Below are 57,671 nucleotides of genomic sequence, written 5' to 3'. Positions count from 1 at the left end.
ACCTAATATAATGAAAACCGCCGGCCAGAGAAAACGGGCAAAATCGAACGGGAACCAGAAGAATTCTTTGGCAAGGAAAAGACCGCCTACCAGCATCATGATCACGCCTCCTATGCTCTTAAACTCACTTTTAGTCCAAACCACCAGTCCTATAACGATCAGCAGCATCTGCCAGGATATTATCCAGGAGGGAATGTCCAGGTGAAGGTTTTTCACTAACAGGAATGCACCTATCAGCAGGAAAATGAGCCCTTTTCCGAAACCTCCTCTTTGTCCGCCGTCTGTATTCGTATATTCTTGTTCTTGCTTGTCCATATGTATGTTTAACGTTTACGATACAAAACTAACAAGCAGACCTTTCCCCTGAAAGGGCATTTAGGTTAAAAAGTGCCCGTTTCCGGTAAACGGCATGAAAAGGGCGGTAAAAAAGATCAGGGGGATCTCAGTTTGTCTCTTCGGGACAACTGGGATAATATCGGAAGATCAGTGAAGTATGTTCCGGAATATAGCGGCCAGTTTACCGGCCCATATAGCCATTTCTTTACCGGAGTAGTGGAGCCCGTCGCCAGCTACGAGGGTGATGTCATGGTCGGCTTTGCGGCTGTCTGCCGTAATATCGAGGTAATGCACTTTATATTTACGGGCTATGGCTTTATTGGCGGTGTTGAAGGCGTCTATATCTTCTGCTATTTCCTGGCGGTTGCGGCCTTCTGCAAAGGGCACACGGCTCCAGTCGGGGATGGAGAGCACCACTACCCTGTCTGAGTGGCCGCCGGCAAACTGGATGGCCTGTTTGAGCAGGCGGGTAAATTCGACCTTATATTCCTGGACGCTGCGGCCCCGGTATTGGTTATTGACGCCTATGAGCAGGGTTACCACGCTGAAGGTGTCTCTGACCTCTTCTGCCCGGATGGCCGCCTCCAGTTCGTCTGTAGTCCAGCCGGTACGGGCTATGATGCGGGGCCCGTCTATAGTAATGCCGCTATCTGCCAGCAGGGTTACTGTCTGGACCGGGTAACGTTGTTCTTCCGGTACGTCTTCTCCGATAGTATAGCTGTCTCCCAGTGCCAGGTAAGTGAAACGGGGCGTTGTAGTATCCGGTGCCATAGGGGTTGCCTGTGTTTTAGCGACAAAAAATAAACAGTAAATTAATATTAATCTGGACATGGGAAAAGTTTGCTAAAGAAATGCTAAACGTTCAAATGCTATCAGTTTTGGAGATTGCCTGTGGATTAATAATACGTACCTTTGCGCTCGTAAATTTAATTACGAAACTCGTAAAGAAACTGTTTTATGCCGGCAGAAAAAATATCAATGACCAATGGCCAGTTACAGGTGCCCGATCATCCTATTATCCCTTTTATTGAAGGTGACGGAATAGGGCCTGATATCTGGCGGGCCAGTGTGCGTGTATTTGACGCCGCTGTGGAAAAAGCCTATGGTGGCAAAAGAAAGATAGAATGGAAAGAAGTGCTGGCCGGGGAAAAAGCCTTCCAGCAAACGGGAGAATGGCTGCCTAAAGCCACCCTGGACGCTTTTAAGGAGTACCTCGTATCTATTAAAGGACCACTTTCTACGCCTGTAGGCGGCGGTATCCGTTCCCTGAACGTAGCAATGCGCCAGGAACTGGACCTCTACGCCTGTGTGCGCCCCGTACGCTGGTTTGACAAGGTGCCTTCCCCTGTTAAACATCCTGAAAAGGTTGATATGGTGATCTTCCGTGAAAACACAGAAGATATTTATGCCGGCATAGAATATATGTATGGTACGCCTGAAGCAGAAAAACTGCTCAACTTCCTCCAGAATGAAATGGGTGTGAAGAAGATCCGCTTCCCTGAAACTTCCTCCCTGGGTATCAAACCGGTATCCAAAGAAGGTACGGAAAGGCTGGTACGCGCTGCCCTGAAATATGCGCTGGAAAAGAAACTGCCTTCACTGACCCTGGTGCATAAAGGCAACATCATGAAGTTTACCGAAGGGGGCTTCAAGAACTGGGGCTATGAGCTGGCCGTACGTGAATTTGGCGACCAGGTATACACATGGGAACAGTGGGAAGCTACCAAGAAATCCCAGGGTGAAGATGAAGCCAATAAAGAACTGAATGTGGCTATTGCCCACAAGAAGCTTATTGTGAAGGACGTGATCGCTGACAACTTCCTGCAGCAGATCCTGCTGGCGCCACAGGACTACTCTGTAGTGGCCACCCTCAATCTGAACGGTGACTATATTTCCGATGCGCTTGCTGCTGCCGTTGGTGGCATCGGTATTGCTCCCGGAGCCAATATCAATTACTCTACCGGTCATGCCGTATTTGAAGCTACGCATGGTACCGCTCCCCGCTTTGCCAATACCAACACCATGAACCCCAGCTCCGTTATACTCAGCGGTGTAATGATGCTGGAATATATGGGCTGGAAAGAAGCAGCAAATATTATAGTACATGGCCTCAGTACTGCCATTGCCCGCAAACGCGTGACCATCGACTTCTACAAGCTGATGGACGACGCAACCCTTGTGAAAACCAGCGAGTTCGCAGATGAGGTGATCAAACACCTCTGATCAGTCTCACTGATAGCATATTTTATACTATAGTTCCGCTTTCATAGCCTCCCGTCAACAGATAAGAGATAATTCATTGAATTGTCAAAGAATTGTTGCAAAAAGGAGGCATTGAAAGCGGAACTTGTAAATTGTGCCCCATTGTCGTATATTTCGCGATTACTCGTATGAATACTCGTAACTAATTAAAAATCAAAGTCGAAATGGCAGAAAAAATCAAAGTCGCTAACCCGGTTGTAGAACTGGATGGAGATGAGATGACACGGATCATCTGGAAATTTATCAAGGATAAACTGATACTTCCTTACCTGGAAGTTGATATCAAATACTATGACCTGGGAATGGAACACCGCGATGCTACCAATGACCAGGTAACCATAGACGCAGCTAACGCTATCAGAGAGGTAGGCGTTGGTATCAAATGCGCTACCATTACTCCGGATGAAGCCCGTGTAAAGGAATTCAACCTGAAACAGATGTGGAAATCACCAAACGGCACTATCCGTAACATCCTGGACGGTACCGTATTCCGTGAGCCTATCGTAACCAGCAACGTTCCCCGCCTGGTACCTAACTGGACTGCTCCTATCTGTATTGGCCGTCACGCATTCGGCGACCAGTACCGTGCTACTGACTTTGTAACAAAAGGTAAAGGTAAACTGACCATCAAATTTGAAGGTGAGAACGGCGAAGTGATAGAGCATGAAGTATACAACTTCAAAGGAGACGGCGTTGCCCTGGCTATGTACAATACCGACGAGTCTATCAAAGGATTTGCACGTGCCTGCTTCAACCAGGCCCTGATCAAAAAATGGCCTCTCTACCTGAGCACCAAGAACACCATCCTGAAAAAATATGATGGCCGTTTCAAAGATATCTTCGAAGAGATCTACCAGAACGAATTCAAAGCTGAATTTGACAAGAACGGACTGGTGTACGAACACCGCCTGATCGATGACATGGTTGCCAGCGCCCTGAAATGGAACGGTAACTTTGTATGGGCATGTAAGAACTATGATGGCGACGTACAGTCTGATACTGTAGCTCAGGGCTTCGGTTCACTGGGTCTGATGACGTCTACCCTGGTTACCCCTGATGGTAAAGTAATGGAAGCAGAGGCCGCTCACGGTACTGTAACCCGTCACTATCGTGACCACCAGGCTGGTAAACCAACTTCTACCAACCCTATTGCTTCTATCTTTGCATGGACCCGTGGTCTGGAATTCCGTGGCCGCCTGGATAACAACCAGGAGCTGATCAACTTCTGCCATGCTCTGGAACAGGTATGCGTTGAGGTTGTTGAAAGCGGTAAGATGACAAAAGATCTGGCTGTTTGCATCCATGGTAACAAAGTAGAGCATGGAAAACACTATCTTTACACAGAAGAGTTCCTGCAGGAACTGGACAACGCTTTAAAAGTAAAGCTGAAAAAATAAGTCACACGTTCGCAATACTGATATAATAACAAGGTCCCGGCACATGCCGGGACCTTGTTATTTATGGATACTTATATTACAGCTGCCTGTCGATACCTGTACGCTCCAACATCCATACGGGATATTCTGACGGCAGTTTACTGATCTCATCCAGCTGCTTCAGCTCATCTGCAGAGAATGTTACTTCAACCGCTTTCAGGTTATCATCCAGTTGTTCCAGCCTTTTAGCGCCTATGATCACTGTGCTCACCACCGGCTGATGCAGCAGCCATGCCAGCGCGAGCCGGGCTACTGTTGCATTCTTCTCTTTTGCCATTACTGCCAGCGCTTCTACTACATCGTACGCCCTTTCTTTATTTACCGGAGGGAAATCAAAATTTGCCCTGCGAGCGCCATCTTCAGCGCTTCCCTGGCGGGTGTATTTACCACTCAGGAAGCCGCCTGCCAGTGGGCTCCATACCATTAAGCCGGTTTGCTGATCTTTGAGCAGGGGAACTATCTCTCTTTCCAGGTCACGTCCTGCCAGTGTATAATATGCCTGCAGAGATGCAAATTTTGCCTTCCTGTAATAAGTGGAATAAGCCTGTGCCTTCATCAGTTGCCAGGCTGCCAGGTTACTGGCGCCGGTGTAACGTATCTTTCCGGCCTTTACCAGGTCGTCCAGCGCATCTATGGTCTCTTCCAGCGGAGTGAGCGGGTCATAGCTATGGATCTGGTACAGATCAATATAATCTATCTGCAAACGTTTCAGGCTGGCATCTACCTGGGAGAAGATATGTTTCCTGGTAAGGCCGCTGTCGTTAGGGCCATCTCCCATTCTGCCACGCACCTTGGTGGCAATTACCAGGCTGTCACGGTCCAGTCCGAGGTTACGGATAGCTTTTCCTGTCATTTCCTCTGAGAGTCCTTCTGAATACACGTTGGCTGTATCAATGAAATTGATGCCGCCTTCCACAGCCCGTTTTATGATAGCATCCACTTCGTCCTGGGGTAATGTACCTATCTGTGTCCAGAAGCCTTTCCCTCCAAATGTCATTGTGCCTAAACAAAGCTCAGACACTCTGAGCCCTGTATTCCCTAATAATTTATACTTCATAATGATCCGTTTTGTGAAGACAAAATTACCGGTGAAGGGATAGAGAAAATAGTATGTATCAAAGTAAAAAGTACAAAAATCAAATATTACTCTATAGTTGCGGAGGGAAAGTGGGGTAACATTGACTGGGTTATGCTGTGTAGTAGTAGGGGCAGACTTGCGGTCTGCCCAAAGCGTTTTTTTGTGGGGGCCTGCGGCCAGCTTTTTAAGGAGGCGCAGCGCCCTTTTTTGGGAAAGATTGGCGGCCTCGGTCCGATAATATTATTTCCAGCCCATTAGTTTCTTTAATACCTTATCCTCACCATAAATATCTTCATGAAATACCAGCTTATCATTCCTTCCTTCTGCCGTAAAGTAACGCAGATAAATAGGGATGCTTCGCTGTATATCTATCTGCTTCTTTTCTCCCCTGGCCAGCCAGGCGCGGACACTATCTCTTGAATGACGGGAATCATCTTTGATCAGGTACATAGCCAGGCTATCCCACTGTTGCACTCGTACACAACCATGACTGAGTGCACGGTAAGCATTTTTGAACAGTCCGCGGCTATTGGTATCGTGCAGGTATACACTGTATTTATTCATGAAATTGAACTTCATAATACCCAGCGAGTTCTCTACGCCATCCATCTGTCTTAATACGTATGGGAAATAGTTCTTACTGAGCTTGTCCCAGTTAATGCTGTCAGGATGAACCGCTTCCCCGCTTTTGCCTATCACTTCCAGGTTCTTTTTCACGAGGTATTCCCTGTCTTTCCTGATAGCCGGCAACATTTCTTTTACGGCAATGCTGAAGGGTACTCTCCAGTAAGGGTACATTACGAAGTTGGTCATACGGCTGTTGAGCAGAGGAGTGCGGGTGCGGGGCGCACCTACTATTACCCTGGATTCCAGTACTACCTGTCCGCTATCCCACAGTTCCATACGGTAAGCGGGTATGTTGACAAAAATGTATCTGTCAGGCAGGGAGTCCGGCAGTTTACGCCAGCGGTCCAGGTTTACTGCCACCTGCGCCAGCCAGTCGGTATAAGATCTGTTCAGCGCCTGTATGGTTTTCTTCCCGGCAAGTCCGTCGTCATACATATTAAACTCCCGCTGGAACAGGCGTATGCCTGGTTTCAGCAGGGCTGTATCTGTACTGTGCCCGCCGGCAGTATCCAGGTGTCCTGTCTGTACCAGCCTGTTGATGAGTTGCTGACGGAAAGCCGGGGTATCTGTATAAGAAAGCGGCAGGGAATCCCAGTGCATAGCTGCATATTTAGCTTTGAAGGGGCGTAGCTGGGCTTTGAGCTGCCGGTAACCTTCATATGTGGGTTCCAGTTCTCCCAGGGCCTCGCCGATGGCGGCGCCGGGATTGTCCTGCATCAATGCGGTACGCAGCATGTCGGACAGCAGTGTGTCTGTGAAAATAGAGTCTTTCCGAAGGGTGATACTGTCTTTGGGGGCAACGCCAAAACGCAGGTGGGATGCCATTTTCATAAAAGCGTCTGTCATCATCACATCCACGCGGGCCCAGAGAGAGGCATCTTTGCGGGCTGCTTCACCATCTTCACTATCTCCTTTAATAAGTCCCAGGGCTGTTTTTAGTGCTGCAGCATGGTAATCTGCCGGGCGGAGGCCGGATTCATCTGCATGATCAATAAAAAAGAACATGGAATCTGCGGCGGGGTTCAATACGCCATTGGAAGACCATACTGCACCGTTACCGGTTTGCTGGTAAAAGTAGGTCAGCGCTGCCGGGTCCTGGGCCCGTACGCTATCTTCCATAATATTTTCATTGTCCGCTATAAATTCAAGGTATTCCGTAATATGCTCAGGCACTACTTCACTCAGTTGTCTTACGTCCTTTACAATTTCCCTTTCCCGGGGCGCCCGCTTTCTGTGGCAGGAAAACAATGATAACAATGCAAAAAAGGCCACGGCTGTACGTAGCTGATTGTCCCTAAAAAACCGATACTTCATTGGCGATACAAAACAATTATTTAAAGGTAGGGAATAGCTGATACATTATATAAAAAGATATTGTAATGCTACCCTTTTAAGAAGATGACAGGGGTTTAAATTGCGGGCCTGTAAAGGGCCGGAAGATATTTATCTGCAGCAATTTTTTTTCACGAAAAGCGACTGCACGAATTTCAATACGGCCACAACTGCTTTCTTCATTATTCTCTATTTGAAACGCAAAGGTATGAAATACATTTATTTTGGGGAACACAATAAGAGGGAGGACCTAACACTAACAGTGTCAGATCATTATACACAGGAGAATGGTCAATATAGTTGTAAGTTCCTTCATTTCAGCAGTGCGATGTGCTTACCAGCCTGCACTTTCTTCGATCTTATCTGCCAGCCCCAATAACAGTGACATACTTGCCACTTTGGTAGCTTCCGGACGGATATGGCCGTCCATATCATGTTCAAATACTATATCCTGCCCTTCTACATTTACTTTGAAACGGAGTGAGTGACCGTTCAGGGGCTTAACGATATACCTGTTGTCATTGTAGTTTACGGTAAACGCCTTCATTTGTTTATGCTTTATACAAACTTAAACAAAAGCTACGCCAGATAGTTGCAGTATTACTGAAATCTGCAACTATCCGGGTATACTAAAACGGTTTATGTTGATAAATAATTAGTTGATGAACCACCAGCGTATTCCAAGCCTGAAAGAGAAGTTGTTATACAGGTAATATGGCGCGGCGAAGTTGTTGGTAGCGAAGAAGGTATTGAGGTTCTCTCCCCTGATGAAGGCGGAGAAGGATTTGATCCTGAAATGGACAAAAGCGGCCAGATCAGGCGCATTGTACTTAACCTTCTGTGTAGTTTGATACACAAATTGACCTGTTACAGGAGAGTAATCATCTGCATAGTAAGAGGTATTATACCTGGCTTCGATACCTGTCATCAGGTTCAGGTTGTTAAACAGTTTGTTCTCATAGGTGAAGCGGTGACGTGTCCAGATGGTAGGTACATTAATACGGCCGTCTCCATGTACCTGCTGGAAGGAAACATCAGCATACCAGTTGAACTTCCTGAGTCTGAAATGTTTGCTGAACGAGATTTGCAGGAGGTTGAACAGTGCGGGTGACTGTACACTCTTATAATAGTTCTCGAAGTAAGTATAGTTGTTGATGATATAGTAGTTCACTACCAGGTCATACTTCAGCTTAGCGTTATTGGCGGCAAACTGGAGCTGGGTGATATTCTCTTTTCCCAGGGTACTGTTATACCAGCTGTCATAGCTGCTGCTGAAGTATTTATAGACATAAGATGGCTCTCTGTTCACGTTGTTGAAATACAGGTGTACGTTTCCCCATGTTTCATTGAGGTAACGGCTCAGCATACCGCTTACGTTATAATCGCCCGAGTTCTCTCCTGCCAGGTACATTTCGCCTTTGGCAGAAAAATCCCATTTTTTGTTGCGGGTCTTATTACGGTATTCGCCGTGGATGGCCAGGTTGCTGAATTTGATATCGGTGTCCAGGAATACGCCGGTGATGTTGTCAAAGCGGGCGCCTACATTAAAGAAATGCGCCTGGTTGCCCCTGATGGGGAACTGAATAAGTGACAGATCGTTAGAGAGTGTTTTCCAGTTATGTTTGGCAGTAACGGTATCGCCGGAGAAAGCCCAGTTGTACTTGTTGGCATAAAAGAAGGTATCCGGTTGCCCGTCTTTGTAACTGTAGTTGTCGTTATTGAATTTAAGCGTATACTGTACACGGAATACGGGGTCGAACTTATAGTATTCCGTTGTATCATTGACGTGAATGGTATCTCCCTTACCCCAGTCGTACTGTTGCATGAACAGTATTCCTGACTGATCGTGCGATGTTTTTACGGGGATGGTGGTACTGAAAAGGCTGGAGCTGGTGGTAGCATAGTTGCCCAGGTTCACGTCTATGGTCTTACGCTGGCTGTAGCGGTCATTATTCAGGAAGGTGTCACTTCTGATCCCTCCGTTCTCACCATTGGCATATTGGTTAAAGTAGTAGCTCAGGTAAGCATTGTACCGTTTGTTTTTGCTGTTGAAACGGCTGGTAATGCGGTACAGGTTATGGTTTGTGGCCTGTGATCGGAAGTATCCCGGTGCATAGATCTTCTGGTATTCAAATCCTATGTTAAAACGGTCAGTACGGTTCTGTGTATGTAAGAGACCTATCTGTTGTTCCTGCTGGCTGCCTATCATGTATTGCAGTTCAGTATAGGGGCGGGTGGTGGTATAGATCCGGGCGTTTTCGTGATTGAAGCCGTATGGATCGAAAGTATGGAACCCGGCGTCAAATCCTGCTTTCATGAAGGGGGTGAACAGGATGTTACGGGCCGGGGAGCCGTTGTTGCCCAGGAAAACGTAATTGGCTGGTACCCTGACAAAAGTACCGTTAAAATCTGCTATGGACGAGTCTATCCTGAAATCAGTAGGTTCTCCCAGCCTGCGGTAGGTAATGGTGATGGTATCCACATCATGTTTGTGGGTCCCTGTATCCCGCTGCATAGTGGAACTGCCTCCGCTGCCTCTGCCAAGGCTGTTGATGCGGTTACCGATCTGCGCCTGCAACTGCTGCACACTTACCAGCAAACAACATATTAAAATAAATGACCTCATCCTATGATAATTTCCTGCTTCGTTCTTCTTTGATTTACCAGGTTATGCCTATATATTATATCCCTGACCGGAGAAGCCGGCAGGGATAAAAACGGAGGGATAGCCTTTTATTATGTAGTGATACACTACCTTTTATAATACTTTGATCAATTCCCTGAAAATAAGGGTTAATTTCGGTTCTGCCGCATTTGCCGCTTCCAGCACTTCTTCGTGCGTGATGATATTCTCTTCTTCCCGTATGCCGATATCGGTGATCACACTCATGGCAAAAACCTTCATTCCGCTGTGTATGGCTACGATCACTTCAGGGACGGTACTCATGCCTACGGCATCTCCGCCAATGAAATGCATGTACTGGTACTCAGCCCTGGTTTCGAAGGTAGGGCCCTGTACGCCTACATAAACGCCTGTATGTACATTGATGTTATTGGCGGCAGCAATATCCTTTGCTTTGGAAATCAGCGCTTTGGAATATGGTTCGCTCATATCCGGGAAGCGTGGCCCCAGTTCTGCGATATTGGGGCCTCTGAGCGGGTGTTCCGGCTGCAGGTTGATATGGTCCCGGATAATCATCAGGTCTCCTACTGCAAAAGCCCTGTTCATTCCACCGGCAGCATTGGAAACCAGCAATGTATGTACTCCCAGTGCTTTCATCACTCTTACGGGAAAGGTGACCTGCTGCATGCTCAGTCCTTCGTAAAAATGGAACCGTCCTGCCATGGCCACAACGTTACGGCCGTTCATTTTACCGAGGATCAGCTTTCCTTTATGTCCTTCCACGGTGGAAACGGGGAAATGAGGGATATCCCCATAGGCAATTTCTTTACTGTCGGTAATATCGCCGGCCAGGTTACCCAGACCGCTACCTAAGATAATGCCCACTTCGGGGGTGGCAGGCCATATTTTCCTGATATAGTTGGCCGCAGCAGCTATTTGTTGTACGAGATCACTCATTTATTATGTCCTTTAAACAGGTTGCGCAAAGTTATTTTTAATTTCCATAAGACTACTGTTTTACATTTAAATCATAATGACCTAATTTAGCGGCAAATTTTTATCAGATGAACTTACATGAATACCAGGCGAAAGAACTGTTGAAGAAATACAACGTACCGGTACAGGAAGGGATTCCCGTAGATACCCCGGAAGCGGCGGCGGAAGCTTACAAGCAGCTGAAAGTACAATATGGTAACGAGTTTGCAGTGGTAAAAGCGCAGATACATGCTGGTGGTCGTGGTAAGGGTACCATTCGTGGTAAAGAGCAGAGAGGCGTGGCTGTAGGTAAGAATGCGGAAGATGTAAAAACAATTGCCGGTAACATCCTGGGTGGCGTGCTCGTGACCATTCAGACCGGAGAAGCCGGAAAGCTGGTAAACAAGGTGCTGGTAGCCCAGGACGTTTACTATCCCGGTCCAAACCCCATAAAAGAATTATACCTGTCGATCCTGCTGGACCGTGCTAAAGGACAGAATGTGATCATGTACTCCACAGAAGGCGGTATGGATATTGAAGAAGTAGCACATAATACTCCTGAAAAGATCTTTAAAGAGTGGGTACAACCAAATGCTACCCTGCAACCTTTCCAGGCAAGGAAAATAGCTTTCAACTTTGGTCTGAGCGGTGAAGCGTTCAAGAACATGGTGAAATTTGTAACTAATTTGTACAATGCTTACGTAGGTCTGGATGCCAGCATGCTGGAAATCAACCCGCTGTTCAAAACCAGCGATGAGAAGATCATTGCGGTTGACTGTAAGCTGAACCTGGATGATAACGCGCTGATGCGTCACGCTGACCTGGAAGCGCTGCGTGATATCTCTGAGGAAGATCCTACTGAAGTAGAAGCTGGTAAATACAACCTGAACTTTGTGAAACTGGATGGTAACGTGGGTTGTATGGTGAACGGCGCCGGTCTGGCGATGGCTACTATGGATATGATCAAACTGAGCGGTGGTGAGCCTGCCAACTTCCTGGACGTAGGGGGTACTGCCAATGCACAGACTGTAGAAGCGGGTTTCCGTATCATCCTGAAAGATCCTAAGGTGAAAGCGATCCTGATCAATATCTTTGGTGGTATTGTTCGTTGTGACCGTGTTGCCCAGGGTGTGATCGATGCTTATAAATCTATCGGTAATATCACTGTTCCTATCATTGTGCGCCTGCAGGGTACCAATGCGGAAGAAGCGAAAAAGCTGATAGAAGAGAGTGGTTTGACAGTACAATCTGCTATCCTGCTCAGCGAAGCTGCTGCGCTGGTTAATAAAGCCGTGAGCGCTTAATATGAATTAGTAGTGATTGACTAAAAATAAAATGAAGCCCTGGGTTTATGCCCGGGGCTTTGTTTTTGCTGTTTTTGCGCTGCGCGCGGCAGGAGAATTTTAGTTGTGTTTGACGATATATTTTGTCACTTTCTTTTGCTGATTGATCACATATTTCAGTTACCCCGGGAAAAAAGCCTACCTTTATAATCCATCCTTCTTATATACCTGCGTCCTGCGGGCTTTTTTTATTTTATATATACCAATTTAACGGAGTCAACTATGAAGCGCTTTCGCGATTTCTTTCTTTTCTGTTCGGGGGTCCATGTGCCTATGCTGAAACGCGCACCATCTGAAGTGAATAAGTATGGCGGCATTGGCGCCACTATCTTCTTCACAGGTCTGCTGGCCGCTTTCTCAGGCGGTTATGCTATGTGGACTGTCTTTAACCAGTGGTGGGCAGCCCTTTTGTTTGGCCTTGTCTGGGGGTTGATGATCTTTAACCTGGACAGGTACATTGTTTCGGGCATGAAAAAGCGCAACAGCTTCAAAAACGAGTTTGGCATGGCCATACCCCGGTTAGTGCTGGCAGTGCTCATAGCTGTGGTAATCTCCAAGCCGCTGGAGCTGCAGGTTTTTAACAAGGAGATACAGCAGGAGCTGATCACTATGGAACAACAGGTCTTCAAAACACAGGAAGACAAAGTGAAGGAGCGTTTCCAGAAACGCACGGATGAGCTGAATGCGGAGATAACGGGGCTTAACAACGCCATCCAGGCCCAGGCGGCCAAGCGAGATACCCTGCAGCTCATTGCCCAACAGGAAGCTGATGGTACCGGCGGTTCCCGGATACGTAACTTAGGCCCTATTTACAAGGCTAAAAAGGCGGATGCTGATAGCGCCGCTGCCCTGCTGCAAACCATTTCCGGCCAGAATGGAGCGCTGATCAACCAGAAACGCCGGGAGCTGGCCTCACTGGATTCTTCTTACAAGGCTACTGTAGCACAGCTGGACCGCAGCCATATTGACGGGCTGGCTTCGCGGCTGGAGGCGCTGGGGCGGCTGACTGACAGGAGCGTACCGGTACGCTGGGCTAACTGGTTCATTATCCTGCTGTTCATCACTATTGAAACAGCACCGGTATTTGTAAAGCTTATTTCTCCCCGCGGGCCGTATGACGACCTGTTAGAGGTACACGAACATGCTTATATTATTTACAGGAAAGAACAGATTGAAAAGAGGGAAAGGGCTTATGCAAAGAAAATGATGATCGGGCAAACGGCGCCGGCGTCCTGAAAATAATAACCGCTGCCTGGCCGTACCGGCCGGGCAGCGGTATTTTAAGCTGCAACAACTTCCACTTCATACACGGGGCTAAAAAGATACATTCTTTTTGTAGCCACTTCTTCACACCTGTACCGTTTCCGTATCCTCTCTCCTTTTCTGAACACTCTTCCGTCTTTGGTACGGAACAACTGGTTTTCGGGCAGCTGTTCCACCAGGAAATGATTTTCCTTTTTATGGTCGTACCGTTTGAGTACGCGCATCAGGTCATCATCTGCGCAGGAGCTGGCAGCCGGGTTCTGAATACTCTGGCGTAAAGCCATTTCTACGTCCGGCGGCAGATATCCTTTGCCTACAAATTGTTTCAGGACAGCTGAGAAATGAAACTTCCACTCCTTTCCATGCGATGCTACGGTATTACCGTATTGCATGTAGGTTGTGAGGTGTGAAATTTCGTGCAATAGTGTGATCAGGAATGCATAGCGGTTCAGATTTCCGTTAATGCTGATCCTGTGGCCACCCCTGCGGTCAGGATGACGATAGTCCCCCAGTATACTCTGCCGCTCTCTTGTTACGGTCAGATGTACTTTATATTCAGTGAGGTAGGCCATTACCTGCTCGAATGTCCCATCGGGCAGATAAGCTGCTAACGCATGTAAAGGGGCCTCCTGCTTCACAGAAAATAATTAGTTTTTGTTCCTGGTAACCTGTTGCAGACTTACGTTCTCTGTAAATGCGTAAACGCAGTAGAAGAACATAAGGATAAAGATCGTCATTTTACTGGTATGAGCCCTGTTTAATACTGCATAAACAGTGATACCTGTCAGGCATAAGAACATCCTGACAAACATTGCCCCGTACACTCTCATCACGAATGATGCGTTATTGTCTGCGTGTACTCCTTTGCGGCTCATCCTGTAAGTAATAAGGGAAAGAAGACCTAAAGCCAGGTTGCCGATAAACAACACATTGAGATGTGCACCATTGTCCAACAACCAGGCTTTTAAAAATATAATAGCACCTAATAATACTGCAAATAGTGCTATAACTCTAAAGTAAAACCGTTCACTCATTCCTGCGTGTATCTTTGATAATTTGCCACAAAATTAAGACTAAAGCTAATAAAGACAAAATGATCATAAAAACGGGAAACGACCATCCTGTCCACTGGTCAAGTTTATAACCAATGAATACTGCCAGTCCTAATGTGGCCATCATCTGAAAAGCTAACCCCGCATACCTGAACAGCAACCTGTTATCAGGCTTCCTGCGCGGCTTCTTCTGTGACAACGGATCTTCCATTCTTCTCTTTCTGATTTGCAGCAGCTACGTCTTCAGGCTCCATATAGCAACGCCCGTTGAATTTAGCTGTTGGTTCCATTTCAAAATGAGCTGTGTAGACATCCCCTTTCACCAATGCATTTCCTTTCAGGAAAAGCAGATCTTCTACTTTGATGATGCCGGTTACCTTACCCAGGATGTCTGCGCTGTTGCATACCAGGTCTCCGGTGATCTCACCTTCCGGTCCTACTACGATTTTAGCCTTTGTAGATACCAGGCCATTCACCTGACCATCGATGCGAATATCTCCTTCGCATACAATATCGCCCTGGATTGATGTTCCGCTTCCAATAATATTTACGTTGGAAGTAGGCATTACTGATTTGCTCTCGCTTCTTGCATTACGATTGTTGTTGCTAAACATAGGATTCTAGGTTTTTCAGCTTTAAGTGTTTTGTAAGATAGTAATATTTATTAACATATTATTACATATTGACAATCATTTCCTTTAAGAAGTTTTCCACATTCCTCTTAAAACGGCATTTCCCCCCTGCCGCGTATAGTAATAATATTAAAAATCTGCTTTAGTAATTACTGTTATCTACTTTAGGAGTCTTTATCGTGGTTGTGTCGAGCTTGCTTTTCGAGAAATCTCCGCTTATAACCTGCTGGATATTATCCAGGTATTTGTCACGTGCATTGATAGCGGCTTCCAGCGAGTCTGTCCTCATTTTGAGCCGGATAAACTCCCTGCGCTGTTTCAGATCACCGTATCCGGGAATGTAGTACCGCAACGGTGTAAATACCACCGTAGCTACTGTAATAGTCACCAGCAGTACAAACAATGTACTGAGGGCTACATATACGCTCATACGGGATAATTTAAAAGAGGTCACCTCTTCATAGGTACTGTCGTTCATGATCACCAAACGGTACCTGTTCCCTATCTTGGCCCCGTTTCTTCCTTTTTTATCACGCTGCTTAGCCATATCCGCTATAAGACTTGAATAATTTTTCTGATAATCAACCGGCTAAAGTTAAACATTTATATTATTTCACATTTAAAAAATTGGATAGGATGGCTTTTTATTGGGAAACTATTGCTGCTTTGTAGACGCGGCCACCTCAAAAAAATTATCCTATCTTTAAAAATAATTTTCACACATAATAAGTTATATAGCTAAGCCTATTACACCCTGGCATCCATGAATCATTACAGAGCAGTTTGCGTACATCTATCATACACCTGTTTAGTGAGTTTGTTCTTGTGCTGTATCAACATTAACGGGGCCATGGCCCAAAGAAGGGATACCACGGTAACAAACCAGTCAAGGAACACCAGCAGGATGCCTCCACGCACCATGCAAAAGCCCCTTGCACCAACAGTACAGCCTCGTGTACAGGACAGACGACCACCCTCAGAGCAGCTGGCAGACCGCCGCTGGACCATCAAACGTAAGCTGGTGCAGAACATGCTTGCGCGCTATAACTACTACTTCAACGCCCGCAAAAAGCTGCATGCCATTACGCATAATGTTAGTCGCCAGGGCCTGGACAACTACAACTACCTCCTTCCCTTCTATCCATACAGCCTCCAAAACCTGGGCCTAAGTAAAGGGGACCTGGATACGGTGATCGAAAAGGCTTCTATCAACATACAGATACATGATCCCCGCAGCAAATGGATAGACGACAGCTACCTGATCATAGGGCAGGCTTATTTCTACCAGGGTGAATGGGATAAAGCGAACAGGACATTTGCCTTCATCAACACCAAATTCGCTCCCAAAAAGAAAAATGAGTACAAGACGGTAGTCGGCGCCAGTGCGGAAGACCAGATCTCTATCGCCTCCCGCGAGAAGAGGAAGCCGCCTATCGGCTACTTTAAACATACCTATGCAAGGAACGACGCTTTTGTATGGAGGGCCAAGACCCTGCTGGAAGAGAAAGAATTTGACGAGGCCCGTTCCATTATGAATATCCTGGAACATGACCCTTACTTCCCCAAACGCCTGCAGGGCGAGCTGGCAGAAGTAAAAGCCTATTCCCTCTATAAGCAGGAACGTTTTGCCGAGGCTATCGCTCCTATGCAAATGGCACTGAAAAGCAAGAACAACAGGGATGAGAAAGCCAGGATGTCGTATATCCTGGGGCAGTTATATACCAACTACCACAAGCCGGATTCTGCCCTTCTCATGTTCAGGAAAGTAATCTCTACCAAGCCTGACCCTATGATGGAGTTCCAGGCAAGGATACAGATAGCCAAGCTGGAAGGCACTATGGAAGGCGGATCGCTGGACCAGAGCCTGGCGCGACTGAAAAAAATGGCCCGTAAGGAGAAGTATATCGCCTTCCGGGACGCCATCTATTATACAATGGCCAACCTGGTAATGACCAAAGACCAGGAACTGGCCATGGAATACCTGCGTAAGTCCCTGCGTGTGGAAAGCGATAACCCTGTGCAGAAGGCACTCTCCTTCAAGGCTATCGCCGATATTTACTATGGGCAGCGCCAGTACAGGCTGGCAAGGGATTTCTACGACAGCACCTCGGGGGTTATGCCACCGGAATTCCAGGACAGCGGTATTGTAAACCTGCGTAAGCGCGTGCTTTCTGATGTGGTAGTCCGCGTGGAAGCTATACAGAAGGAAGACAGCCTGCAGCGTATAGCGGCTATGCCGGAGAGCGACAGGCAGATATTCCTGGAAAAAATGGCTGCCAATATCCGTAAAGAAGCTGAAGAGAAAGCAAAGAAAGCCCAGGCCGACAAGAACAATACGGAAGAAGGGAATGGAGTGGCTAACAACCCTTTCTCTAACAATATGGCTAACAATAGCCTGGGGCCTAAGAAAGATGACCAGGGCGACTGGTACTTCTATAATACTACCACCAAAGCTTCCGGTTATTCAGAGTTTAAGAAGCGCTGGGGTAACCGGCCGCTGTCAGATAACTGGCGCAGAAGCCAGACCGGCACTGTAGCTGTGAACCAGCCGTTACAGGCGGAAGATGAGAATGGCAATCCTTTAGGAGAGCCGGCAAAGCCTGCTGTTCCGGCAGACAGTGCCACTGCCCGCTCACTTGCCGCCGGCCTGCCGCTCACCCCGGACGATCTGCTTAAATCCAATGTCATTGTGGAAGATGCCCTGTATGATCTTGGCAAACTCTATAACGACAAGCTGGATAACACAGAGCTGGCCATCGAAACTTACGACACCCTGCTGCGCCGCTATCCGCAGCATCCACATAAAACAGAGGTGGTATACTCCCTCTATTTATGGCATACCAAACTGGGACATACCACATTGGCTAACAAGTACAAGCAGAACGTGATGACCCTGGGTGATTCCAAGTTTGCCAGCATTATTAAATACGGCGGCCTGGAAGATGTGGATAAAGGCAAGAAAAAAGAGATCTCTGCCGCATATGATAAAGTATATATGGCTTACCTGGACTGCAACTATTACGGTGCGCTGGACCTGAAGAAGGCGGCAGATTCTGCTTTCGGGCTCAACTTCATGACGCCTAAGTTTGACCTGCTGGAAGCCATGATCATCATGAAGACAGATACCTGCGAGTTTGGACGGCAGGCGGTAGCCAACGTACTGAACAAATACCAGCAGGACGAGGCTGTGCATGAAAAAGCCGCTGCCCTTATGGAGGCGCTGGATAACAGGGCCGCCCTGGTGGTGTACCTTTCCAGGCTGGAGATAGATAAAGTAAAAGAAGATAATAAAGTAGTGGATGAGAACATCTCCTTCCGCTACCCGTGGCAGAACCCGCAGCCACAGTTTGCGCTTGACTCAGTGAAGATAAAAACCGCCATGGCAGATTCTATCAAGCTGGCGCTCAATGCCGCCGCTCCGGTGCAACCGCTGCCAGCGCCTAAAAAGCCGGTCACTCTTTACAAGATCAATGAGAACAATCCTCATTTCGTTGTATTTGCCTTTAACAGGGTGTCTAAAGCACTGATGGAAGAAGGATTGAAAGAATTTACAAAGTACAATGCCGAGAAACATAAGGCTGACAATATACAGGTAGCTAACTTTGTATTGACACAGGATGAGGTCATGCTCATTTTCCGGCTGTTCCCCAACGAGGGAAAAGCCCTGGAATACTACGACGAGATCAGGATTGGCGCAGAAAAGATCGTTCCACGCATACGGCCATCAGATTATACTATGTTCATCATATCAAGGGACAATTTCATACTGATGAACAGCACCAAGGATATTCAGGGGTATAAGAAATTCTTTGACGACAACTACGTTACACAATAAGCTTCGGGGGAATAGCTTTGGTCGCTGCCAAAGCTATTCCCGGGGGTAATTACCCCGTATTGCGCCCGGCCCAAAAGTTCAAAATAAATATTCAGGATTTTAACAATAATAGGGGGACATCAGCCACTTTTTTTTAATAGTTTTGCCCGCTGTTGCACCTCATTATGGGAATGAGGCCCGTAAATTGCTATCAGGTAATATAATGCCATACCTGGAGAAATACGGCCCTCCACCAGTCAAATTTTTAAAGTAAGTATGAAAAAATCGGTTAAAATATTGTGGTTGACAGTGTTATCTGTGACAGGATTACTATTGTTGCTGATATTACTGGTCAATTTCCGCATTATCGGCAATATGCCATCCATGGAAACACTGGAAAACCCCAGGGCGGCCCTGGCATCTGAGGTTATTGCGGAAGACGGTACCATCCTTGGTAAATATTATCAGGTAGACCGTTCCAGCTCTGACTATGATGAGATCTCCAAAAATGTGATCAATGCCCTTATTGCCACAGAAGACGTAAGGTTCTATGAGCACTCCGGCGTTGACCCTTATGGTACGATAGCTATCCCCTTTTACCTGGCTATAGGTAAAAAGAGAGGTTCCAGTACCATTACCCAGCAGCTGGCCCTGAACCTGCAGGCAGATAATACCGGCGCCCAGCGTGCCAGCAATATCATCCTGAGGGGTTTTCAGAAAATGCAGGAATGGCTGATAGCTATTAAACTGGAACGCAACTTCACCAAGCAGGAGATCATCACCCTCTACCTGAATACCGTTCCATTCGGGGATAATGTTTATGGTATTGAGAACGGTGCCCGTACCTTCTTCAGCAAAGATGCAGGTCATCTTTCCATTGAAGAAGCCGCTACGCTAATTGCTATGCTGAAAGGTACCAACCTGTATAACCCCCGCCGTAATCCGAAAATGGCTTTGGACCGCCGTAATACGGTGATTGAACTGATGGAGAAGAACAAATTCATCACTTCTGCCGAAGCAGCTGCCGCTAAAAGCAAACCTATTGTATTAAGATACAATAAGATAGATCATAACAAAGGCCTTGCTCCTTACTTCCGTGAAGTATTGCGCGACGAGCTGAAAGCATGGTGTAAGGAACATAAGAAGGCAGATGGTTCTGAATATAACCTCTACCGCGACGGTCTGAAGATCTATACCACTATCAATCCCCGGATGCAGCTGTATGCCGAGGAAGCAGTGGCTCACCATCTGAAAGATCTGCAGAAAGTATTTGCTAACCAGAATAATATCAAGACCGGCAGTGCGTGGAAGAACTGGGAGAAATACCTGGACCGTTATATGAAGGAATCTGACCGCTACAAGGATATGAAAGAAGCAGAGGCTTCTGATGAAGAGATCAAAAGAGCGTTCAATACCCCGGTGAAAATGAAGGTTTTTGCCTGGAAAAGCTTTACAGAGCCTGATCTGAATGAAATGGACACTGTGATGACGCCGCTGGATTCGATTAAATACATGCGCGCCATCTTACAGGCCGGCTTTATGGCACTGGACCCTGAAAGCGGTGAGGTAAAAGCATGGGTGGGGGGTCCGGATTTCCGTTATTTCAAGAACGATCACGTAGCGAAGACCAGAAGGCAGGTAGGTTCTACGTTTAAGCCTTTCCTGTATTGCTTTGCCATTATGAATGGTATGTCTCCCAATACTGTGCTGCCCAATGAGCCGGTATCTTTCCCGAAATATAACTGGACGCTGAGCCGTAACTCTGAAGGTAGTGTTGGTGGTAGTATTACTATGGCAGGCGCTCTTGCAAAATCGCTGAACCTGGTATCTGCTTACCTGATCAAGCAGCTTGGTCCGCAGGCGGTGGCTGATTTTGCGAAGAACAAGATCGGTTTCAGCAGTGATATTCCCGCTTACCCTTCTATCTCGCTGGGTACGCCGGAGATCTCGCTGTATGAAATGCTGCAGGCTTATACCATGTTCCCTGCAAGGGGTATCATTACCAAGCCGATTTACATTACCCGTATAGAGGACAGGAATGGTAATATCCTGCAAACCACTCCACCGGAGAAAAGGGAAGTGATCAGTGAGAATGAATCTTATACCATGGTGAAGATGATGCAGGGTGTGACAGGGCCTGGCGGTACTTCTGCGCGTCTGCGTTTCCGTTATGGTATTCAGAGTGAAGTAGCTGGTAAGACGGGTACTACCAATGATAATACTGATGGCTGGTTCCTGGGATTCACTCCGCAGTTGCTGGCTGGTGCATGGGTGGGTTGTGAGAATAACTTCCTGCATTTCAGTTCTACTGCCAATGGTCAGGGGGCTAATACCGGTCTTCCTATCTGGGCGTATTTCTTCCAGAAACTGTATGCGGATAAGACGCTGAAAATAGATGATAAGGCTACGTTTGCGATCCCTCCATCTATTAATAACGAGATATATGAGAACTTCAATGATAATATCAAACCTGGTGCTGAGGCGGAAGATGTAGGGAATGGTGCTGTAGATGATTACCTGGATGTGAGTCAGTATGAGAGTGCGGCGGATAAGGAAGCGGAGAAGAGGGAGAAGGAGAAGGCGAAGGAGGTTAATAAGACGCAGCCGCAGAATGGTGGGCAGGCGCCGAAGGCGACTTTGCCGCCGCAGCCTAAGTAGGTTTGCAGTATTGCTCAAAAAAAATGCTTTCACCTTCGGTGAAAGCATTTTTTTTGAGGGGGTGGCCTGCGGCCGGCTGAAAGTTTGTTCCGGGTGCAGGCTGGCTAAAAAATTATTCGTGATAATGCAATTCTTTATATTTCATTGCATTATTGATCAATTTTATTCCCAGCTGCAGGATCAGCGCTTCTTCTTTAGCTTTCAGCTTAGGCGCATCGTCTGTGGGTTTATGATAATCATCATGCGGACCTGTATGCAGGAAGATAACCGGTACTTTATTCATAAAGAAGTTATGATGATCAGAAGCACCTTTACCTGAACCATCAGTAAAATAATGAATACCCGGCTCCTGCACATCTTTGAATACAGCAGGCCATTCTTCTGCGGTGGCATATCCGCCGATGCCGATGCCTCTTTCATCATTATAGCGTCCTATCATATCCATATTCAGCATGAAATGTACATTGGCAAGCGGTAAGGTAGGATTTGCAGTAAAGTACTTTGAGCCCTGTAATCCCATTTCTTCACCACCAAAAGCAAGGAAGAGGAAGTTAAAAGGCTCTTTCTCCCCATTTTCGGTAAAATATCTTACAAACTCCAGCAGTCCCGCTACACCGGAGGCATTATCATCTGCTCCGTTATGTATCTGACCGGCGGGATATTTACCATCAAAAAGTTCTGCAGTTCCCAGGTGATCATAGTGTGCGCCAATGATAATAGTACGGGCGGCGCCGTTATCCAGCCATCCTATTACATTGCGGCTGGTCAGTCCTTTATGGCTGTTCCTGTCAAATGTGAAGTCCTGATAGTAGCTGCCGGCATTGCCGGGGGCCAGGCCCATTTTTTTGAATTGCGCTGCTACAAAACGGCTGGCTTTAATGCTGCCTTTCTGGCCGGTGCCGCGGCCTTTCAGCTTGTCAGATGCCAGGAAGGAAACGGTTTTCTGTATCCGGTTGGCAGAAGGCATGTAATCCTGCGCATGTACTGTGAGACCTAAAACAGTAGCTGCGCTCAATAAGAATAAGTGTTTCATCCAGGTAGGTATATAGGTTATAGCATGAAATTACCGTATGAAAATAAAGAAGGCTTCCGTATCTGGAAGCCTTCAGTTAAGAAAATATGTCAAAAAGATTGTAAGCTATTAGTGTTTGTGTTGGTTTGGCCTACGGTCAAACTGTAGAGAGTGCCCAGGTTATCAGTGTGCATCGTCAGACCTACTACTTTCTGCGCTGCTGCATATCCTGCTGACGACGTTGCATTTCTTCCAGTTTTTCCTGCCATTTGGATTTGCTGGCCGGTTTCTTTTTATTTTCCTGGATCTGGGCATGGATCTTATCATGATTGATAATGAACTTCTGGATCACCCACTGTAAAGCGATACTGATCACGTTAGACAGGAAGTAGTAGAAGGTCAATGCAGAAGCCAGGCGGTTGAATATACCAAGCAGCATGATGGGGAACACGTACGGCATATATTTCATTACCGGGTTGCTCTGATCTGCCATACCACGGTTGTTGAACGCCAGTATTAAGCTGGTGGCGGTCATCAGGAGTGTGAACAGGCTGACATGGCTACCATAGAAAGGTATATTGAATGGAAGGTTCAGGATGGAATCGTAGGAAGAAAGGTCTTTTGCCCAGAGGAAGCTTTCCTGCCTCAACTCGATGGAAGAGGGGAAGAAGCTATACATTGCCACGAGGATGGGCAGCTGCATCAGTGCAGGTAAACATCCACCCAGCGGGTTTACCCCTGCGCTCTTGAAGAGTTTCATCTGCTCCATACCGAAAGCCTGCTGATCATCGCCATATTTAGCTTTGAGAGCGTCGATCTCCGGTTTCAGCACTTTCATCTTGGCTGATGATACATAGCTCTGGTAAGTGAAAGGAGCTATGAGCAGGCGGATGAAGAGGGTGAGCAGGATGATGATGATACCGTAGTTGGAAATGAATCCGCTCAGGAAGTTGAACACCGGGATGATCACCCACTTGTTCACATATTTCACGAAAGCGAAGATACCGGAACCCAGGGGAATGATATTCTCCAGGCCTATATCGAATGACTTCAGTGTTTTATAGTGGTTGGGACCGTAATAGATCTCTATAGGGAAAGAGAAATCATGTGCACGGTTGTAAGGTATTTCCAGTGTGGCGAAGGTCTGTCCTACAATATTTCCGCTTTCAGGTACTTTGGTATTGATCTCTGCACCGCTGAAACGGGCATTTTTCTTTGCAATGAAAGTGGTGTTGAAGAACTGTTGTTTTATGCTTACCCACTGGAGGCTGTTATCCCATTTCTGGTGGCTGGTACGCTGCAGGGTGAAATAGTCATGCTTACCATCTGCATCACGATAGTGTACCTGGTTGTTCAGGCGTTCGTTCTGCATATCCAGTTCCTGTTTGTCGTTCTGTGCGTCCCACTGTAAGCTGAGGGTCTTCTGACCGGCAGGGAGTACGCTTTCCAGGCCAACTGCGTGAATATCAAAATCTACTGCGTATCCGTCCTGTTTCAGGGTATATACATATTCCAGGAACTGGTCGGGATTTGAGGTAGGCAGGCGGTAAGAGATGGCCTGGCTACCGTCTGGCAGATTTTTTACTGCACCACCGGTAAAGTAGAGGTCGGCAGTATTTAATAAGGTATTGTTATTGGCAGGAACCTGCAGGGAGATGCGGTTAAAGGAACCGTTTACCAGCAGCAGGGGTTTACCCTGGAAATCTTTAAATTCTTTCAGTTGTACTGTTTCTGGCTGTCCACCCTGGTTAGAAAAGGTGATTTTCAGCACTTTATTCTCCAGAACGGCAGTCTGGCGGGTACCGTTGGCAGCACCAGCAAAAGTACCGTAAGCAGAAGCCAGTTTACTGGAATCGGGGGTACCGGCCGCTGTGTAGCTGGCAGTATCCACGGGCTTGGGCTTATTAAGATTGGCAATGGAATCCTGACGCGCTTTCTCTTTCTGTGTAGCGATCTGTTGCTTCTGGTTAAAGAAAAAGTAACCTACAAGCAATACTCCCAGCAGCGCAAAGCCAATGACTGAGTTTCTGTCCATGAAATTCAATTAAAATTTAGGCAGCAAAGGTAAGTAAAAGCCGCAAGCTTTTAGCCGTAAACAGCAATATAATAACAGTGCTGTTTACAACGGAAAGCCTGCGGCTGACTAATTATTATTGGTGGGCGATCTTCTCTTCGGCTACTTTCGCCTTGCTGGTCTTATCTTCAGCATATTGCTTGGCAGCTGCAATGAAATGTACGAACAGCGGAGCAGGGCTCTCTACGGTGCTTTTCAGTTCCGGATGGAACTGGCAGCCCACAAAGAACGGATGATCAGGCAGTTCTACCATTTCTACCAGTCCGCTTTCGGGGTTTTTACCGGAAGCTATCATGCCGGCCTTTTCAAAATCGGCCAGGAACTGGTTGTTAAACTCGTAGCGGTGGCGGTGGCGTTCGCTGATCACGGTGCTGTTATAGATGGATGCTGCTTTTGAACCTTCGTTCAATACGCAGGTATAAGCACCGAGGCGCATGGTACCGCCTTTGGCAGTGATCTTTTTCTGTTCTTCCATCAGGCCTATTACGGCATGAGGGGTATCCGGGTTCATCTCAGTAGAATGTGCGTCTTTCCAGCCGATCACGTTGCGGGCGTATTCTACCACGCTCATCTGCATACCGAGGCAGATACCGAAGAAAGGCAGGTTATTTTCGCGGGCGTACTGAATAGCGATGATCTTTCCTTCAATACCACGGTGACCGAAGCCGGGAGCTACCAGCAAACCGTCCAGGTTGCGCAGTTTCTCGGCTACATTTTCAGATGTAAGGAATTCAGAATGAATGTTCTGTACCACTACTTTACATTCATTCATAGCGCCTGCGTGGATGAATGATTCGAGGATGGATTTATAGGCATCCTGCAGTTCGACGTATTTACCAATGAGACCGATGGTCACTTTGGATTTCGGATATTTCAGTTTGTCCAGGAATGCGCGCCATTTGGTCATGTCGGGTTCCTTTTCAATGGGAATGTTCAGCTTTTTCATACAGATCACATCCAGTTTTTCCCGCAGCATTTCCAGCGGTACTTCATAGATAGTGCTCATGTCAGTTGCTTCAATTACCGCGTCTACGGTCACGTTACAGAACAGTGCGATCTTCTTTTTGAGGTCGCTGTACATGGGCTCTTCTGTACGGCATACGATCACGTCAGGATGTACGCCATTCTCGCTCATCATTTTTACGGAGTGCTGTGTGGGTTTGGTTTTCAGTTCTTTTGCCGCACGCAGGTACGGGATGAGGGTCAGGTGTACCACCAGGCAGTCCTGTTCGTCCAGTTCCCATTGTAACTGGCGTACAGCCTCGATGTAAGGCAGGGATTCGATGTCACCCACGGTACCACCCAGCTCAGTGATCACGATATCATGTTTACCGTCTTTACCCAGCAGCAGTATTCTGCGCTTGATCTCGTCGGTGATGTGAGGTACTACCTGTACGGTTTTGCCCAGGTAGGCGCCTTCACGTTCTTTGTTAATAACGGTTTGGTAAATTCGGCCTGTTGTTACGTTGTTGGCCTGAGAAGTAGGTGTGTTCAGAAAACGCTCGTAGTGACCAAGGTCCAGGTCGGTTTCGGCGCCATCTTCAGTTACATAACATTCCCCGTGCTCGTAAGGGTTCAATGTTCCCGGATCCACGTTTATATATGGATCGAATTTCTGAATAGTCACTCTAAAGCCACGTGCCTGCAATAGTTTTGCCAGCGAGGCAGCTATAATTCCTTTACCCAACGAGGAAGTAACACCTCCCGTAACGAAGATATATTTTGCCATAAGATCTAATAATTCTGCAGAGTATACTTGACCTAAAGAGGAAGTGCCGGACGACGTTTGGTGTAACCAGTCAAGTAAAAATAACTTCCGAAGGTCAGGCAAAGTTAATCAAATTTGCAGCGCACCCAAAAGGGTTTTTCACATTTCAGTGAATATGAACGTGTAACTATTTCATAATAAATTGGTTCAATACTTTTTAGAGGATACAATTTTCTTCGGAGAGGAAGGTGAGCGGGATTTACAAGGGAGAATGAGAATCTGACCTGCGGGAAAAGGATATTCTGTTAAGACTATTAAACGGGGAGCAGCAATTATGCACTTCAAGCAAGATCATCTAACAGAAAGTGTAAACCTATACCAGGGCTATACCCACAGAAAAGAAGCTCTGTAAACCAATTACAGGATTAACCCCAACAATTGTAAACTTCACACAGGATTATCTGACAGAAGTGTAAACCAATATCAGGACTATACCCTGGTGCTAAAGTGGTACCGCAATACATACACTAAACATGCTTAAGACATGCTTGAAACATGCTTGAAACATACTTGAAAGGTGGAGTTGAGTAGAAGGAACTATATGTGGAACATTCATGAACCAGGTATAAGAAGAGGATGAGATTTCCTTAAGGGGAGTTTTTGGCCTGTGGCCGGCTGAGATGATTTGGGGATTTTTATAGGGATTTTTGACCTGTAGCCAGCTAAAACAATGTTTTTGAGCACAGATATACTAATTTTGCCGCCGAAATAAAAACAAATATGACATTTACTCCCAAGCGAGCACAGGAATCCCTGATACAGATGACGGAACTGGTTTTACCGAACGATACCAATACTTTTGGCAACCTGATGGGTGGCCGTCTGATGTACTGGATGGATATTGCTGCCGCCCTGGCCACTATGAAACACTGCAGTGCACCGGTGGTAACAGCTTCTGTAGATAACATCTCTTTTGAAACACCGATCAAGCTGGGTAATGTAGTGCATATTGAAGCTAAGGTAACACGGGCCTTCACCACATCTATGGAAGTACACCTGCGGGTATGGGGAGAAGATCCGGTACAACAATACCGTTATAAATCCAATGAGGCGTTTATGACCTTTGTAGCGCTGGACCCCAATGGTAAATCCAGACCGGTGCCGCAGGTTATTCCTGATACGGAGGAAGAAAAAGTATTATATGATGGCGCTATGCGCCGCAGGCAGCTGAGGTTGGTGCTGGGTGGTAAAATGAAACCCGGAGATGCGGAAGAATTAAAAGCACTGTTTATATAATAAAAAATCCCGGTGATAGTCACCGGGATTTTTTATTACTAGTTTTCTCCTTCCCATTCTTTGTAGAATTTTTCCAGGAACAATTCCATAAAGGCGTGTCTTTCCTCTGCCAGCTCTCTGCCGGTACTTGTATTCATCCTGTCTTTGAGCAGTAACAGCTTTTCGTAGAAATGATTGATAGTAGGGGCAGCACTTTTTTTATACTGTTCCCGTGTCATGTTCAGGTCCGGCGCAATGGCGGGATCGTATAAGGCCCTGTTCTTAAATCCTCCGTAATTGAATGCGCGGGCAATGCCAATGGCGCCAAGGGCATCCAGCCGGTCGGCATCCTGTACCACACCCAGTTCCGGCGAGTAAAAACCGCCTGTATTATGTCCTCCTTTAAAGGAGACATATTCTATAATATTTACTACGTGTTGAATGACCGGCTCTGGTACCTTTTGTGATTCCAGGAAGGTGCGGGCTTTCCGGGGACCGATGCTTTCATCTCCTCCATGGAACTTGGAATCGGCGATATCATGTAATAAAGCTCCCAGTTCTACTATCTGCATATCTACCTTCTCTCCTGCCGCTATGCGTCGGGAAAGTTGCCAGACGCGATAGATATGCCACCAGTCATGGCCTCCTTCTGCCTGTGCAAGCTCCTGTTTTACAAATGATACTGTTTTGGAAATGATAGGCGAAATACCTGTTGTGTTCTCACTCATGGGGTCAAATATAGGATATGAAGCGGAAAATGCTTAGTTCCGAAACGAAGAAAGGGAGAAACAGGAAAGGATACTCAAAAGCATAATTGTGTGTATATAATAGAGATTGTTTCAGGTAACCTTCTTCCTTTCCCGTTTCCCCCTCCCGCTATTCCGGCATGCAATTAGAATGACCAGGTATCTTGCTTCACTAAGATATTCTTCGTCTTTTTCTTTAAAAAAATTGGTCCCCTTAAAAAAGGGGACAGTTCATTTTTAGCAGAACTACTCTTGTCTGCGATATACATTCTGGTTGATAAAAGAAAGATCTCTGCTTTTGAAAGATACCTTATAGAGGCCCCTTTTGGGCCTCTGGTATAAGGTATATACTTCAGGGAAGCGGGAATAATTTATATCTGTTGGCGCGGTTTAAGGCGGGAATGAATTTTTTACCGATCCGGACTTCGAGGTCAAAAACTTACTGACCTTCGCTGACCCTAGTCCAAGGTTTCTTCCCGCCTTTACCGCTTTGATTGTTTAATTATAAAAATTATAATATGATATTCTTAAAAGCAATAAATGATTTTTAAACAATAACTACTCATTTATTTATCATAAAAATAATAATCATATCTCAATTTTCACAGCCATTACCAGAAAAACATAAATATATTTATATTAATAATATAATAAAGATTGGAGATACTCCTCTCTAAATACAGATAGTATTTCAGCAGAAATCAGTATCCTGTTAGTATTTTCAGGAAAGAGGAATGAAGAGAAGGGAGTTAATGGTGGGGGTTAATCCTTCTTTACCAGCACTTCGGTAATATGGTTCAGTTGTTTTACTTTCTCGGTAAAGTCGCCTTTCAGCCTGTCACGGATGACATGTAATTTATCCAGTACGTCATTAATAGAGCCTGGGATAGCTTCCTGTAATACCTGTTTAAGGCGTTTGGCAACAGTGGGAGATTTGCCATTGGTGGAGATGGCGATCTTGAGACTACCTTTCTGTACTATAGACCCCAGGTAAAAATCACAGAGTTCCGGGGTATCGGCAACATTGATGAGTACTTTGCTGCATTTTGCGCTTTCCCATATCTGCCGGTTCAGCTCATGGTCATTTGTAGCGGCAATAGCCAGGTCTTTTCCCAGCAGGTCACCGCAGGAGAAGGCTTTCTGTATCAATTCCAGGTTAGGGGCCTGCTTAGCCAGTTCGGTAAGCTCCGGCAGGAACCAGGTAGCTACAACGATGATGTTGGCGGTTGGACAGTTTTCCAGCAGCGCATTTACTTTTTCGTGCCCTATGTTTCCGCCACCTACTACCAGTACGTGCAGGTGGTTCAATTTGAAAAAAACAGGGAATAAATGATTTTCTTCCATAACACACTTATCTTATAAGCAAAATAAGTTAATCTAACGGCAAAAATCGCTTTTGCCTTGGGCAAAAGCGATTTTTGAGGTTTTTTTCTCTGTGCGGGGCACAGTTGAGAAAATTATGTTTATACAGCGATCTTTAATTCTGCCGCAATCTTCTCTTTCACCGCCTGGAAGGCTTCATGAAAACGTACCACCTCTCCTATTACAATAATGGCCGGGTTACGCAGATCTTCCCTGGCGGCCAGTTCTTTCAGCTCAGCGACTTTGCCTATACCTACTTTCTGATCAGGCAGGGTACCGTTCTGGATAATTGCTGCGGGCACGTCGCCTTTTCCCAGCGCAGTGTAAGCAGCGGATATTTCGTCCAGTTTGCCCATTCCCATGAGTATCACTACCGTTGTATTCGCCTGGACTGCATAGGCCAGGTCACGGGACAAGCTCCCACGTTGTGTGGTACCGGTTAAGACCCAGAAGCCTTCGCTCACGTTACGCGCCGTTACCGGTATCCTGTTGATGCCGGGTACGGAGATAGCGCTGGTAACGCCGGGAACGACTTCTGTATCTATATTGAACTGCTGGGCAAAGGCCAATTCTTCCTGTCCGCGGCCAAATACAAAGGAGTCGCCACCTTTAAGCCTTACCACGCTGCCGTAAGTAAGCGCATACTTGACGATCATGCGGTTGATCTCATCCTGAGAGTACACATGCATGCCAGCACGTTTTCCAACAAAGCGCTTGAGACAGTTGGGAGACGCGTGTTCCAGCAGTTCGTTGTTAGAGAGGGCGTCATAGAGGATCACCCTTGCCTGCTGTATGGCCTTCAGGCCTTTTACAGTGATCAGCTCAGGATCTCCGGGGCCCGCCCCCACCAGTGTCAATTTCGGATGTATATTTTGCATAGTGTACTTTTAAAATGTGAAAACCGCTGCCTGTCTCTTCTTCAGTAGTTTGTTCCACCTGTGGTGGAACAAACCGGGTACTATCTTTCTTACAGGGCAACTGCGGATGTTTGCTGCCTGAAAGCCTGTGCCTGCTGATAAAAATCTGATGCCTGCTGATGATATGCTTTTGCAAAACTTTCTGAAGGTTCATTCTTATTGATCTGCAGCACCAGGTCTTTAAATTCTCCGTCCAGCTGCCATTTGCCGGTAGCAACGAAATGTTTGTCGAAATCGTTGATAATGCCTGTCTGGGTGTTGCAGCTTACGCCTTCTCCCAGCAGCAGGGCTTTTGCTGTCTGTACGAAAGTGGAATAGGAATGGTAGATGCTGTCTGCGTACTGTTTTGTTTCCAGTGCGACAGTGCCTGATTGCAGTTTCTCTTCACCTTCAAACAGCAGGGTGGCTACCAGGTCAATCACAACACTGGCGCACTCGCCCACACCGATGGCGGTAGCGAATTTGTCGCCCTGGCCCCAGTCAATGAAATCTTCATCCTGGAGTGAAGCCAGATCAGTTAATGGTTTCAGCAGATCGTAGAAATATCTTTCACCCTGGCGGTCATAGTAGTCGTTGAATTTTTCGTTCTCAGCGCCATTCGCTTCATAGTCGTTCAGCAGTGTACGCAGTACATCTGGTCCGCGTTTGCTTGGCACTTTGATCACTTTATCGGCTACACGGCCAACACCGTCTCCTACTATACCACCTCCCAGCAATACCTGCAGGGCGGGCAATACTTTACCACCGCTCTTCATGGAGCTGCCGTGGAAACCAATGGAAGCGATACCGTGCTGACCACAGGAGTTCATGCAACCACTGATCTTTATCTTGATGTCTTTATTATATACCAGATCAGGGAATTCTTCCTGGATAACCAGTTCCAGTGCAGCGGAGATACCGGTGCTGCTTGAGATGGCCAGGTTACAGGTGTCTGTACCCGGACAGGAAGTGATATCGGCGATGCTGTCAAATCCGGGTTCTGCGAAACCTGCGGTTTCCAGAACGCTGAACACGTAAGGCAGGTGGGCAGGCTGAATATATTTCAGCAGCAGGCCCTGGTTGGCAGTTACGCGTACATCGTTAGCTATAGCGGGTCTGAGGGCTTCTACGAGCTGACGGGATATTACAGAGCTGATATTGCCCAGTGGTACGCGTACGTAAGCAGCATAGTAGTCTGCCTGGCGCTGACGGAAGGCATTGGTGGTTTTCCAGGCTTCATATTTTTTAGGATCTTTTACAGTATATGCCGGTAAAACCGCATTGGCAGCAGGCAGTTCTACTTCCGGCCATGCGTTGGCATCTACATGGAAAGATTTGGATTTGTTGGCGATGAATTCTTCCTGTACCAGGCGGGTAAATTCTTCAAAACCTATCTTCTGGATCAGGAATTTCATACGTGCTTTATTACGGCTGGCTCTTTCACCATGGCGGTCAAATACGCGCAGAACGCTTTCAATGTAAGGGATTAGCTGATCGGCTTCCAGGAATTCATAAGCTACATGCGCCAGGTAAGGCTGGGCGCCAAGGCCGCCGCCTACCAGTACTTTAAAACCACGTACTTCTTTACCGTCAATTATCCTGATCTTGGGAATAGCTCCCATATCGTGCATGAAGGACCAGGCAGAGTCTGCGTCACTGCTGGAGAAAGACATCTTAATCTTCCGGCCCATATCCTGGCAGATGGGGTTGCGGAGGAAATAGCGGAAGGCTGCGTCTGCGTAAGGAGTTACATCAAACGGTTCTTCCGGATCTATGCCGGCTCTGTCAGAGGCGGTGATATTACGTACGGTGTTACCGCATGCTTCACGGATGGTGATATCGTCGAGGTCGAGTTTAGTCCATAATTCGGGGGTCCTCTCCAGGCTTACGAAGTGGATCTGCACGTCCTGGCGGGTAGTGAGGTGCAGATTGCCGGTAGAGAATTCATCTGATACGTCTGAGATCCTTTTCCATTGTTCCAGTGTCATTTTACCATAGGGTAGTTTGATACGGATCATCTGTACGCCTGGCTGGCGCTGACCGTAAATGCCCCTGGCCAGACGGAGGCTCCGGAACTTTTCTTCAGGTATCTGTCCCTCGCGGAACAGGCGGATCTTTTTCTCCAGTTCGATGATATCCCTTTCTACAACCGGGTTTTCCAATTCTGTTCTGAAGCTTTGCATAAGTAATATTTTCTTGGTGGTAAATTATTAGATTTTAATAATGACGCCGTAAAGAGGCCGTCCGCTTCCTATTTCCTATAGTTTTAGTAGACTAATACAAAGTTATACATCTGGGGGAGAATTCCAAAAGTTATTATGGGTGGGCTAAAAGCGGGAAATTCCGGCCCTGAGCCTGCTATGGAAGATCTGGTACATCCAAATGCAGCAGTATGGCTGAATGTAAGGGATCGGGGGTAAAAAGTAGCGGACTAAGCCCATAACCATAGATTATAGGGGATAACTATTATTTATACGGATGCTTTCTCCACTCTCTGCCGTAACTTTGCGGCGCAGCAACAAATGAATTGAATATGATCAATACGGTGATTTTTGACATGGACGGGTTATTAATTGATTCTGAGCCTTTATGGGGCCTGGCCATGAAAGAAGTATTTGCAACAGTTGGTGTTGAGCTGACTTCAGAATTAGCCAGTCACACTACGGGCCTGCGTACGGCGGAAGTAGTGGATTACTGGCATGATTATTTTAAATGGCAGGGTAAGGACAGGGAGCAGGTGACGAATGAGATCATTGATACGGTGACGGCGAAGATACTGGCTCATGGTGAGGCGATGGAGGGATTGGAGTATATCCTGGATTTTTTCAGCGCCAGGAATTTTAAGATGGGGCTGGCGTCTTCTTCTCCCCTGCGGCTGATAGAATCTGCCGTGACGCATATGGGTATTAAGGACAGGTTCCAGGTGATCTCTTCTGCGGAGTTTGAGTCTCATGGCAAGCCGCATCCGGCGGTGTACCTGAGTTGTGCCAGGAAACTGGGGAGCTCTCCGCTGGAATGTGTGGCTTTTGAGGATTCTGTGACGGGGATGACGGCGGCGAAGGCGGCGAGGATGAAGACGGTTGTGGTGCCGGAGGCGCATAACAGGAGTAATAAGAGGTATGCGCTGGCGGATGTGAAGCTGGATTCTTTGCTGGATTTTAATGATGAGATATTAGCAGCTTTATAGTTTTTGATGTTGTGCCTTCTAAAAGCGAAAGGGGTTGTTTCTATTCGAAACAACCCCTTTATATTTCAACAACCTAAAAAAGCTGGATTATAGTGAATAAGCGATCAGGAATTGAAAGCAAATCACGGTACAACCTAAAAAAGCTTATTCACCTTTTTTCTCGTCGCCTTCGTTCTGCTTCAGCTTTTCTCTCAGTTCAGCCAGTGCACCCAGGTCGCCAAGTGTAGCTTTCTCTACTTTGCTCTGGATGTTTTTCACAGCTTTACGTGTTTTGTCAGCGTCAGCTCTCTTTTCTTTAGCAACGGCTTCTTTCTCTTCGTTCTTAGCCTGTTCCCACACTCTTGTATGAGATACCAGTATACGTTTTTCGCTGCGGTCGAATTCAATGATCATGAATTCTTTCACATCTTCAACGCTGATAGGTTTCTCGTCTTCAGTGCGCAGGTGACGGGCAGGAGCGTAAGCTTCCAGACCATACTGCAGTTGAACGGTAGCGCCTTTTTCGTCTTTCTTCACTACGGTGCCTTCGTGAACGGAACCGATCGGGAAGATAGTTTCGAAAGTATTCCATGGATCTTCTTCGATCTGTTTGTGACCCAGGCTCAGTTTACGGTTATCTTTATCGATACCCAGTATAACTACTTCGATCTCGCTGCCCACTTTAGTGTATTCACTTGGGTGGTTGAAGCGTTTGATCCAGCTCAGGTCAGAGATGTGGATCATACCACCGATACCTGTTTCCAGTTCAACGAACACGCCATAAGGAGTGATGTTCTTCACGATACCTTTGTGACGGCTGTCCAGCGGGAATTTGGTTTCGATAGTAGCCCAAGGATCTTCTGTCAGCTGTTTGATAGACAGGCTCATCTTACGCTCGTCCTTGCTCAGTGTAACTACCACTGCTTCGTATTCTTCGCCTAATTTGAAGAATTCTTTAGCATTGATAGGTGTAGAAGCCCAGGAGATCTCAGATACGTGTACCAGACCTTCTACGCCAGGCAGAATTTCCAGGAATGCACCGTAATCTTCGATGTTCACTACCTTACCTTTTACGCGCGCACCTTCAGTGATGTGAGCAGGCAGGGTATCCCAAGGATGAGGGGTAAGCTGTTTGTAACCGAGGCTGATACGTTTTTTCTCGTCGTCGAAGTCGAGTACCACAACGTTGATCTTCTGATCCATCTGCAGTACTTCGCTTGGGTGAGAGATACGTCCCCAGCTGATGTCGGTGATGTACAGCAGACCATCCAGACCACCCAGGTCGATGAATGCGCCGAAATCTGTGATATTCTTGATAGTACCTTCCAGCACCTGGCCTTTTTCCAGTTTGGAGATAATATCCACTCTTTGCTGTTCGATATCGCTTTCGATAAGCGCTTTGTGAGAAACAACTGCGTTCCTGATGGCTTCGTTCACTTTCACCACCTTGAACTCCATTGTTTTGCTTACAAACTGATCGTAGTCAGTAACAGGTTTAACGTCGATCTGTGAACCTGGCAGGAATGTTTCCATACCGTAAACGTCCACGATCAGGCCGCCTTTGGTTTTGCTGGTAACGGTACCGGTAACCACTTCGCCTGTTTTGTAAACTTCCACGATTTTCTCCCATGCACGTTGCTGGCGAGCCTGTTTGCGGCTCAGGTGCAGGTTACCATCGCGGTCTTCTTTTTCTACTACCAGCACTTCTACTTCGTCTCCTACTTTCAGTCCCTGCAGATCGCGGAACTCGTTCAGAGAGATCAGACCGTCAGATTTAAAGCCGATGTTGATCACTACGTCCGTTTTGGTTAAACCAACTACGGTACCGGTGAGCAGGCCGTTTTCTTCGATCACTTTAAAAGTGTTGTCGTACGTTTCGTCGTACTTCGCTTTCTCTTCTTTGCTGTAAGAAGATACATTGCGTTTGTCTACGCTCCAGTCGAAATCATCGTGAGCGGTCTCTACAACAGGTGCCTTTTTTGTCGCTGTTGCTTCCTGAGCTGCTGCTGCAGGTGCCTGTTGTTCAGCGTTTTGTTCGTTAGTAATGTTGTTTTCTGCCAAAATTTGGTTCCTCCTTTTGTGGTAAAATAACCTCCGGATTTTAGGCCCGAAAGTTTTAATTGGACGGCAAAGATACTTAATATTCAATAATTTTCCCGTTTTTTCCGAACGATACTGAGAGGGGGATTTTCTTTGGGGGGGAATCTGTTTTGGGAAGAGCAGATTGGTTTTGAAGGGAAATCCGGCTCAAAAAAATCTACCGCTAAATAGATTTAGGAATGAGGATTTTGTACTAATTTTCAAGTATGAACGGAACCTCATTCAGATCAGATATACGCTACTGGCTCAGGCAAGGAAACACAATAAACCATCTTCTTTTCTGGAACATTGTTGTATTCCTGGTAATGGGAATACTATACGTCATAGGCAGAATTTCTCCGTCAACCGGTTTTATTTCCGTATTTCTATATGATCAGCTTTCACTGCATGCTACGCTGCCGGCTCTTATTATAAGGCCCTGGGGATTGCTGACCTATATGTTCACTCATGTTGACATTTTTCATGTCCTTTTTAATATGCTGAACCTTTACTGGTTCGGGAATCTTTTCAGGTCTTTCCTGGGCAATCACCGTGTATTGCCGCTTTACCTTCTGGGAGGGCTGAGCGGCGGGCTGGTGTACCTGCTTGTTTACAACCTGGCTTTCCCCGGGTTTGACAGCACCATGATAGGGGCATCTGCTTCTGTGATGGCGCTGCTTATTGCCTGCGCCACCAAAATACCCAATTATGAGGTAGGACTGCTGTTCATAGGCGCTATCAGGATCAAATGGGTGGCACTGGCCATTATTGTATTGGACCTGCTTTCCATCACCAAAGGTAATACCGGCGGCATTGTAGCCCACATGGGCGGCGCCCTGGTGGGGTTTGTCTACATCAAGCTCCTGGACAACGGGACAGACATCTGTCAGCCTCTTATCTGGCTGTTTAACCGCCGGCTTCGTGTGGAAGGTGGCAAACGCACCAAACGCAGCTTCAGACCTAAAAAATCTCCTCTCCGGGTAGTAAAGCCCCAGCAGGAAGAGAACAAACAACTGCGCCTGGACCAGTTGCTGGACAAAATAAATGACAAGGGCATAGAAAGCCTCAGCCCTGAAGAAAAGGCCTGGTTAAAGAAAATGAGCCAGGAGTAGCTCCCCTTTGTATTACGGCGATACAAAATATGTAACTTTGCCTCCAGATGAAAACATTTAACGTTCCTGTCATATATCGCAGTCCGCTGATCACGGCCATTAAAAACGTCCGTAAGCAGCAGGACCGCATGAAAAAGGATTTTACGCCTACTGCACTGGATTTTGGTCCTTTAAAGATCCTGCTGGCCCGCCACTTCGGATTTTGCTATGGTGTAGAAAATGCTATAGAGATAGCGTTCAAAACAGTGGAAGAGAACCCGGACAAACGTATTTTCCTGCTCAGTGAAATGATCCATAATCCGCATGTGAACAATGACCTTCTTTCCAAAGGCGTGCAGTTCATCATGGATACCAGCGGCAAACAGCTGGTGCCCTGGGAGCAGCTGACAGCAGAGGACATTGTGATCATCCCGGCATTTGGCACTACCCTGGAAATAGAGGCCCAGCTGGCTTCTCTGGGTATCGTTCCCCTTCAGTACAATACTACCTGTCCTTTTGTGGAAAGGGTATGGAACAAGGCAGAGCAGATAGGAAAGCAATCATATACCGTAATAGTTCATGGCAAACCGGGACATGAAGAGACCCGTGCCACTTTCTCCCATAGCCGCAGCAACACACCTACCGTGGTAGTAAAGGATATGGAAGAAGCCAGGCTGCTGGCTACCTTTATTACAGGAGAAAGGCCGGCGGCAGAATTTTACGATCTCTTTAAAGGGCAATATTCCACCGGTTTTGACGTGGTAAAAGACCTGCAACGTGTGGGCGTGGTGAACCAAACCACCATGCTGGCTACGGAAACACAGGCTATTGCTGATTATATCAAGCATGTGATCATGGACAGGTATGCACTTACTTCTGAAAATGCAGGTGAGCGCTTTGCCGATACCCGTGATACCCTCTGTTATGCTACCAACGACAACCAGAGCGCTGTAACCGGCTTATTGCAGGAACAGGCTGACCTGGCCATTGTAGTGGGTGGATATAACAGTTCAAATACGTCCCACCTGGTAGAGCTTTGTGAAGAAAAGCTGCCTACCTATTTCATTTCTTCTGAAGAGAAGCTTATTTCAGGCAGCCAGGTACAGCACTGGGATTTCCATCATAAGCAGGAACTGCTCAGTAATCCTTTCCTGCCGGAAAAAGAACAGGTCACCATTATGCTTACCAGCGGGGCTTCCTGTCCTGATGCAATGGTAGAAGCGGTGATCCGGAAGCTGCTGTCGTTCTATAACCTGGAAGATAAAATGGAAGAGATAGCGAAAACATTCGGCGCTTAAACGAAGAAACTTCTTATAATTAAAAAAGACACCTGATGGTGTCTTTTTTCTTTGGGGCTAATCAATGCTAGTAATGCAGAGAAAAAAACTTTTATATCATAATTAGTTTAAACCTGAGTCAAAAATAGTTTTTACAATAGCAGCCCACAAGAGAGAATTATTATCCGGTGGTCAATTTCCTGTAAGTGGCGTAAAACAGGTTAAATCTGGTTAGAACTGCATGGCCTTTTTCAGGAAATCTGCTTTCCGGCGGCGGGACACTTCTACCTGCGTGCCATCGCTCATCAGCGCAAATCCCCCCTCGCCCTGTATATACGACTGCATCTGCTGCATATTTATAAGATGAGAGTTATGTACCCGGAAGAAATCCACATCACTGAGCAGTTCTTCAAATTCCTTTAACGGCCTTGATACCATCAGGTTCTTTTTATCGGTAAAGAAGATGCGGGTGTAATTGCCGGTAGATTCGCAACGTACAATGTTCTGCACGGGCATAAATACCAGTCCGTTGATAGTAGGAAGTGCTATTTTCTTGTGTGTCTGGTGCAGTGTTTTCATATTCTGCAGGAAGACGTCTATGGGAGAATGCTGCATATCTGCCGGTGTGTTATTCCGCCTGCTGATACATTTCTGGACGGCGTCCTGGAGCTCCTTTACGCTGAAGGGTTTCAATAGATAGTCCAGTGCATTGAACTTAATAGCTTTGAGGGCGTATTGTTCATATGCGGTAGTGAATATTACATCGAAAGTTATCCTGTCAAACAGTTTCAGTAGTTCAAATCCATTCTGATAAGGCATTTCCACATCGAGGAATACTACATCCGGCTTTACTTCATCGATAAGGTCCCTTGCTTCTTTTACACTGTTAACTCCGCCGAGCACAGTTACTTCAGGGCATTTTTTCTGCAGCATTGTCTGAAGGGCGTCAATACAGTGCTGCTCATCATCTACGATGATCGCTTTTATCTCGCTCATGCTGTGTGTGTAGGTTTAGCTATATGCGGCAAATTACAAATTGCCAATGATATAATAGCCTAGAAGATGAATTCAACCGGCAGTACCAGTTTTACCTGGGTACCTGTTGGTTTACCTACTTCATCTTCCAGATCGGTAATGTTTACAGTTGCTTCTTTGGTATTATTGATCTTCCTGATAAGGTCTATACGGCCTTCTGTTACCTGCATTCCCATGGAGCGGTGGGTTTGTCCTTTTTTTTCTTTTATTTCTATTGCTTTTTTACGTCCAATGCCATTGTCTGTTACTGTACAGATGAGGGTGCGTCCTTTCAGGTTGACCGCTATTTCCAGCAGGCCTTTGCCGGATTTATGCACCAGCCCATGCCAGATAGCATTTTCTACATAAGGCTGGATGATCATTGGAGGGATCATCACCTCTTCTTCGTTGATCTCTTCGTCTACTTCTATCCTGTATTCAAATACGTTGTTGCACCGCAACTTTTCAAGGTCCAGGTAGAGGCGTAATGATTCCAGCTCTTTATTGAGAGAAATGAAGGTATGCTGTGTGTTATCGAGGATCATGCGCATGAGCCGGGAGAATTTGGTCAGATAGTCTGAGGCTTCTTCCTGGTTGTTGCTCCAGATAAAACGATGAATGGAGCTAAGGGAGTTAAAGATGAAGTGCGGGTTCATCTGGGCACGCAGGGAGCGCAGTTCCAGCTGCAGGGTCTGTTTATTTGTTTCCAGGTTACGGTGACGGATATAAAAGAACCCTCCTACTGCCAGCATCAGCAGGAAGCCGGCCATGGAAAGAGTGTAAACTACGTTACGTTTAGTGCGCAGCTCGCTGATCTGCTTATCATGTTCCAGTAATTTGATCTGGTTGTCTTTTCTGTCAACTTCATAAATAGCTTGTGTCTGGGCCAGGGCCAGGGCAGATTTTTCGTTCAGGATGCTGTCTTTATACAGCAATGATGTGTCCATCGATTCCAGGGAGCGTTTAAAGTCGCCACTGGCTTTATAATCTGCCGCCATGGCTTTATACACTTCCGTCAGGATGTATTTGAACCGCCAGGCCAGGCTGAGATCGACGGACTGCTGGAAATACCTGCGTGCTTCTGCATGTTTGCCCTGCAGGCTCCATAGTTTGCCGATGTTCAGGTAGCTTTCCGCTATGTGTACTTTATCGTCTACATGTCCGTTTACTTCCAGTGCCCGGTTCAGGTAGAACAGGGCATTATTGTAATCTTTCTTCTGCTGATAGACTGATCCGAGGGCATTGTAGCAGATGGCTCTGCCGGTATTATTATCCAGCTGGTTGTTGACTGCCAGTGATCTTTTGTAATAGTCGATGGCCAGGTCCAGTTTGCCCAGTCCCTGGTAGGCGTACCCGATATTTCCCAGGTTGATGGCTACGCCCAGGTTATTCTTGTTTTCTCTTTCCAGTTCAAGTGCCTTTTCAAAATGGTTGATGGCATCTGCATATTTCTCTGTGGAGAGCTGGATGTTACCGATACTGTTGATGGCTATACAAATATTACGGACGTCGTTGATCTTTTCTGCCAGCTGAAGGGCGCGGAAGTGATACTCAAAAGCCTTCTCCAACTGGTCGTCCATCCGCCGGTAATCTACACCGGTATTGTTCAGGGCAATGCAAAGCAGCAGGTCGTTGCCGATCTCTTCTGCGTATTTTACTGCTTTCTGGTGATAGTCGGCCGCCAGGAGGTATTCAGATCTGTTCCTTTTAGAGATACCTGTTTCATTATAAGCGTTGAATAGTCCACGGGCAAACCGCCATCTCTGAGAGAGGGTAATGGCTTCCTGGAAGAAGGGATTTTCCAGAGAGCGTTTGTCGAAATAGCGGCCCAGGGCTTTTCCTTTGTCAATAAGCCAGTTCACTTTCCCGGTATCGGCCGGTATTTTGCGGGCAGAATCAAGCGTGCGGAATACGAGGACTGAGTCCTGAGCAAAGGTATTGCTTCCTTTTACTAAAATGAGTAGCAGGAGCAGGAAGGAGAAAAAGCTTTTAAACATGCATCAGCCAGCTAATAGTCACAATTTAGTTAAAAAAGCGAAAGGGCGAAAGAATTCGCCCCTTCTTCCTATTAACCGAATACACCTACTGAAAATATGGAAACAGAACAGGCATTCCTGCCCTGTACCACATTAAGTTTACCGAATAAGGTTTTTAAACCCCGTTATATTTATGTGTTGATATTAGAACGGTTAATAGCAACAGGTCTCCGGATATAGCTGATATAAAAGTCTGTCAGGCTTTATATCACTTCTCTTGACCAAGTTGGCAATATAATTGGACGGTCGTTCTTAACGCACCGGTCAACATGTTTACAACAAATTGCAGGAAATTCTAAAGGATGTGGAAAATTATCAAGGGTTTCTCCCCGGTAAAAATATATGGGGACAAGACAAATGTAAAAAAGGTTTTGCTAATAGTAAAATAAATTCAGGAGGATTGTACCATCAGCGCGTCTTCTACCCATTGCATAACAAGCCTGAGCTGGTCATCAGGAGTTAACTGACTGTTATCCAATATAATAGCATCTTCAGCTTTACGGAGCGGGCTGATCTCTCTGTTAGTGTCGATATAATCTCTCAGTTCCAGGTTTTCTTTTACTTCATGAATGGAAATATTCTTGTTCCTGGCATATAGTTCTTTGAAGCGGCGTTCTACACGGATAGCTGTATCGGCGGTCATGAATATTTTGAGCTCGGCGTCGGGAAAAACGGTTGTGCCGATATCCCGGCCGTCCATTACAATACCTTTCTGTTCCCCCATTTTCTGTTGCTGTGCTACGGCAAATTCTCTTACCTCTTTAACAGCGGCTACTTCACTTACCTTTTCGGCTACCAGCATTTCACGGATCATGAGTTCTACGTTCTCTCCGTTCAGGTGCATTTCAGATGCCTGGGTAATGGGGTTGTATTCAAATTCCAGTTCGATGTTATCCAGCGCTTCTCTTACTTCATCGTGGTTGTTCCAGTCAATACGGTTCTGGATAAAATACAGGGTAATGGCACGATACATGGCTCCGCTGTCGATGTAGGTGTAATCAAGCTCTCTTGCCAGTTGTTTGGCGAGGGTGCTTTTTCCACATGAAGAATAACCATCTATTGTGATAATAATTTTTTTCAAGACCCTGAAGTTAAATGCCTGATGAATTAAAAGACGGTGTAAAGTTACAGCAAAAATTTAACTGAGTTGCTCAAAAAAACGCTTTTGCCTCCGGCAAAAGCGTTTTTTTGAGTGGGGGGCGCTGCGCGCGGCTTTAAAAAGAGTTTTTTTTAAAAAAGGATTTTAGAGCGATGTACTGCTTTTAAAAGAGCTTTTTTTAAAAGAGGTTCTTTAAAGCAACGTATAGTTTTAAAAAGAGTTTTTTTGCTTACTGAATTACAGTAATATCATAAGTACCAGTAGCTGATGCTGCGGTGCCAGTAGTGTTAATGAATTTTATAATGACGTTACCTGCAGTAGTTCTTGCAAATGCAATTGCTACGCCGGCAGGAAGGCTTGCCCTGGGATTCACTATTACTGAGGCGTTTGCTGTCACATTTGCCATCGCAACTGTCACAGTAACCGGGTTGGTTGATGTTATTCCAGTAGCTGTAACAGAAACTCCTGTAGCTCTTAGGAGACCATTGAACACTGTTCCGTTTGTACCCAACTTCACATCTCCTTCTACATCCAGGTAAGCTTCCGGAGTGCTTGTATTGATACCTACATGACCACCGTTCTGCAAAAACAACCTGTAATCCATCACATTCGTTTCCACGAAATTCAAACCGCCGGCCAACATATTCCAGTGCCACTTTGTAGTGCCGCTTTCATCCTGGAAAGCCAGTACATCATTGCCATTAGCGCGGATCACTACCGGATGACCGTTATAGGAAGAAGCTCCGTTAAAGAGAGCAACTGTTTTATCTGTATACGCTCCTGTACCTTTTGTACCGCGGAAAAGCTCAGTATTATTATACTTCAGCACCATGGGCTGATCTACTGTTGTACCCAGGAAGCTGGTGGCTGTTGTATTACTGTTACCTGTAAAAAGCCAGTTGGTAGCGCTTGTCTCAGCTTTAGGTATCCAGGCATTGGCGGTAGCGTCCCATTTCAGGATATAATTATCTGTTGGCGCTATAGCAGCTACTCTCCTACCCTGGAGCTCAGAAGCGTTCCAGATAGCCAGCGAACTGTCTGTATACAGCGTACCACCGGTATTCAGTTTAATTGAATTATCCAATGCTACTTCCTGTGGGCTACCTGCTCCTGTTGCAAAACGGCCCAGCAGTTTCTGTGTATTGATGTTCTGCATTTTGGCGAAAGTGACGGCCTGATTGGCAATGGTAGTAGCTACAGAACCACTTCCGGTACCGGTTACATCGCCCGTCAGGGTGAATGCTCCAGAAGGAATGGCGGTATAGGAAAGCGTTGTTCCATTGCTTGTCAGAACGGTACCTGCTGCTCCAACGGTACTTAATCCTGTACCTCCGCGGGCAACAGGCAGAATGCCTGTGGTGATCTTACCTGCATCGAGCGCCGGTATATCTGCAGCTACAATAGAGCGGAAGGCTGGATTACCTGCTGCACCATCAGGAGCTGCGAAAAAAGTATTGGCTGTCTGTGAGTTCAGGCCGATACTAAAAGTACCGTTAGCTGTTAATGTAGCTGGAGTAACAGATAACAGGGATGGTACTGTAAGGCCGATAGAAGAAATAGAGCCGGTATTATTATCTGCTGCAGGCGCCCAGGTGGTACCGTTCCATTTCAGCACCTGGCCGGAGGTAGCTCCTGCCTGTGCTATCTTGGCACCGGTCACTGCTCCGTTAGCTATCTGCGGATCAGGGTAAGCGCCTGTCAGATCGCCACCGGCAGCACTGCCCTGTGGGATCAGCTTCTGCCAGTAACCGTTGGCGCGGATATAAATACTCTTATTTGTTGTGAGATAGATCAGCATACCGTCCGGTGCTGCATTAATAGGCGCCAGTGTTGTATCAGCAATGCGAGGTAATAATAAACCCTGTGATTTACTTTCCAGCTCCAGCAAGGCAGACTTCTGTATAGAAGTGGGATTATCTCCCAATTTCAGCTGTTGCGCACTGGCGATGGCCGATACGGATAATAACAGTGGTAAAAGCTTAACAGTATCCAATAATAATCTGGTCTTCATAAATATCGGGTTATGGTCAGGACAGTATATCACAAAAATAAGAAAGTACGCAGGGGATGCCTGCGCCTTTCTTTATGTTCTACGTATGTCCTTTCCAGTTTGCTATTGTTTGTCATAGGTGTTGTTACTATTCGATCACAACCACTTTTGTAACGTATGCCTGTTTCTTAGATTCTTTATGTGTCAATACCAATACGTAAGTACCCTTAGGCATGTCTTTGATCTGTACTTCTGTTTCACCTGTCATTTCCAGTTTCCGGACCTGCTGTCCCCAGGTGTCAAATACCTGTACAATGAGCGGCGTCCTGATACCTCTTACCTTCACTTTAAACTGGCCCTGGTTCGGGTTCGGGAATACTTTAGCCTGTACCAGCGGGCCTACTTCTCTTACGTCTGAGTATACATATCTGCCGGTAGTGGATACGGCCCTGATACGATAGTAGCTCCATCCATCGTAATCATTAATATCCTGGAAATAGTAGTCCAGTTTGCTGGTGCTATATCCTCCGGGGGCTTTTGTATCGACAGTACCGACCTTTTTGAATTCTGTTTCGTTGTCGAGCATACGCTCAATTTCAAATACGGAGTTGTTGGTCTCTCTTGTGGTAGTCCACAGCAGGTCTACCAGTGCATAGGAGACACGGTATGCGTTGAAATAGACGATATCTACCGGCAGATAGCTGGCAGTACCTGTGGTCATTTTAATGAAGTAGGCATCCGTTCCCAGTCCGGCAAAGCCGCGGGAGTGCATGGTAGCCGCCTCCTGCATGGGCTGGGTGGTGATCGTGCCTGTCTGCATATTGTCGTTGACAGATTTACGTACTTCCCATGCGCCGTAACTGAAACGGCTGATGTAGCTGTTTGCCCTGTTAACGCTGTATTCCGGTCCTTCATCTGCATTCAGATGTTGCAGGGTCAGTGCTGTCAGCCCGGTGCTGTTCGTTTCCTGGCCAATGTTCCAGGTTTTATACACTACGCTGTCATACAGCATGTCGCCGGATACTGCGTACTGCAATACTCTATCAAACACTCTTACTTTGAAGTCTTCCGCTGTTCCTTCATATACTACGCCGGCAGGGGCGTAGTTGGTGGCAGAAGTACCTACAGGGAATATTACCTGACCTGCTGCGCTGGTCAGTTTGGAGCGATAGAGGAAGCCTCCTGCTATATCCGCTCCCGTTACAATGTAACGTTTATCGCTATAACCGGTGATGGTACCTGGTGTGTTATGTCCTACCATGAGGTTCCATCCGTTAAGGAATACGTGGCCATTGGCCAGGTTCAGGTTATTCCTTACTTTGAGGTCGTTCAGGTCTGCCAGGACCACTCCGTTACCGTTGCTTATTTCGATATTAGGGAAGCTGGGACCTGTTTTGGAGGCAACGTTATATCCGCCTGCAATGATCTGCTGGCCGCTGGTGCCGGCAAAGCGGAAAATGCCGCCGGTACCGTCTGTGCCGCTGGCGCTTTCATCTGACAGTATAGCTGTATAGGTATTTGTCCATTGCTTACCCAGGAAATAAAGAAGTGTGGCGGGGTTAGAGCCCAACAATCCTTCGTTGGTAATATCCCCGAATACAGCAACATTACCAAAGCTCCATACTTTGCCATCAGCAGGAATATATACCGGCTGCTGAGCAGAAGTAGTTGTTGAAAGCAACAGAAAACAGAATAATATTAGTAGACTTCCCTTCATGTATCTGTTATGTTTTTACCATGCTTAGAGCTCTTTCTTTAACGAAAAGATTTTAATTACTAAGAATGATTATAATGCTGATGATGTTACAATCCATCTGCTATCGTCCTGCGAGTATATCAGAGTTACACAGCCAACACCAGTTGTTGCAATAGTACCGCCTGTATTGGATATGATCCTGTTTGCCGCGCTACTTGCCGTATTCTGATGCAGTATGGACATATTACTTCCGGTACTGTTATAAATTGTAATTATCTGACCATCTACACCTGCAGCAATTCCGGAAATCATAAAGTTTCCAACACTGGTACCTGCAATCCTGATGAAAGTAGAATTTCCTATTGCAAGATCATTGGTTACGGCTGCGGTGATGCTGATATTTACTTTTGCACCTGCTAATGTTGTGAAAGCGCCTGATGACCGTGTAGTAGCACCAATTGAAACACCATTCAGCGCTGTGGTCTGTTTCACATCGCCAGTGGCATTGATGACAAGTGGATTTCCGGTACCGCTGGAAGCCAGGTTGGCGAGGCGGATAGCATCGTTGTTAGCATCTACATGCAGACGTTTGGCGGGAGTAGCCCCGGCCAGTCCTATACCTACATTTCCGCTCTGCAGGCGCATTATTTCAGTAAAAGAAGGCGTAGCAAAGTAGTAGCTTTTAAATACAATAGGTTCGTTACCATCATCACCGATAATGAATTCGAAGCCACCGTTATTTGCTGTACCGGTTGCACCAAATTCAAAATAGTCTGTACCTGCTGAAGGGCCTTTCATACGGAAGTTACCGTCTGCAGTTGTCCACATTTTCGGTTTATAGAATTCAACTGTTGAAGGCACGTCAAACTGTAATGCAGATCTCAGGAGGGTAACTTTTTCATCATTATCCCTGTAATCGTCATAATCCTGTACGAGCCCTAAAGTGGCACGGCGAGCAAATTCCAGGAATGATGAGTTATTTGATTTGATCACCATCTTGTTATCGTCAACTGTTCCGAGGAACTGGGTTGCAGCATTAACGCCAGCATTACCGGTGATCAGCCAGTTGTTTGCGGCGGCGTTTGAAGTTACTACTACATCTCCGTTTGAATTTACGGACAAGACATTTGGCAATGATGATTGTAAAGTCGCGGCGCCCAATCCGGTCAGTCTTAAGCCTGACAAGCCAGAAGCGGCCACTGTTCCGGCTACTTCCAGTGTATTGTTAGGTGTATTGGTACCTAGTCCCAGGCGGTTATTGGTATTATCCCAAAAGAGATTGGCATTATTCTGCGTTAAAGTGCCTCCTGTGCCGGCAAACGGTACTGAACCGACTGTCATGGAAGGTAGTGCTGCCGGAGTATAATATTCAAAGCCTGTACCTCCGCTGTTGATCCTGATAGACTGGCCGGCAGATCCTATATATGTAAGACCGGTACCGCCTCTTGCAGGAGGGAAGATACCTGAAGTGATCTTAGCCGCATCCAGGTTGGGGATATCAGTATCTGCCAGTGTTGTTCCAAAAGTAACCCTGCCTTTTGCATCTGTGGTCACTTTGGTGTATGTGCCTGCTGTACCTGCATTGGCCAGCGTAGTGTTGATGTAATAGAAGTTGCCGGACCCTGATACGTCTCCACCCATGTTGATAGCAGAGGTCATCTGTACATAATCGTTAGACCATTCCAGGCCTGAGCCATCGCTCTTTACTCTCAGTACATTGGTGGCGCCTCCGAGGTAGTTCAACCCGGTGCCGCCAACGGAAGTAGGTAATACGCCTGAGGTGATCTTCTCTGCTCCGATATTTGGAATATCCAGGGCATCGAGCGCTCTGAAAGACGGAGCACCGGCAGACCATAAGGGAGAAGCGAATACCTGGCGCTGAGCCTGATTGGCAAAGGCGCCTGTCAGTGTACCTGATGATGTAACAGGACTGTTTGATATATTGAATACAGAAGACGGCAGGGATAGTCCTACGGAGGTAACAGAACCTGACCCGCCACTGGTAACTGCTTTGGGCAGCCAGGTGCTGGTAGTGGCATCCCATGAAAGTACGTCGTTGTTTGCCGGGGCGGTGGCAGCTATATTACGTCCCTGGAGCTGTGAAGCGTTCCAGATAGCAGATGAGTTAAGTGCTGAAATAACACCTGCACCGGTCAGGTTAATGCCGGTGCCAGCGCTGAATGCTGCCCTAGCCCTTGCATCAGTATAATACAGGTTGACAGATTCAGAAATATCGTTTGTGGTAAGGTTAACAACCGGACCTGTTTGTCCGTTTACGGATGTAATTGCGCTTGTTTCATCAACAAGTTTTCTCCAGACGCCATTTTTCCTGATGTACAGTAGTTTATCAGGTACATAGTAAATGAGCATCCCGTCAGGCGCTGCATTGAGCGGCGCAACTGTATAATTACTTATGCGGGGTAATAATAATCCCTGCTTGTCACTGTTCAGTTCTAGTAAGGCGGATTTTTCGATCACGGAGGGCGATGCACCCAGTTTCAACTGCTGCGCCCTCAGCAGCATGGGTGTGAAGAATAAAAAAAGACACAGTAGCGCTCCGCGACAATTCAATGTATTCATGAGGTATGTGGTAATAGTTGGTTCAAGAAATGGTAGGAGAAAAAAGAGCGAAACAGAAGCGGTATAACACCGCTTCTGTCTGCTAAATCATATTTCCCTTATTTCTTGATGATATACCATGCAGTACCATCAGTTTGTACAGTGATGTAAGTCCAGTCGTTGTAGATAGTGTAGCTGGCGCCACCTTCAATAGTACCACCGCCAGGCATAATTACAACGGGATTATCGATATCGCCGGACACTTTTTTGATAGTGTAGATACGACCTACGTTGTTAGATGCTGCAGCGGTAGAAGGAGCAGGCAGGGTGATAGTGATCTGGCTGGTAGTTGGTTTAGCCAGGATGGTGTTATCATCTGTAGTTACTGTATAGTCAGCGTTTACAGATTTGATAGCCATTGATACGGAACCAGCAACCTGTAGGGTAGAGTTAGCTGTTGTGTTAGCGCCTACTGCAACGGTAGAAGCAAAGCTCTTTTTACCTGCAAAGGTCTGATCGCCGGTGGATACGGCACCACGCTGAGCGGCGGTGTGAGTAGCATCTACAGCGCTCGCATCAGGAACGTTGAAAGTTACTGTTTTAGCGGTACCGTCAGCTACGATATTGAAGTCTGTACCGGTAGTACCAGGGTTGAAAGCAACGCTTGCACCGCCCGTAGAACCTGTACCGCCACCTGTGGTGATGAACTGTACAGCGCTTTCGATAGCTGCCATGTCAAATGCTCTTTTTACAACGGTGTTGGAACCGTCCTGTACCAATACGTTCAGTGCGCCGGTAGTAGTAGCAGGCAGGGTAGCTACTGTATTCAGGGTCAGTGCACCGCCTACTGTAGCAGCACCGGTGGTAGCCAGAGTGTTCAGGCTGGAGGCACCGGAAACTGTTAAGCTGGAGAGTGTGGAAGCGCCAGCGTTCAGGGTACCGCCGATGGTAGCATTGCCGGTAGTGAGCGCCAGGTTGCCGGAGTTTACGGTTACGTTACCCGCAGAAACGGTCAGACCGTTTGAAGCGGTAGTAGCGCCGGTAACTGTGAGATCGTTTGCGAAGGTTTTGTTACCACCGAAGGTCTGAGCACCGGTGGTTACGATACCTGCGTTAGTAGCGCTGGCAGCGAAGAGCTCCAGTGTATAGGTAGCGGTACCTGCGTTGTAGGTGATCTTACCACCTCTGTTCACTTCTGCGGCAGCTACTGTAGTAATGAAGTCGGCAACGGTGATGTTGTTTCCTGCTGATAAAGCCTGGAGTTTATTCCAATCGGCTACAGAAAGGAAACCGTATGTGGTAGCGGCAGAACCTGTTCCCAGTACTGGTGCATTGATTGTCAGGGCACCGGTAGTGGCATTTTCTGAGATATTGAAATCTGCGTTTGTAGTAGCAGCGTTGGCAGCGAAGTTGCTTACCAGGGTATTGAAAGCTGTTTTAGGCAGCTGTCTTTTGGTAACTGCGCCTGTGGTCTGGTCTATTACCAGTACATCGAAGCTGGTACCGCCGGAAACTACGTTTTTGAATTGCAGCTGACCATCGGTAGCTACATTGATCCTTTCAACACCGTTGGTACGGATAGAGAGAGGTTGGTTGTCTGAAGTACCGATATAGTTAGCAGCGGTAGTACCTGCATTACCGGTAGTGCCCCAGTTGGCCAGGGCGTCAGCTGCGCTGGCTATTTTTACCCAGGCGCCGCCTTTACGCATGTAAACTCCATCGTTGGCAGCAGTACCACTGTTCAGGTATACGATCATACCGTCAACAGGATCTGTTCCTATTGCTGTATTGATGCCGGTGAAGTCTGTCAGCCTTGGCAGCAACAGACCTTGTCTTGTGCTGTTCAGTTCCAGGATAGCTGATTTTTTAATATCAGTAGGATTATCACCAATTTTCATCTGGGCCTGAACCGCAGTAGCTGCAAGGGTGATACCACCAGCTAAGAAGAGAGTGCGCGAAGCGTTGCGTATAACTGATTTCATAGTATAGGGATAGATAGATTTTACGTTAAATAATGTATCCTTTTGTTTAATTATTGACATCGTGTTTTGCAAGTGAATATTACGCATCTCTTATGCACAATAAGTTCCGTTACGTTTAACCGCTTTTGGGGTAATCATAACAGACAGTAACTCTTCTCTTGCAGCGAGCTACCTTGTGTATCAGGTTTTCAGTAAATCAGGTTAAAAGAAGTAGATTGTCCACTGGTGTTCACGAACTGATGCTGATCATTAGTTCTCCTATACGATTGTATAGCGCAAATATCTAATATTAAAATATTTATTAAATGACACTAATGTATCATTTTAGTAAATAATGCAATTTGATATGCTATTGATTATGATTTATGCCTGTTACAAACATAACACATAAGTGTTATGTGAGAGAAATGTTAAAATTTAAAAACGGGCTTTAGGGGGGATGTTCCTTCACACGAAAGAGGTATATAAAAAAAGCTCCCGGGGGGTGACCCGGGAGCTTTTTTATATCAACTATGGCTTATTGTTTATGCTTCTGATTTTTCGGATTTGTTGCTTTTTGAAGAGTTCTTCAAGGTGAATATCAGTTTCTGATTTTCCTTGTCAAGATCTGCAATCAGCACATCGCCGTTGTTGATGTTCATATTCAGTATTTCTTCTGCCAGCGGATCTTCCAGGTATTTCTGGATGGCGCGGTGCAATGGGCGGGCGCCGAACTGCTGGTCGTAACCTTTCTCTGCCAGGAAGCCTTTGGCCTCTTCTGTCAGTTCCAGGCTGAAGCCCAGATTGTTGAGGCGTTTCAACACACTCTGCATAGTGATATCTATGATAGTGTGGATGTGCTCTTTGCTGAGAGAGTTGAATATGATGACGTCGTCGATACGGTTCAGGAACTCAGGAGAGAAGGTACGTTTCAGTGCCTTTTCGATCACTGCTTTGGTATTATCTTCTTCGCTGGTAGCTTTTGCGCTGGTAGTAAAACCAACGCCTGCGCCGAAGTCTTTCAGCTGGCGGACACCGATGTTGGAGGTCATGATAATGAGGGTGTTCTTGAAGTCCACTTTACGGCCAAGACCGTCAGTGAGAATACCGTCATCCAGTACCTGCAGCAGGATGTTATAGATATCCGGGTGAGCTTTTTCGATCTCGTCCAGGAGGATTACGGAGTAAGGTTTACGGCGTACTTTTTCAGTCAGCTGACCACCTTCTTCATAACCTACGTATCCCGGAGGTGCACCGATAAGGCGGCTTACGGAGAATTTCTCCATGTATTCACTCATATCGATACGGATCAGGGTATCTTCAGAGTCGAACATGTAGCGTGCCAGGGATTTGGCCAGTTCGGTTTTACCTACGCCGGTGGGGCCGAGGAAGATAAAGGTACCGATAGGCTTTTTAGGATCTTTTAATCCTACCCTGTTACGCTGAATGGCTTTGGTCACCTTGGAGATGGCTTCGTCCTGACCGATCACAGCGCCTTTCAGGTCTTCACCCATACGGCGGAGTTTTTCGGTTTCGGCCTGTACCATACGTTTTACGGGGATGCCTGTCATCATGCTCACTACTTCCGCGATAGCTTCTTCATCTATCGGGTAGCGTTTGTGTTTCACTTCTTCTTCCCAGACATTCTTGGCACGTTCCAGGTCTTCACCCAGTTTCTTTTCAGTGTCGCGCAGGGCTGCGGCTTCTTCGAAGCGCTGGCTCTTCACAACTTTATTCTTTTCCTGTTTGATGTCTTCGATCTGTTTTTCCAGGTCCAGGATATTCTGAGGAACGTTGATGTTCTTCAGGTGTACCCTTGCACCTACCTCATCGAGTACGTCTATGGCCTTGTCAGGCAACAGGCGGTCTGTCATGTAGCGGTCGCTCAGTTTAACGCAGGCTTCGATTGCATCCTGAGAGTAGCTAACATTATGATACTCTTCGTAGCGAGGTTTGATGTTGTTGAGGATCTGGATGGTTTCGTCTACGGTTGGAGGATCTACCATTACTTTCTGGAAGCGGCGGTCTAATGCACCGTCTTTCTCGATGTACATACGGTATTCGTCCAGCGTAGATGCGCCAATGCACTGAAGTTCGCCACGGGCGAGGGCTGGCTTGAAGATGTTGGAAGCATCCAGTGAACCGGAAGCGCCACCTGCGCCAACAATGGTGTGGATCTCATCTATGAAGAGGATCACGTCCCTGTTTTTCTCCAGTTCATTCATGATGGCTTTCATCCTTTCTTCAAACTGTCCGCGGTATTTTGTACCGGCCACGAGGGCTGCCAGGTCAAGGCTTACCACGCGTTTATCGAACAGCACACGGGAAACCTTGCGTTGCACGATGCGGAGGGCGAGGCCTTCCACAATGGCTGTTTTACCAACGCCTGGTTCACCGATGAGGATCGGATTATTCTTTTTACGGCGGGACAATATCTGCGATACACGCTCAATTTCCTGCTCGCGACCAACAATAGGGTCAAGACTGCCGCTCTCGGCCAGTTTGGTTATGTCCCTGCCGAAATTATCCAGCACGGGAGTTTTAGACTTCGTATTAGTTTGTTTGGCCTTGGAGGCAAAGCTTTTGCGTTCGTCTTCAAATTCTTCCTCTCCCGGATCATCAAACTCTGCCTTAGGATCTGCAGATTTTACGAAGCCCAGTTCGTTTTTAAAAGTGTCGTAATCCACGTCAAACTGTTGTAAGATTTGTGTACAAACGTTTTCTTTATTCTTGAGGATAGATAGCATTAGGTGCTCTGTTTCCACAGTTGGGCTCTTGAGCGCTTTGGCTTCAAGTACCGTTACACGTATAACCTTTTCTGCCTGTCTTGTAAGGGGTAAACTGTTGATGTTGGCGATGTTCTTACCTGTCTTGTCTTTAACGGCCAATTCAACTTCCTTACGCAGTTCATAAAGGTCTACATTTAAAGCCTGCAGAATTTTAACAGCTGTCCCTTCCCCTTCGCGAATAATGCCTAGCAGCAGGTGCTCTGTGCCGATGAAATCATTCCCCAGGCGTAAAGCTTCCTCTCTGCTAAACGAAATGATCTCCTTTACTTGCGGTGAAAAATTCTGGTCCATTGTGAGAATATTAAATTATTAAAACCCTTACGGGGACTTGCTTATACAATATTAGCAAATAATTTTGATTTACCTTTACCCTAACACTTTAATAGTATAAGTTACAATTAAAGTTGGGTAAGTAAGAACGAAGGCTGTTATTTGGCAGGATTCTGAATTACTTATTTACTAACTTATAAAAGAAAATCTTGCTTAATGGAATTCAAAATTGATACCAAAGAAAAAATACTGGTTGTGCAACCCCAAATCCCCGAATTGAATGCTAATTTGTCAGCCAGGTTTACTACTGACGTGAGCAATCTACCCGACCTTGATGGACGTAACCTTATACTGGACATGGCGTTAGTGGAAAAAGCCGATGAGGAAGGGCTGCGAGCCATTTTAACAGTCTATCACCAGCAGTATGACAGCGGGATGTCCTGCGCGCTTACCGGGCTTAACAGCACTTTAACAAATCAGATAAAAGCGGCAGACGAAACCGTCTACAACCTTGCCCCTACTATGTTAGAAGCTATTGACCTGGTGATGATGGAAGATTTTGAAAGAGAATTATTGAATGATGAGGAATAGTTCTTTATTACTCACATATTGATGCCATAATTTTCCGGAATATGGAATTCGTTTTCCATTTTCCGGAAATAAATCCCAGGTTTGAGTTTTATCAGGGGTATTTTTGGCTCTGCGGCCAAACTGAGGCATTGCAAATCCTGAATTTTCAGCAATTATTTATTTTTGGCATGTTTGCGGTTACGATTTTAGGTAATAATTCAGCTATCCCCACGTTAGAAAGGCATCCAACGGCCCAGATAGTTACATGCAACGAACAGTTGCTCCTGATTGACTGCGGAGAGGGCACCCAGCTCCAGATTGCACGTTATAAGATCAAAAGAAGCCGGTTACGGTATATTTTCATCAGTCACATGCATGGCGATCATTATTTCGGGCTGATAGGCCTGATAAACACCCTGAGCCTGCTGGGACAGAAAGAACCCCTGACGGTATTCGGTCCGCCGGAACTGGAAACCATTCTCCACCTCCAACTAGAATGTTCCGGCACCACTTTACAGTTTGAGCTCATATTTGTGCCTCTGCGAGAGGAGAACCAGGGGGTGATACTGGAGGATAAAGAGCTGCGGGTCAGCTTTTTCCCTGTACATCACCGGATACCTTGTTTTGGCTTTATCATTGAAATGCAGAAGCGTAAGAGGAAGATCATTCCTGACCAGGCCAGGGCATATGAGATACCCGCTGCCTATTTCTCACATTTGCAGGAAGGCGCTGATTATCAACGGAAAGATGGATTGCTGGTGAAGAATGACTGGGTAACGCTCCCCCCTCCTCCCGGCAAACGGTATGTGTATTTTGCGGATACGCAGTATTCGGAGGATCTGGCTGTTTACGCGCAAAATGCTGACCTGATGTATCATGAAACCACTTACCTGCAGCAGCTGGAGGAAAGGGCTACAGAACGGTTTCACAGTACAACCACGCAGGCGGCTACCCTGGCACTGAAAGCTAATGCCAAAAGACTGATCATCGGACATTTTTCGTCCAAGTATACGGAGCTGTCCGGTTTTGAGGAGGAATGCCGGCAGGTTTTCCCGAATACAGACCTTGCACTTGAAGGGACTACTTACCTGATATAAACAAAAAGGGTTTTGCCAGAAGCAAAACCCTTTTTTATTGGAAGCTGGCCTGCGGCCAACCGGAATTATGCGTAATTCTTCAAAAAAGCAGCAATACGGCTCTGTAAACCGGCGCTTACCGGTACAACAGGCAGGCGGAATACATTCTCTATCAGCCCGGCTTCCTGCATGAAAGCCTTTACACCTGCCGGGTTATTCTCTTCAAACATGAGATCAAACGCATCCTGCAGGCTATAATGCAGCTGACGGGCGGCAGGCAGGTCATTTGCCAGAGTGGCTCTGATCATACCGGAAACGCCTTCAGCAAAGTAGTTAGCTGCTACAGAGATCAGGCCGTCCATACCGGCAGCTACCTGTGGCATAGCCAGGGCATCATCCCCGCTTATTACCAGGAAATCTTCAGGTTTGTCTTTGATGATCTGCATACACTGTACCATATCGCCACTAGCTTCTTTCATTGCTATGATGTTAGGCACTTCATGAGCCAGGCGCAAAGTGGTCTGTGCTGTCATATTACGGCCGGTACGACCCGGCACGTTATACAGGATAACAGGTTTGGGAGAAGCGGCGGCAACGGCCTTATAATGCTGGAACAATCCTTCCTGGCTTGGCTTGCTGTAGTAAGGAGCTACGCTGAGCACGGCTGCGGCCTCGTCCAGCGGACAGGTTTCCAGCCGCTTCACGACATCGCGGGTATTGTAATCGCCTACGCCTATTACAACAGGGACCCGTTTGCTTACCTTTCCGAAGGTGAACTTTATAATGTCCAGCTTTTCTTCAGCGCTGAGAGTAGGAGTTTCTCCGGTTGTACCCAGAGACACAATATAATCTACCCCCCCGGAAATTACATGATCAATCACTTTTTCCAAAGCATTCCAGTCGATGCTTTCGTCTTTTTTAAAGGGCGTAACCAGCGCAACACCGGTGCCTCTCAGTTGTTCCATATTCTGTTAAGATTCCAGATAACTAATTTCAAATCATTCTCCGCACATTCAAAATGAGTAATATATCATATCATTTGGGCAGTCTGGCCTGGCGGTCAAACTGGATACTACTTCAAAATGTGGTGCAAAGATGACAATTTGAAATGGTATATGACAAAAAAATTTAGCGTTCTTCGAAAAAGCCCATGTTACTGAACTTGTCGATCCTCTGTTCGATACGGGTATCGGCATCGATCTTCTTCAGTTCTGCCAGGGTTTCCTTGATCTTCTGTTTGAGGATCACCGCCATTTCGTCCGGGTTAACATGTGCGCCACCCAGCGGTTCTTTGATAACTCCGTCTACCAGGCCAAAGCGGCTCATATGATCTGAAGTGAGCTTCAGCTCTTCTGCTGCCTTTTCCTTGAAGTTCCAGCTGCGCCAGAGGATGGTAGAGCAGTTTTCGGGAGAGATAACGGTATACCAGCTGTTCTCGAGCATCAGGATCCTGTCTCCTATGCCAATACCGAGGGCACCGCCGGAGGCGCCTTCCCCGATAATTACACAGATAACAGGTACGCGCAGTTTTACCATTTCAAAGATATTCCGGGCAATTGCTTCACCCTGGCCACGCTCTTCAGCTTCCAGACCGGGATATGCACCGGGAGTATCGATGAGGGTAACGATAGGCTTATTGAACTTTTCTGCCAGTTTCATCAGGCGGAGGGCCTTACGGTAGCCTTCAGGATTAGCCATCCCGAAGTTGCGGATCTGGCGCATCTTGGTGTTGATACCTTTCTGCTGACCGATGAACATGACGGTTTCTCCATCCAGTTCGGCGAAACCGCCTACCATCGCTTTGTCATCTTTCACATTCCTGTCGCCATGCAGCTCCACAAAGTTGGTACACATTTTTTCAATGTACGCCAAGGTATAGGGCCTATCAGGATGCCTGCTGAGGAGTACCTTCTGGTAGCTGGTGAGGTGGTCGTATAGTTCCTGCCGGGTAGTAGAGATCTTCTGCTCATACTCCTTGACAGTAGCGGTGACATCCACACCAGACTTTGCTCCATTCTCCTTCAGTTTTTCCAACTGATCATACAGATCCGCAATAGGTTTCTCAAAATCCAGGAATTGCATATTTAAGTATAAATTGGTTAAAGAACGGTGTAAAGATAAACTCTTAAATATTTTTTAAAAAAGATTTGCATAATTGATTGTTTTGTTGCTATCTTTGCAATCCCAAAACGGGAAGGATCAGTAGTTCAGTTGGTTAGAATGCCGCCCTGTCACGGCGGAGGTCGCGGGTTCGAGTCCCGTCTGGTCCGCAAAGAGGGACTGATTATCGAAAAGATGATCGGTCCCTTTTTCGTTTTCTGGGGGATTGCCCGATAGCTGGGCAATCCAGGAGAAAATATAATTATCGGATCAAGTTGAAAACTTGGGGGATTTTGATTCTAAGCATAGATTTTGGCTAATCTGTAAAGGAAAAACTCTACATCTCTGACTCCCCTTAGTGCATTTCTAAAGGCTTTAATCTTAGCATTGAACG

General features: G+C 46.6%; 42 protein-coding genes and 1 tRNA gene (1 of these 43 running past the window's edge). 13 read left to right on the top strand and 30 right to left on the bottom strand.

Features of this window, described 5'->3' with window-relative positions; genetic code table 11:
• Together GO493_RS24835 and GO493_RS24830 are read right to left on the bottom strand one after the other, a co-directional pair.
• Positions 1-315, bottom strand: partial view of a LiaF transmembrane domain-containing protein gene (locus GO493_RS24835; RefSeq protein WP_157308938.1) — the beginning only. 420 nt of this gene lie to the left of the window's left edge; only the first 315 of its 735 coding nucleotides appear in the window; it begins with the start codon at positions 313-315; the stop codon falls past the left edge of the window.
• A gap of 168 nt (positions 316-483) precedes the next feature.
• Positions 484-1,107, bottom strand: a complete 624-nt coding sequence (locus GO493_RS24830) for an SGNH/GDSL hydrolase family protein (protein ID WP_232539035.1) — start codon at positions 1,105-1,107, stop codon at positions 484-486.
• 186 nt (positions 1,108-1,293) lie between these two features.
• On the opposite strand from GO493_RS24830, the gene icd reads away from it, so the two are divergent.
• Complete coding sequence (gene icd / locus GO493_RS24825; protein WP_157308936.1) at positions 1,294-2,559, top strand: NADP-dependent isocitrate dehydrogenase; 1,266 nt, start codon at positions 1,294-1,296, stop codon at positions 2,557-2,559.
• Positions 2,560-2,762: 203 nt separating this feature from the next.
• Positions 2,763-3,995: an NADP-dependent isocitrate dehydrogenase gene (locus GO493_RS24820; protein ID WP_157308935.1), complete on the top strand. Its 1,233-nt coding sequence runs from the start codon at positions 2,763-2,765 to the stop codon at positions 3,993-3,995.
• A gap of 76 nt (positions 3,996-4,071) precedes the next feature.
• Here the strand turns inward: GO493_RS24820 and GO493_RS24815 are convergent, their stop codons facing one another.
• The 5 genes from GO493_RS24815 to GO493_RS24795 form a co-directional block, all read right to left on the bottom strand.
• Positions 4,072-5,091, bottom strand: coding sequence for an aldo/keto reductase (locus tag GO493_RS24815; RefSeq protein ID WP_157308934.1), 1,020 nt, complete (start codon positions 5,089-5,091; stop codon positions 4,072-4,074).
• Between the two features lie 261 nt (positions 5,092-5,352).
• On the bottom strand, positions 5,353-7,053 hold the full coding sequence (locus GO493_RS24810) for a L,D-transpeptidase family protein (RefSeq protein ID WP_157308933.1): 1,701 nt from the start codon (positions 7,051-7,053) through the stop codon (positions 5,353-5,355).
• 352 nt (positions 7,054-7,405) lie between these two features.
• Positions 7,406-7,618, bottom strand: a complete 213-nt coding sequence (locus GO493_RS24805) for a hypothetical protein (RefSeq protein WP_157308932.1) — start codon at positions 7,616-7,618, stop codon at positions 7,406-7,408.
• 108 nt (positions 7,619-7,726) lie between these two features.
• Entirely contained in the window at positions 7,727-9,697 is a 1,971-nt protein-coding gene (locus GO493_RS24800) for a putative porin (RefSeq protein ID WP_157308931.1), read from the bottom strand.
• 132 nt (positions 9,698-9,829) lie between these two features.
• Positions 9,830-10,651 (bottom strand): purine-nucleoside phosphorylase, encoded by an 822-nt coding sequence (locus tag GO493_RS24795; RefSeq protein WP_157308930.1) that lies wholly within the window; start codon positions 10,649-10,651, stop codon positions 9,830-9,832.
• 107 nt (positions 10,652-10,758) lie between these two features.
• On the opposite strand from GO493_RS24795, the gene sucC reads away from it, so the two are divergent.
• A complete protein-coding gene (gene sucC / locus GO493_RS24790) occupies positions 10,759-11,973 on the top strand; it encodes an ADP-forming succinate--CoA ligase subunit beta (protein WP_157308929.1) in 1,215 nt (404 codons plus the stop codon).
• Between the two features lie 261 nt (positions 11,974-12,234).
• Positions 12,235-13,248, top strand: a complete 1,014-nt coding sequence (locus GO493_RS24785) for a DUF4407 domain-containing protein (protein ID WP_157308928.1) — start codon at positions 12,235-12,237, stop codon at positions 13,246-13,248.
• 44 nt (positions 13,249-13,292) lie between these two features.
• On the opposite strand, the gene GO493_RS24780 is transcribed toward GO493_RS24785, so the two are convergent.
• The 5 genes from GO493_RS24780 to GO493_RS24760 all read right to left on the bottom strand — a co-directional run bounded on the left by GO493_RS24780 (position 13,293) and on the right by GO493_RS24760 (position 15,506).
• Positions 13,293-13,913, bottom strand: a complete 621-nt coding sequence (locus tag GO493_RS24780; protein ID WP_317165466.1) for a SprT-like domain-containing protein — start codon at positions 13,911-13,913, stop codon at positions 13,293-13,295.
• A 9-nt stretch (positions 13,914-13,922) separates the two neighbouring features.
• Positions 13,923-14,309: a hypothetical protein gene (locus GO493_RS24775; protein ID WP_157308927.1), complete on the bottom strand. Its 387-nt coding sequence runs from the start codon at positions 14,307-14,309 to the stop codon at positions 13,923-13,925.
• On the bottom strand, positions 14,302-14,538 hold the full coding sequence (locus GO493_RS31450; RefSeq protein WP_157308926.1) for an AtpZ/AtpI family protein: 237 nt from the start codon (positions 14,536-14,538) through the stop codon (positions 14,302-14,304). The genes GO493_RS24775 and GO493_RS31450 overlap by 8 nt, the downstream gene beginning before the upstream one ends.
• Positions 14,495-14,941, bottom strand: coding sequence for a bactofilin family protein (locus tag GO493_RS24765; protein WP_157308925.1), 447 nt, complete (start codon positions 14,939-14,941; stop codon positions 14,495-14,497). Before GO493_RS24765 ends, GO493_RS31450 begins: the two co-directional genes overlap by 44 nt.
• Before the next feature lie 160 nt (positions 14,942-15,101).
• A complete protein-coding gene (locus GO493_RS24760; RefSeq protein ID WP_157308924.1) occupies positions 15,102-15,506 on the bottom strand; it encodes a hypothetical protein in 405 nt (134 codons plus the stop codon).
• A gap of 303 nt (positions 15,507-15,809) precedes the next feature.
• On the opposite strand from GO493_RS24760, the gene porW reads away from it, so the two are divergent.
• Positions 15,810-18,794: a type IX secretion system periplasmic lipoprotein PorW/SprE gene (gene porW / locus GO493_RS24755; protein ID WP_157308923.1), complete on the top strand. Its 2,985-nt coding sequence runs from the start codon at positions 15,810-15,812 to the stop codon at positions 18,792-18,794.
• A gap of 255 nt (positions 18,795-19,049) precedes the next feature.
• Positions 19,050-21,431, top strand: a complete 2,382-nt coding sequence (locus tag GO493_RS24750) for a transglycosylase domain-containing protein (protein ID WP_157308922.1) — start codon at positions 19,050-19,052, stop codon at positions 21,429-21,431.
• A gap of 112 nt (positions 21,432-21,543) precedes the next feature.
• Here GO493_RS24750 and GO493_RS24745 read toward each other — a convergent pair whose 3' ends face one another.
• The 3 genes from GO493_RS24745 to GO493_RS24735 form a co-directional block, all read right to left on the bottom strand.
• Positions 21,544-22,464, bottom strand: a complete 921-nt coding sequence (locus GO493_RS24745; protein ID WP_157308921.1) for a M20/M25/M40 family metallo-hydrolase — start codon at positions 22,462-22,464, stop codon at positions 21,544-21,546.
• A gap of 184 nt (positions 22,465-22,648) precedes the next feature.
• On the bottom strand, positions 22,649-24,478 hold the full coding sequence (yidC, locus tag GO493_RS24740) for a membrane protein insertase YidC (RefSeq protein ID WP_157308920.1): 1,830 nt from the start codon (positions 24,476-24,478) through the stop codon (positions 22,649-22,651).
• Positions 24,479-24,593: 115 nt separating this feature from the next.
• Entirely contained in the window at positions 24,594-26,246 is a 1,653-nt protein-coding gene (locus tag GO493_RS24735; RefSeq protein ID WP_157308919.1) for a CTP synthase, read from the bottom strand.
• A gap of 759 nt (positions 26,247-27,005) precedes the next feature.
• Between GO493_RS24735 and GO493_RS24730 the strand changes: the two genes are divergently transcribed.
• Complete coding sequence (locus GO493_RS24730; protein ID WP_157308918.1) at positions 27,006-27,521, top strand: acyl-CoA thioesterase; 516 nt, start codon at positions 27,006-27,008, stop codon at positions 27,519-27,521.
• Positions 27,522-27,559: 38 nt separating this feature from the next.
• Here the strand turns inward: GO493_RS24730 and GO493_RS24725 are convergent, their stop codons facing one another.
• The 4 genes from GO493_RS24725 to GO493_RS24710 all read right to left on the bottom strand — a co-directional run bounded on the left by GO493_RS24725 (position 27,560) and on the right by GO493_RS24710 (position 32,687).
• Entirely contained in the window at positions 27,560-28,228 is a 669-nt protein-coding gene (locus GO493_RS24725) for an HD domain-containing protein (RefSeq protein ID WP_157308917.1), read from the bottom strand.
• Between the two features lie 780 nt (positions 28,229-29,008).
• On the bottom strand, positions 29,009-29,590 hold the full coding sequence (locus tag GO493_RS24720; protein ID WP_157308916.1) for a precorrin-2 dehydrogenase/sirohydrochlorin ferrochelatase family protein: 582 nt from the start codon (positions 29,588-29,590) through the stop codon (positions 29,009-29,011).
• A 119-nt stretch (positions 29,591-29,709) separates the two neighbouring features.
• Positions 29,710-30,486, bottom strand: coding sequence for a uroporphyrinogen-III C-methyltransferase (gene cobA / locus GO493_RS24715; RefSeq protein ID WP_157308915.1), 777 nt, complete (start codon positions 30,484-30,486; stop codon positions 29,710-29,712).
• Positions 30,487-30,575: 89 nt separating this feature from the next.
• Positions 30,576-32,687: a HEPN domain-containing protein gene (locus GO493_RS24710; RefSeq protein WP_157308914.1), complete on the bottom strand. Its 2,112-nt coding sequence runs from the start codon at positions 32,685-32,687 to the stop codon at positions 30,576-30,578.
• Positions 32,688-33,037: 350 nt separating this feature from the next.
• Here GO493_RS24710 and hxpB point away from each other — a divergent pair, with 350 nt between their 5' ends.
• Positions 33,038-33,691, top strand: coding sequence for a hexitol phosphatase HxpB (gene hxpB / locus GO493_RS24705; RefSeq protein ID WP_157308913.1), 654 nt, complete (start codon positions 33,038-33,040; stop codon positions 33,689-33,691).
• Between the two features lie 144 nt (positions 33,692-33,835).
• On the opposite strand, the gene rpsA is transcribed toward hxpB, so the two are convergent.
• Complete coding sequence (gene rpsA / locus GO493_RS24700; protein ID WP_157308912.1) at positions 33,836-35,731, bottom strand: 30S ribosomal protein S1; 1,896 nt, start codon at positions 35,729-35,731, stop codon at positions 33,836-33,838.
• Positions 35,732-35,976: 245 nt separating this feature from the next.
• On the opposite strand from rpsA, the gene GO493_RS24695 reads away from it, so the two are divergent.
• Both GO493_RS24695 and GO493_RS24690 read left to right on the top strand, forming a co-directional pair.
• Positions 35,977-36,861, top strand: a complete 885-nt coding sequence (locus tag GO493_RS24695) for a rhomboid family intramembrane serine protease (protein ID WP_157308911.1) — start codon at positions 35,977-35,979, stop codon at positions 36,859-36,861.
• Between the two features lie 47 nt (positions 36,862-36,908).
• Positions 36,909-38,138, top strand: a complete 1,230-nt coding sequence (locus tag GO493_RS24690; RefSeq protein WP_157308910.1) for a 4-hydroxy-3-methylbut-2-enyl diphosphate reductase — start codon at positions 36,909-36,911, stop codon at positions 38,136-38,138.
• 210 nt (positions 38,139-38,348) lie between these two features.
• Here the strand turns inward: GO493_RS24690 and GO493_RS24685 are convergent, their stop codons facing one another.
• The 8 genes from GO493_RS24685 to GO493_RS24650 all read right to left on the bottom strand — a co-directional run bounded on the left by GO493_RS24685 (position 38,349) and on the right by GO493_RS24650 (position 53,552).
• Entirely contained in the window at positions 38,349-39,113 is a 765-nt protein-coding gene (locus GO493_RS24685) for a LytR/AlgR family response regulator transcription factor (RefSeq protein WP_157308909.1), read from the bottom strand.
• 59 nt (positions 39,114-39,172) lie between these two features.
• Positions 39,173-41,128: a tetratricopeptide repeat-containing sensor histidine kinase gene (locus GO493_RS24680; protein WP_157308908.1), complete on the bottom strand. Its 1,956-nt coding sequence runs from the start codon at positions 41,126-41,128 to the stop codon at positions 39,173-39,175.
• A 430-nt stretch (positions 41,129-41,558) separates the two neighbouring features.
• On the bottom strand, positions 41,559-42,248 hold the full coding sequence (cmk, locus tag GO493_RS24675; RefSeq protein WP_157308907.1) for a (d)CMP kinase: 690 nt from the start codon (positions 42,246-42,248) through the stop codon (positions 41,559-41,561).
• A 247-nt stretch (positions 42,249-42,495) separates the two neighbouring features.
• Positions 42,496-44,277: a hypothetical protein gene (locus tag GO493_RS24670; protein ID WP_157308906.1), complete on the bottom strand. Its 1,782-nt coding sequence runs from the start codon at positions 44,275-44,277 to the stop codon at positions 42,496-42,498.
• Positions 44,278-44,404: 127 nt separating this feature from the next.
• A complete protein-coding gene (locus tag GO493_RS24665) occupies positions 44,405-45,973 on the bottom strand; it encodes a T9SS type A sorting domain-containing protein (RefSeq protein WP_157308905.1) in 1,569 nt (522 codons plus the stop codon).
• Positions 45,974-46,042: 69 nt separating this feature from the next.
• A complete protein-coding gene (locus GO493_RS24660) occupies positions 46,043-48,532 on the bottom strand; it encodes a beta strand repeat-containing protein (RefSeq protein WP_157308904.1) in 2,490 nt (829 codons plus the stop codon).
• Positions 48,533-48,630: 98 nt separating this feature from the next.
• On the bottom strand, positions 48,631-50,493 hold the full coding sequence (locus GO493_RS24655) for a beta strand repeat-containing protein (RefSeq protein ID WP_157308903.1): 1,863 nt from the start codon (positions 50,491-50,493) through the stop codon (positions 48,631-48,633).
• Between the two features lie 524 nt (positions 50,494-51,017).
• On the bottom strand, positions 51,018-53,552 hold the full coding sequence (locus GO493_RS24650) for an ATP-dependent Clp protease ATP-binding subunit (protein WP_157308902.1): 2,535 nt from the start codon (positions 53,550-53,552) through the stop codon (positions 51,018-51,020).
• Between the two features lie 195 nt (positions 53,553-53,747).
• On the opposite strand from GO493_RS24650, the gene GO493_RS24645 reads away from it, so the two are divergent.
• Both GO493_RS24645 and GO493_RS24640 read left to right on the top strand, forming a co-directional pair.
• Positions 53,748-54,122 (top strand): STAS domain-containing protein, encoded by a 375-nt coding sequence (locus GO493_RS24645; RefSeq protein WP_394350750.1) that lies wholly within the window; start codon positions 53,748-53,750, stop codon positions 54,120-54,122.
• 167 nt (positions 54,123-54,289) lie between these two features.
• Complete coding sequence (locus GO493_RS24640) at positions 54,290-55,198, top strand: ribonuclease Z (RefSeq protein ID WP_157308900.1); 909 nt, start codon at positions 54,290-54,292, stop codon at positions 55,196-55,198.
• Positions 55,199-55,263: 65 nt separating this feature from the next.
• Here the strand turns inward: GO493_RS24640 and dapA are convergent, their stop codons facing one another.
• Both dapA and GO493_RS24630 read right to left on the bottom strand, forming a co-directional pair.
• Positions 55,264-56,142 carry a 4-hydroxy-tetrahydrodipicolinate synthase gene (gene dapA, locus GO493_RS24635; RefSeq protein ID WP_157308899.1) on the bottom strand — a complete coding sequence of 293 codons (879 nt, stop codon included), beginning with the start codon at positions 56,140-56,142 and terminating at the stop codon, positions 55,264-55,266.
• A gap of 163 nt (positions 56,143-56,305) precedes the next feature.
• On the bottom strand, positions 56,306-57,259 hold the full coding sequence (locus GO493_RS24630; RefSeq protein ID WP_157308898.1) for an acetyl-CoA carboxylase carboxyltransferase subunit alpha: 954 nt from the start codon (positions 57,257-57,259) through the stop codon (positions 56,306-56,308).
• Between the two features lie 114 nt (positions 57,260-57,373).
• On the opposite strand from GO493_RS24630, the gene GO493_RS24625 reads away from it, so the two are divergent.
• A tRNA-Asp gene (locus GO493_RS24625) sits at positions 57,374-57,447 on the top strand.
• The last annotated feature ends 224 nt before the right edge of the window (positions 57,448-57,671 follow it).

This window comes from Chitinophaga tropicalis, from assembly GCF_009758205.1.
Classification (GTDB): domain Bacteria; phylum Bacteroidota; class Bacteroidia; order Chitinophagales; family Chitinophagaceae; genus Chitinophaga; species Chitinophaga tropicalis.
The sequence above is the reverse complement of the archived record's forward strand: the minus strand, read 5'-3'. Positions and strand labels throughout refer to the sequence as shown.

What these genes read in the sequence shown, in the direction of transcription:
- GO493_RS24830 (WP_232539035.1), bottom strand. Translation starts at nt 1,107, where the DNA reads ATGGCACCGGATACTACAACGCCCCGTTTCACTTACCTGGCACTGGGA.
- icd (WP_157308936.1), top strand. Translation starts at nt 1,294, where the DNA reads ATGCCGGCAGAAAAAATATCAATGACCAATGGCCAGTTACAGGTGCCC.
- GO493_RS24820 (WP_157308935.1), top strand. Translation starts at nt 2,763, where the DNA reads ATGGCAGAAAAAATCAAAGTCGCTAACCCGGTTGTAGAACTGGATGGA.
- GO493_RS24815 (WP_157308934.1), bottom strand. Translation starts at nt 5,091, where the DNA reads ATGAAGTATAAATTATTAGGGAATACAGGGCTCAGAGTGTCTGAGCTT.
- GO493_RS24810 (WP_157308933.1), bottom strand. Translation starts at nt 7,053, where the DNA reads ATGAAGTATCGGTTTTTTAGGGACAATCAGCTACGTACAGCCGTGGCC.
- GO493_RS24805 (WP_157308932.1), bottom strand. Translation starts at nt 7,618, where the DNA reads ATGAAGGCGTTTACCGTAAACTACAATGACAACAGGTATATCGTTAAG.
- GO493_RS24800 (WP_157308931.1), bottom strand. Translation starts at nt 9,697, where the DNA reads ATGAGGTCATTTATTTTAATATGTTGTTTGCTGGTAAGTGTGCAGCAG.
- GO493_RS24795 (WP_157308930.1), bottom strand. Translation starts at nt 10,651, where the DNA reads ATGAGTGATCTCGTACAACAAATAGCTGCTGCGGCCAACTATATCAGG.
- sucC (WP_157308929.1), top strand. Translation starts at nt 10,759, where the DNA reads ATGAACTTACATGAATACCAGGCGAAAGAACTGTTGAAGAAATACAAC.
- GO493_RS24785 (WP_157308928.1), top strand. Translation starts at nt 12,235, where the DNA reads ATGAAGCGCTTTCGCGATTTCTTTCTTTTCTGTTCGGGGGTCCATGTG.
- GO493_RS24775 (WP_157308927.1), bottom strand. Translation starts at nt 14,309, where the DNA reads ATGAGTGAACGGTTTTACTTTAGAGTTATAGCACTATTTGCAGTATTA.
- GO493_RS31450 (WP_157308926.1), bottom strand. Translation starts at nt 14,538, where the DNA reads ATGGAAGATCCGTTGTCACAGAAGAAGCCGCGCAGGAAGCCTGATAAC.
- GO493_RS24765 (WP_157308925.1), bottom strand. Translation starts at nt 14,941, where the DNA reads ATGTTTAGCAACAACAATCGTAATGCAAGAAGCGAGAGCAAATCAGTA.
- GO493_RS24760 (WP_157308924.1), bottom strand. Translation starts at nt 15,506, where the DNA reads ATGGCTAAGCAGCGTGATAAAAAAGGAAGAAACGGGGCCAAGATAGGG.
- porW (WP_157308923.1), top strand. Translation starts at nt 15,810, where the DNA reads ATGGCCCAAAGAAGGGATACCACGGTAACAAACCAGTCAAGGAACACC.
- GO493_RS24750 (WP_157308922.1), top strand. Translation starts at nt 19,050, where the DNA reads ATGAAAAAATCGGTTAAAATATTGTGGTTGACAGTGTTATCTGTGACA.
- GO493_RS24745 (WP_157308921.1), bottom strand. Translation starts at nt 22,464, where the DNA reads ATGAAACACTTATTCTTATTGAGCGCAGCTACTGTTTTAGGTCTCACA.
- yidC (WP_157308920.1), bottom strand. Translation starts at nt 24,478, where the DNA reads ATGGACAGAAACTCAGTCATTGGCTTTGCGCTGCTGGGAGTATTGCTT.
- GO493_RS24735 (WP_157308919.1), bottom strand. Translation starts at nt 26,246, where the DNA reads ATGGCAAAATATATCTTCGTTACGGGAGGTGTTACTTCCTCGTTGGGT.
- GO493_RS24730 (WP_157308918.1), top strand. Translation starts at nt 27,006, where the DNA reads ATGACATTTACTCCCAAGCGAGCACAGGAATCCCTGATACAGATGACG.
- GO493_RS24725 (WP_157308917.1), bottom strand. Translation starts at nt 28,228, where the DNA reads ATGAGTGAGAACACAACAGGTATTTCGCCTATCATTTCCAAAACAGTA.
- GO493_RS24720 (WP_157308916.1), bottom strand. Translation starts at nt 29,590, where the DNA reads ATGGAAGAAAATCATTTATTCCCTGTTTTTTTCAAATTGAACCACCTG.
- cobA (WP_157308915.1), bottom strand. Translation starts at nt 30,486, where the DNA reads ATGCAAAATATACATCCGAAATTGACACTGGTGGGGGCGGGCCCCGGA.
- GO493_RS24710 (WP_157308914.1), bottom strand. Translation starts at nt 32,687, where the DNA reads ATGCAAAGCTTCAGAACAGAATTGGAAAACCCGGTTGTAGAAAGGGAT.
- hxpB (WP_157308913.1), top strand. Translation starts at nt 33,038, where the DNA reads ATGATCAATACGGTGATTTTTGACATGGACGGGTTATTAATTGATTCT.
- GO493_RS24695 (WP_157308911.1), top strand. Translation starts at nt 35,977, where the DNA reads ATGAACGGAACCTCATTCAGATCAGATATACGCTACTGGCTCAGGCAA.
- GO493_RS24690 (WP_157308910.1), top strand. Translation starts at nt 36,909, where the DNA reads ATGAAAACATTTAACGTTCCTGTCATATATCGCAGTCCGCTGATCACG.
- GO493_RS24685 (WP_157308909.1), bottom strand. Translation starts at nt 39,113, where the DNA reads ATGAGCGAGATAAAAGCGATCATCGTAGATGATGAGCAGCACTGTATT.
- GO493_RS24680 (WP_157308908.1), bottom strand. Translation starts at nt 41,128, where the DNA reads ATGTTTAAAAGCTTTTTCTCCTTCCTGCTCCTGCTACTCATTTTAGTA.
- GO493_RS24670 (WP_157308906.1), bottom strand. Translation starts at nt 44,277, where the DNA reads ATGAAGACCAGATTATTATTGGATACTGTTAAGCTTTTACCACTGTTA.
- GO493_RS24665 (WP_157308905.1), bottom strand. Translation starts at nt 45,973, where the DNA reads ATGAAGGGAAGTCTACTAATATTATTCTGTTTTCTGTTGCTTTCAACA.
- GO493_RS24660 (WP_157308904.1), bottom strand. Translation starts at nt 48,532, where the DNA reads ATGAATACATTGAATTGTCGCGGAGCGCTACTGTGTCTTTTTTTATTC.
- GO493_RS24655 (WP_157308903.1), bottom strand. Translation starts at nt 50,493, where the DNA reads ATGAAATCAGTTATACGCAACGCTTCGCGCACTCTCTTCTTAGCTGGT.
- GO493_RS24650 (WP_157308902.1), bottom strand. Translation starts at nt 53,552, where the DNA reads ATGGACCAGAATTTTTCACCGCAAGTAAAGGAGATCATTTCGTTTAGC.
- GO493_RS24645 (WP_394350750.1), top strand. Translation starts at nt 53,748, where the DNA reads ATGGAATTCAAAATTGATACCAAAGAAAAAATACTGGTTGTGCAACCC.
- GO493_RS24640 (WP_157308900.1), top strand. Translation starts at nt 54,290, where the DNA reads ATGTTTGCGGTTACGATTTTAGGTAATAATTCAGCTATCCCCACGTTA.
- dapA (WP_157308899.1), bottom strand. Translation starts at nt 56,142, where the DNA reads ATGGAACAACTGAGAGGCACCGGTGTTGCGCTGGTTACGCCCTTTAAA.
- GO493_RS24630 (WP_157308898.1), bottom strand. Translation starts at nt 57,259, where the DNA reads ATGCAATTCCTGGATTTTGAGAAACCTATTGCGGATCTGTATGATCAG.